The sequence below is a fragment of the Paraburkholderia sp. XV genome, assembly GCF_020177535.1.
GTDB classification, from domain to species: Bacteria; Pseudomonadota; Gammaproteobacteria; order Burkholderiales; family Burkholderiaceae; genus Paraburkholderia; species Paraburkholderia caribensis.
The window spans coordinates 1-56963 of record NZ_JAGUUD010000035.1 but is presented as its reverse complement, the minus strand read 5'-3'; the positions used below and the strand labels follow the sequence as shown (position 1 = coordinate 56963).

Here is a 56963-nt window from a genome sequence, read left to right as displayed (position 1 = left end):
ATTGCTTTACATGCTGGTTGAAATGTCGAGCTGACGGATCTGGCTTTTTAGACTGGTTGCGACGCAAGCGCCTTCAGTCTTGCGGCCAGATTTCGCGGCTCAGGGCTCTTACCGCTTGTGCCGATTCGAGCGCCAGAGCGTCTTGGGCGCGCTGACGGCACAACTGATAATCGAGTTTGCGCACGCGCGCCTTGATGCCTGGCACGGAGACGGGATCGACCGACAGCTCCGTCACGCCGAGACCGACGAGCAGCGGCACCGCGAGCGGATCGCCCGCCAACGCGCCGCACACGCCGACCCATTTGCCGTGCTGGCCGGCGCCCTGCACCGCCGCCGCAACCAGCCGCAGCACGGCCGGATGCAGGCCGTCCGCCTGGGCGGCGAGGTCCGGCTGGCAGCGGTCCATCGCGAGCGTGTATTGCGTGAGATCGTTGGTGCCGATCGACAGGAAGTCCGCGTGCTTCGACAGCTGATCGGCGAGCAGCGCCGCCGACGGCACTTCGATCATCACGCCGACTTCGATCTTGTCCGTGCGGCCCGCTTCAGCAGTGAGTTCGTCGATCCGTTTGCGCAGTCGCAGGAGTTCACCCACGTCCGTCACCATCGGCAGCAGAATGCGCACCTTGCTGGCAGGCTGAACCGCGAGCAGGCCGCGCAACTGGTCTTCGAGCAGATCCGGGCGCACCTGCGCGAGACGGATGCCGCGCAGGCCGAGCGCCGGGTTCGGCTCCGGCGGCAGCGTCAGATAGTCGACTTCCTTGTCCGCGCCGACATCGAGCGTACGGATGATGGCGGTGCGGCCCTGCAGCGCCTCGACGATCGACTGATAGCTCTGGCGATGTTCGTCGACGGTCGGCGCCGCCTGGCGATGGATGAACAGCAGTTCGGTACGCAGCAGACCCACGGCGTCCGCGCCGTTGTCGACGGCCGTGCTTGCATCGTCGAGTGTCGCGATGTTGGCGGCAACTTCGATCGCGCGGCCGTCGCTGGTGGCGGCGGCTTGCTGCGACGTGCGGCGATTCACTTCGCGCACGCCGGCCAGGCGCTCGCGCTCAGTGCGCGCCCGTTCGACATCGAGCGCGCTCGGCGCGTATTCCAGACGGCCCGCCGTCGCGTCCACCACGACCTGGGTGCCGTCGGCGATCGCGTGCAGCGCGTCGCCCATCGCGACCAGCGCGGGAATGCCAGCCTGACGCGCGATGATCGCCGCGTGCGACGTCGCGCCACCGCGCGCCATCACGAGCGCCGTCACGCGCTTGCGATCCAGCGACGACAGATCGGACGGCGTAAATTCGTCCGCGCTCAGCACGGCCTCGTCCGGCAACGAACGCGCAGCAGCGTTCGAGTAACCGAGCGCGCGCAGCACGCGCTTTTCGATGTCGCGCAAGTCGGCGGCACGTTCGGCGAGCAGCGCGTCATCGACCTTCGACAGCACGCCGATCTGCGCACGGATCGCCTCGCGCCACGCGAAGCCCGCGCTCTTGCCGAGGCTGATCAGATCGCGCGCGGCGTCGATCAGCGTCGGGTCTTCGAGCAGCACGCGATGCACCGCGAAAATGCCCGCTTCGCCATGCGCGCCGCGTTGCGATGCGTCGCGCACAGTCGTGTTCAGTTCGCCGTCGACGGCGGCGATTGCCTTGTCGAGCGCGCGGCTTTCGGCGGCGGGCGTGTTGCCCGCCGTCTCCGGCGGATCGATGTCGGCGTCGTCCCAGCGCACCAGCTTGCCGACGGCGATGCCGGGCGCCGCGCACACGCCCGCGAGCGTGTTCGGCGCGAGCGGCTCGCCCGTCATCGGCACCGCGGCAACGGGCGCCGGAGACAGCTGACGTGCGGGCTTTTCTTCCGCTTCGCCGTGCGCCTCGCGCGTCAGTTCGCGCACGACGGCTTCGACGGCCGCAGCCGCCTGCGCACCGATGCCGACCACTTCGACGGTTGCACCCTGTCCCGCACCCAGACCAAGCAAGCCGACGACGCTTTCGATCGCCGCCTTCCTGCCTTCGAAACGCACTTCGACACGCGCATCGAGACCGCGCGCCGCTTCGCGCGCCCGTGCGGCCGGACGCGCATGCAGACCGCCAGCATGTTCGAGCACGATGGTCTGGCGCGCTTCCTCGCTCACGCTCGACGCTTCGCGCGACGCGGCAACGGCCGCGCCGTCGCGCACGCGCAGCGTGAGCAGCGGCGACTGGCCAGCCTTGAGCACGCCATCGGCAGCAGCGCGTTCGACGATCTCGAACGCATCCGAATTCGCAATCGCGATCACCGACACGAGACTCGGCGCCTGGCGCGCAACCGCGTCCTGATCGAACTCGATCAGCACGTCGCCCGCGCGCACGCTCGCGCCTTGCTCGATCAGCGGGGCAAAGCCCTTGCCGTTCAGCTCGACCGTGTCGATACCGATATGCAGCAGGATTTCGACGCCTTCTGCCGTCGTGATCGTGACGGCGTGGCCGGTGCGCGCCAGATGCATCACGACGCCGTCGCACGGCGCAACCAGCTTGCCTTCGAGCGGATCGATACCGATCCCGTCGCCGAACATACCGCCCGAAAACACCGGGTCGGGCACTTTAGCGAGCGGGACGACGGGACCCGTCATCGGCGCGAGCAGGACAATATGGCCTTCGGAATGGCTCTTCAAACGGGACTCCTCGACACGTCGCATCTGCATCTCTCGATCAATGAGTTTCGGTGACTTTCATCAGATGGCGCGGCGCGTCAGGATTGCGTCCGCGGGCGGCGGCGAGGCCGGCAGCCATCACATAGAAAGAAAGGATTGCGGCAATCGGATCGAGCGCCGCGTGCGCCGTCGATACGAGCGGCAAGGTGGCTTCGGGCACGTCTTCGGGTGCGGCGAGCAGCACGCGCGCGCCGCGCGCCTGCATGTCGCGCGCGAGTTGCAGAAGACCCGCCTGCTCCGGTCCGCGCGGCGCAAACACCAGCAACGGATAGTCGCGGTCGATCAGTTCCATCGGACCGTGACGCACTTCGGCGCTCGAAAACGCCTCGGCCTGGATGCCTGAGGTTTCCTTCAGCTTGAGCGCCGCTTCCTGCGCGATCGCGAGACCGAGACCACGGCCGATCACGATCATGCGTTCGACGCCGCGCAGTTCATCGACGGCCTTCGACCAGTCGAGCGCGCCCGCGCGGCGCAGTGCGTCCGGCAGCGACTTCAGGCCGTCGAGCAACGCCGCGTCCTGCTGCCAGTGCGCGACGAGTTGCGCGGATACGGACAGCATCGCGATGTAGCTCTTGGTCGCCGCGACGCTCAGCTCAGGGCCGGCGACGAGCGGCAGATAGAACTCGCACGCGTTTTCGAGCGGCGAGCCTGGCACATTGACGGCGGCCACGGTCAGCGCGCCCGCTTCGCGCAGCGCCTGCATCGTGCCGACCAGATCGGGGCTCTTGCCTGATTGCGAGAAGCCGAGCGCAAGCTGATTGCGCACCTGAAGCGGCGCCTGTTGAAGCGTCGCGACCGACATCGGCAGCGACGCGACGGGCAGGCCGATGCGGCTCATCGTCAGCGAGGCGAAGTAGCTCGCCGCGTGATCCGAGCTGCCGCGCGCCACCGTCAGCGCGACGTGACGCGGCTCTTGTGCAAGCCGGGCCGCGAGCGCTTCGACGCGCGAGGTATCGTTGAGTTGCGCGGCGACCACGTCAGCGGAAGCCAGCGCCTCTTTAAGCATATTCGACAATCGATTCTCCTTCGACGTAAGTCGCCGTCAACGCCAGTTCGCGATCGAACACGACGATGTCTGCCCACGCGCCGCGCGCGAGACGGCCGCGGTCTTCGAGGCCGAGATAGTCGGCGGCGTAACGGGACATACGGTTTGACACATCGGCCATCGGCAGGCCGAGCGATACGAGGTTGCGCAGCGCCTGATCCATCGTCAGCGTGCTGCCTGCGAGCGTGCCGTCGGCAAGGCGCACGCCGCCGAGGCACTTCGTCACGTGCTGGCTGCCGAGGCGATATTCGCCGTCAGGCATGCCCGTCGCCGACGTGCTGTCCGTCACCACGTAGAGGCGCGGAATCGCGCGCATCGCGGCGCGGATCGCGCCCGGATGGACGTGCAGCAGGTCGGGAATGATTTCCGCGTATTCGGCATGCGCGAGCGCTGCGCCGACCATCCCCGGATTGCGGTGATGCAGCGGCGACATCGCGTTGAACAGATGCGTGAAGCTGCGCGCGCCGTGCTTCATCGCGGCGACGGCGTCGTCGTACGTGCCGAGCGAGTGGCCGAGTTGCACGCGCACGCCGCGCGCGTTGATCTCGGAGATGATCTCCATGTGGCCGGAGATTTCCGGTGCGATCGTCACGACGCGGATGGGGGCGATCGACAGATACTTCAGCACTTCGTCGAGCACGGCCTCCACCGCCGCGTCAGGCTGCGCGCCAAGCTTGCCGGGGTTGATGTACGGACCTTCGAGGTGCACGCCCAGCACGCGGGCGCCGCCCGGCACCCGGTTCTTCGCGACGTCGCCGAGGCCCGCCACGACGGCCATCAGCTCGTCGCGCGGCGCCGTCATCGTGGTGGCGAGCAGGCTCGTCGTGCCGAAGCGCGCATGGGTACGCGTGATCGCCTCGATCGCGTTGCCCGCTTCCATCACGTCGGCGCCGCCGCCGCCGTGCACGTGCAGATCGATGAAGCCCGGCAGGATGTACGGCGCGTCGTTGGTCGACGGATCGGCGGCGTTGCCCGTGATGGCCGTGATGCGGCCGTTTTCGGATTCGATCGTGCCGTGGATCCAGCCTTCAGGGGTGAGTATGTTTCCGGTCAGCATGAGTCTCTCTGATGTTGCGTTATGCAGTGCGTGACTGATTCGCGCTGCGTGCGTTCCGTTTGTCTGCCGTCGCGCCCGTCAGCGCGCCAGGTCACAGCCGCAGTTCAGCGACGAAGTCGTAGTAGTCGTCCCGGCAATAGGTATCGGTGAGTTCGATGGCGCGCTGATCCGCGCTGTAGCCCACGCGCGTGATCAACAGCAGCGCGCAGCCCTGCTCGATGTCCATCAGCGTGGCGATCTCGCTCGACGCGTTGACGGCCCGAAAGTGCTGCAGCGCCCGCACGACGGGCATGCCGCGCTGTTCGAGGTAACTGTAGAGCGAGCCGCCGATGGCCTGCGGATCGGACACGATCGACACGGGCAGCGACGAATGCTCGACCGCCATCACGATGCCGTCCGCGCGGCGCAGGCGGCGCAGGCTCGCGACGGACGCGCCCGGCGACAGCCCCAGATGCACGATCTCGTCGCGCGTCGCGCTGCGGACTTCGCGTTCGAGCCATATCGAATCCGGGCGGAAGCCACGCTGCTCCATCTTCTTCGTGAAGCCGGTGAGACGCGACAGCGGATCTTCGACACGCGGCGTGATGAAGCTGCCCGCGCCGCGTGCGCGCCGGATCAAGCCTTGCTCGACCAGCAGCGCAATCGCCTTGCGTGCTGTGATGCGCGACACGCCGATCGCGTCGGACAACGAGCGCTCCGACGGCAGCGCCTCGCCCGCCGACCACACGCCGCAATGGATCGCCGTCGCCAGATTGCGGGCGAGCTGCAGGTAGAGCGGCGTGACGTTGTGGGCGTCAGGTGTGAGTGCGGACCAACGGGTTTCCATATGGCTCGGTCGGGATCGTGAGGAGGCAGGACTGCTTGGCCTACGAAATTGGAGCCCATTATATAACCACAATAATACCAGTCAACGAGCTGGTATCTAGTTGGTCTGCCTCAAGCAAACCCTTGTCCGGTAAGGAATTGCGCGAATTAAGCGGTTTCCAACTGACAGCTCACTGGCATTAGGGCATACCCGTATTTGAGACCAGTTGCCCGACTGGTCCGCATGAATCGTCTGTCAAGTTACGTGCGTTAACCCGCAAATGTCATACCTCTTTATTAACAATCTGGTGCAAACTTCGAAATTCGCACGCGATCACTCGATGGAAACAACATAGCTTGGTGACCGAATGACAGGCCAACACGGGGAGCGGAAACGGTGAACGATCCCGCGATAGTCCGGGCGGAAGCCGTCCGCCATTTCAACCGCTTCTACACGCAGCACATCGGGGCGCTGCACGAGCATCTGCAGAAAAGCCCGTTTTCGCTGACCGAGGTGCGGGTCATGCACGAACTGTCGCGCAGCGAGCACCAGACGGCAGCGGCGCTCGCGCGCAATCTGGGTATCGACAGCGGCTATCTGAGCCGGCTGCTGGCGAGCTTCGAACGGCGCAACCTGATTTCGCGGCGGACGTCGGAGATCGACGCGCGCCAGTCGCTGGTGTCGCTGACCGAGGCGGGGCTTGCCGCGTACCAGCCGCTCGACGCCGCCGCGATCGATGAGGTCGGCACCGTCCTCGCGCGGCTCGCGCCGCATTCGCAGGATCAACTGATTCACGCGATGAAGCTGATCGAGCGTCTGCTCGACGAGCGGCCGCGGCATAGCATCGTCACGCTGCGCGCACCGCGCGCGGGCGAATACGGTTGGCTGATTTCGCGCCAGGCACAGTTGTTCACACACGGCTATGGCTGGGATCACACCTTCGAAGCGCTGCTCGCGCAGCAGGCCGCGCGCTTTGCGCAAAGTCATGACACGCAGCGCGAGATTTGCTGGGTTGCGGAACAGGATGGCCTGATCGTGGGTTCGGCGCTGGTCGCGGCGATATCGGAGATGCAGGCGAGCGTTCGCATGCTGTACGTCGAACCCGACGTGCGGCGGCTCGGCATCGGCACGCAACTGATCAACGAATGCCTGCGCTTTGCGACGCGCGCGGGATATCGCACGCTATCCATTGAAAGCGAGAGCTCGCTCGACGAGGCGCGGCGGCTCGTGACGCAGGCTGGCTTTACCGTGGTATCGACGGCACCCGAGAGGCGCTTCGGGCGCGATCTCGTCATCGAGCAGTGGGAGCGCACGCTATAGCGGCGGCGTCTCGTGCCTTCGCTACGCGCACAAAAAAAGCGCCACGGTTTCCCGTGGCGCTTTTTTCACGTCATGTGAGCAGGCCGCGCCGCTCAGAACGACGGCACGACAGAACCCTTGAACTCGGTCTTGATGAACTGACGAACATCTTCCGACTGATACGCCGCGACCAGCTTCTTCACCCACGGCTGATCCTTGTCCTTGATACGCACGGCGATCAGATTCGCATACGGGCTATGCACGTCTTCGAGCGCGATCGCATCCTTGGTCGGCTGCAGGCCCGCTGCCAGCGCGAAGTTCGTGTTGATCGCGGCGGCATCGACGTCGGCGAGCGAGCGCGGCAATTGCGCCGCGTCCAGTTCGATCAGCTTCACCTTCTTCGGATTGTCGGCGACATCGAGCGGCGTCGCGTTGCTGCCGTTCGTGCCCGCGCCCGCCTTCAGCTTGATCACGCCTTGCGACTGCAACAGCAGCAACGCGCGGTTTTCATTCGACGGATCGTTCGGCACGGCAACCTTCGCACCTTGCGGCAGATCCTTCAGCGACTTCAGCTTCTTCGAATAGACGCCGAGCGGCGAGATGTAGGTCAGGCCGGCGTTGACGATCTTGTAGCCGCGCTGCTTGATCTGGCTGTCGAGATACGGCTGATGCTGGAAGCTGTTTGCATCGAGATCGCCCGCGTCGAGCGCGGCATTCGGCTGCACGTAATCGTTGAATTCGATGACCTTCACGTTCAGGCCTTCGCGCTTCGCGACCTTCTGCACTACCGACCAGATTTGCGCGTCGGGGCCGCTGATCGTGCCGACCTTGATGACCTTGTCGTCAGCGCGAGCGGCGAAGCTCGTGACGAGCGCCGCCGAAGCGAGGGCTGCGGAAAAGACCTTGATGAGTGTTCTGCGCTGCATGTGATTCTCTCTTGACTACCTTGTTTCGGATTCGTGTTCGACAGCGGGCGCATTGACGTTGCCCTCGAAGTGTCGAGGCCGGAATGGTCTCACAGGCGCGCGTCGATGGGAAATACAGGGTTCGCATATGGGTATGCGCGTTGTCGGATGGGGTTTGAGGCGGGATGGGACTCGACGTCCTGCGCGGGGCGGGTGCCGTGCTTGAACGGCATCGCCCCGCGATGCTGATCGAGATGATCAAGTCCGATCGTGGCGCAATTGAGACTTTGATCACAGGACTCAGGTATCGTCAGTTTGCCTACGTAATCGACACGCTGGCGATTCATGAACCGGACCCGATTCTCCAGCACATCCAGCAGACTGACGGCGGCCTCGCGATCAGTTGAAGCGCCGCTAGAACGTCGTCCAATCGTCATCCGATGACGCCGCCTTCGCCGCGCGCGGTGCCGCGGCCGGCTTGGCTGCCGGGCTCGATGCTTCGCGCGCCGTCGCGTCGGACGCCGCTTTCGCGGGCGCGGTGGTCGTAGCGGCAACCGCCGTCGGTTTCGCGAGAGGCTTTGCCGCCGCCTGGCTGGTCACCTTCTTTTCAGCCGCTGTCACCGTCCTCGCAGCAACGACGGCCGGCTCGCCGCCATTCACCCGAAACGTGCCGATCGTCTGACGCAAACGCGCGGCCTGATCCTGCAACGACGCAGCCGCAGCAGCGGCCTGCTCGACCAGCGCCGCGTTCTGCTGCGTGACCTCGTCCATTTGCGTGACGGCACGTCCGACCTGCGAAATGCCGCTGCTCTGCTCTTCCGACGCCGCCGCGATCTCACCCATGATGTCCGTCACGCGGCGCACCGCCTGCATGATCTCGCTCATCGTCGTGCCGGCCTGCTCGACGAGCGTGTAGCCGTTGTTGACGCGCTCGACGGAATCGCCGATCAGTTGCTTGATTTCCTTAGCCGCCGTCGCCGAGCGTTGCGCGAGACTGCGCACTTCGCCTGCAACCACGGCGAAGCCACGCCCCTGCTCGCCCGCGCGCGCCGCTTCGACGGCCGCGTTCAGCGCGAGAATGTTCGTCTGGAACGCGATGCCCTCGATCACGCCGATGATGTCGGAGATCTGCCGCGAGCTGTCGTTGATCTCCGTCATCGTGCTGATCACGCGGCTCACGACCTCGTTGCCCTTCGTCGCGATCTCCGACGCGTTGTTGGCAAGACCACTCGCCTGACGCGCGTTGTCGGCGTTCTGCTTGACGGTCGCCGTCAGCTCTTCCATGCTCGCCGCCGTTTCCTGCAACGACGCCGCCTGCTGTTCCGTGCGCTGCGACAGATCGCCGTTGCCTGCCGCGATCTGCTGCGTCGCCGACGCAATCGACTCCGCCGACTGGCGAATCTCGCCGATCGTGCGCTGCAAGCGGCTTTGCATCTCGTTCATCGCGGCCATCATGCTCGACGAGTCGTTCGCGCGCACGGACACGATCTGCGTGAGGTCGCCCGTCGCGATCCGCGCTGCGAGCTTCGCGGCATCCTGCGGCTCGCCGCCGAGGCTGCCGCGCACATTGCGGATGATCAGCAGCATCGCGAACGAAATCACCGCGCCGATCACCAGCACGACGATGAAATGCTCGATCAGGTTCGCGTAGTAAGCGGTATCGATGTCGCGCACGAACACGCCGCTGACGATGTTCCAGTCCCAAGGCGCGAAACGCACCGCATAGCTGATTTTCGGCACGGCCTCTTCGCTGTGCGGCAGACGCCCGCGATATTCAGCGAAGCCCTTGCCCGTCGCCTTCGCCGCATCGACGATCGACACGTACAGCAACTTGCCGTCGGGGTCCTTGAAGTCGCCCACCGCCTTGCCGTTCATCTGCGGCAAGGTCGGGTGCATCAGCACGACGGGCTTCGAATCCATCACGAACAGATAACCGGACTCGCCGTAGCGCATCGTCGCGAGACGCGCGAGTGCTTCGCGCTGCGCATCTGCCTGGCTCATCTTGCCGGCCTGCGCGAGCGCGTAGTAGCCGCTTACGACGCCTTGTGCTGCATCGACGAGGTTCACCATGCCGGCCTTGCGTTCGTCGAGCATCGTCGAGCGGGTTTCTACCGCGCTCCACAATCCGACGCCCAGCAGACCCAGCCATACGAGCACAAGCGATAACCACAGCTTGCGGTTCAGACTCATCCTACTCATTGTGTTGGTCTCTTGTTGTGTGGTCACTTCTTTGGCATATCTGCGGCGCCCGCCTAAGACAGAATGGGCGCAAACGATTGCTCTCCTGGATAACGGCAAATCGATTCTCCGACTTGAGGCGGCGAGTCCGTCACGCCTCGTGCCGTGTCAGCCGATAATGACGCGATGCGGCGCCGACGCGCGCCATCCGCCTCTTCCCCATTTGCGAGGTTTTTTATGTATGTCGTCTCCCTCAGCTACACGGCATCGCTCGATCGGGTCGACGATGCGCTGGAAGCGCACCGCGCCTTCCTGACGCGTCAGTTCGATGCCGGCGTGTTCATCATGGCAGGGCCGAAGGTACCGCGCGACGGCGGCGTGATCATCGCGGCGGGTATCGAACGATCGAGACTCGACGAGATCCTCGCAAGCGATCCATTCGCGCAGCAGAAGGTGGCGCGCTACGACGTGACGGAATTCAAGGCGACGCGAATGGCGCCGGGGATGAATCTGAAAGCGCCAGAGTGAACTGGGGCCTGGAAAATGAAAAAGGCTGCACGACGACGTGCAGCCTTTTTCATTTCAATAGGCGATTTTTGCGCCGCCCGCTCAGCCGAGCAACAGCTTCAGATCGTGCACCCACGGCGATGCGCCCTGTCCGTCGCGCGCGAAAAGACGCAGCTTGCCGTCGGTGTCGAACACATAGCTCGCGGCCGTGTGATCCATCGTGTAGCTGTCGGGCGTCTTGCCCGGCACCTTCGCGTAGTAGACGCGGAAGTCCTTTGTCACCTTCGTCAGTTGCTCCTGATCGGCGGGGCGCAGGCCGACGAAAGTCGGATTGAACGCTGGCACGTACTGCGCCAGCAGTTCGGGCGTATCGCGCTCGGGATCGACGGTGACGAACAGCACTTGCACGCGCTTCGCGTCTTCGGGCCCGAGTTGCTGCAGCGCTTGCGAAAGCTCGGCCATCGTCGTCGGGCAGACGTCGGGGCAATGCGTATAGCCGAAGAACATCACGACGACCTTGCCCTTGTAATCGGCAAGCGAGCGCGTCTTGCCGCTCGAATCCGGCAGCGAGAAGTCGGCGCCGAACTGCTTGTTGCCCGTGATATCCACGTTCGTGAATGCGGGCTGTTCCTTCCCGCATCCCGACATCAGTGCCGCGCCGCCGAGCGCGCACGCGACGAGAGCAACGCGCGCCGCGCGCGCGAACCGTTTAGTGAGCATGGTGTTACGCGCCGATCAAGGCACGCGCATAGTGGTCGATCAACAGCGCCGCAAACAGCAGCGACAGATAAACAATCGAATAACGGAAGGTTTTACGCGCGAGGTCGTCGGAATATTCCCGATAAATCTTCCACGCATACGCGAGGAACACGGCACCCAACAGAACCGCCGACGCCAGATACACGATTCCGCTCATGCCCGAGATAAACGGCATCAGCGTGACCGCGAACAGAATGACGGTGTACAGCAAGATATGCAGACGCGTGTACTGCTCGCCGTGCGTGATGGGCAGCATCGGCAGGCCGGCGTTTTCATAGTCTTTACGGCGATATAGCGCGAGCGCCCAGAAATGCGGCGGCGTCCAGACGAAGATGATCAGCACGAGAATCCATGCGTCGCCGGGCACGGCGCCCGTCACGGCCGCCCAGCCGAGCGCCGGCGGCATTGCACCCGAGGCACCGCCGATCACGATGTTCTGCGGGGTATACGGCTTGAGCAGCAGCGTGTAGACAATCGCGTAGCCGACGAAGGTGGCGATGGTGAGCCACATGGTCAGCGCGTTGGTGAACGTGTAAAGCGTCCACATGCCAAGGCCGCCGAGCACGGCCGAGAACAGCAGAATCTGTGAAGTAGTGATCTCGCCGCGCGCCGAAGGACGCCACGCGGTGCGGCGCATCTTCGCATCGACTTTCTGTTCGACGAGACAGTTGATCGCGAACGCAGCGCCCGCCAGCAACCAGATGCCGACAGCGCCGCCGATCAGCACCGTCCACGGCACCATGCCGGGCGTGGCCAGGAACATGCCGATCACTGCGCAAAACACGGCGAGCTGCGTGACGCGCGGTTTTGTCAGCGCAATGTATTGGGAAATCCGGCTACCGGGCGAATGGGGGAGAGTTGTGCTGTCCATGAGGGATCACGCTGGCGCGGCGTCGCGCGCGGGAACCGTGGCGCGGCCGGGACGGCTATAAGCGATTCGAAAGTTTAACATAACGAGCAAAAGCAACAGGATCGCGGCCCCGCCGTTATGGGCGACGGCAATGGGCAAAGGCCATTGCAAAACGATGTTCGACAGGCCCGTGACGAACTGGATCACGATCACGAGCAGCACGCCGTTCGCGGGCCGCCGCAGCGACTCGAAGCGGCGCATTTTCAGCGCGAACCACAGCAGATACGCGACCACGACAAAGGCGAACGTACGATGCGTCCAGTGGATCGCCACCAGCGCGTCCTGCGTGATCACGTCGCCGTCGCCCGTCATGCCGAGCGCGCGCCACAGATGGAAGCCGTGCTCGAAGTCCATCGGCGGAAGCCACTGGCCGTTGCAGGTCGGGAAATCGGTGCAGGCGAGCACCGCGTAATTCGTGCTGACCCAGCCGCCGAGCGCAATTTGCACGATCAGCAGCGCAAGACCGAACAGCGCTGCGACACGCCACTGCGACGCTTGCGGCTCGTACGCGGGCAGCGGCGTCTGACGTGCGGCTAGCCAGCCGAGCGTGCCGAGCAGCGCGAGCCCGAGCAGCAGGTGAATCGTCACGATCACGGGTTGCAGCTTCATCGTCACGGTCCACGCGCCGAACGCGCCCTGCACGAGGATCAGCAGCAGCAGCGCGGTCGGCCACCACGGCGACACATGCAGCGGACGGCGCTTGATGCGCGCGACCCACGCGATGACCGTTTGCGCGACGATCAGCACGCCGATCGCCATCGCGAAGTAGCGGTGAATCATCTCGATCCACGCCTTCGTCATGCTGACGGGGCCGGACGGCATCGCGTGATACGCGGCATTGATCGCCGCGTGCGCGATGAAGGGCGACGACGTGCCGTAGCAGCCCGGCCAGTCCGGACAGCCGAGGCCCGAGTCGGTCAGGCGCGTGAAGCCGCCGAACATCACGAGATCGAGCGTCAGAAAGGTGGTGACCCAGACCAGCTTGCGAAACTTGTTGTCGTCGGCTTTCACCCACACGTACGACAGCGGCAGCAGCGCAATGCACAGCCCGATCAGTCCCAGTTGCAATACGAACATCTATCTTTCCTTCTCTCGCCACCAGGCGAGTTTCAACGTGCTCGCGGCACTTTAGCCGATACCCGAATTTCTGAGCAGTTTCGTGACATCGCCCTTGATCTTGCTCGGGTTTGCGTCTTTCGGGAAACGCATCATCAGGTTGCCGTTCGGGTCGACCATGTAGATGTGGTCGGTGATCTGCGTGCCTTGATCGGCGGGCAGCCATGCGCTCACTTCCTTCGGATCGGCGATCAGCATCTCCGTGTCCTTGTACGCGTTATCGACGACGTCAGGCACCTTGCCGGGATCCGTGCGAAGAAACACGTTGACGATGCGCTCGCGTTCGCCCGCCTGCGTGGCGCGCACCTGGCGCATGAAATACAGCTTCGTCACGCAAGGCTTGTCGCACGCGCTGCTGTCGACGGAAATCATCAACCAGCGGCCGCGCAACGATGCGAGCTTGATCGGCTTGCCGTCCTCGCCTGTGACGACGAGCGCTTCGGGGATCGGGCGTTGCGGATCGATCAGCGTGCCGTAGCTCGTCGTGCTGCCCTTCGGCTTGATGACGTAATACGTGAAATACGACCCGATCACGGGCGCCGCGCAGACCAGCGCGATCAGCAGCAGCATCCAGCGGCCGCGCTGCCACGAGCCTGTGCCGTTCGGTTGACCCGGAACCTTATTTTGCTCGCCATGCGCGCGTCGCTGTCCGGTTTGCTGCGAACGGGGGTTTTGCGTCGACACTCCTGATCCTCTTTTCATGATGGCGCCTGCATCGCGCCTGTAAGCTGCATCCGGGCAACGCGTGAAGCATCACGCGCGGGGCGCCTGTCCGTTGCCGGCCGCGTCGCCCTCTTCCAGTCCCTTGCTCTCGATCCGGTTCGCATTCTTCGCTGCACGCCGGGCCGCATACAGGCCGAAAACCACTGCGGCAGCGGCGATGCCCCACCACTGGGCCATATAGCCATAGTTGCGTTCGACCCCCGACGTCGGCATCGGCCAGTCGCGCACGAGTTTGTCGCCGTCGTCGCTGGTCTGCTGGATCACGAACGGCTGCAGCGGCAAGCCCGTTTCCGCCGCGTACGACGCGACGTCGAGATTCTGGCGTATCGTCTGATGCGCGGCCGAGCCGCCCTCGCCGAGTTCGTACGCCCGGGTTGCGTCGGCTCGTGCGATGCCTTCGATTTCGATCTCGCCCTTCGGCGTATCGTACGGCGCGATCGCCGTGCGTTCGTTCATGTTGCGCGGCAGCCAGCCTCGATTGACGAGCACAACGCCGCCGTCGCGCAGTTTAAAGGGCATCACGACGTAAAAGCCCGGCTGATCGTTATACGGGCGATTATCGAGGTACACCACTTGCTGCGGCATAAACTGTCCAACCGCACGCACGCGATGAAACTCGATGTCCTTCAGCGCGACGGGCGCGGCGCCCACGGTCTGGGCGGGCGCGTTCTCGAACTGCGTGATCTGCGCCTGCAACGCTTCCTTCTGATGCGCGCGGTCGCGCTGCCAGAAACCGAGCCGCACGGTCACCGCGACGACGATCAGAATCAGCAGCGTCGGTATGAGACGAATCTTCATCGCGCGATTCTGGTCGGAACACGAACCATTGCGTGCGGTGCGATAATGAAATCGTTGCGTCCGCTTTCCTGAATTTCAGTTGGTTCCATGCACATTCTCGTTCCCATCGCGTTCGTTCTGATCATCGCCAGCATGGTGTCCGCGCTGTATTTCATGATGCACGACCGGGGCAGAACGAAGCGCATGGTCTGGTCGCTCGCGACACGTGTTGGCCTGTCGATTACGCTGTTCCTGTTCATCCTGTTCGCAAACTGGATGGGCTGGATTCATTCGACGGGCATTCCGTACGGACGCTGACGGCACACTGGCAACGCGTTCGGCGGCGGCCGCACACCGCCGCGCCTTGCGCCGGCGTGACGCGAGCCGTCTCAATTTGACGGCGAAGTATGCCACTTAATTTCGCGCCGATCAGGCAATACACCGTTACGCGATCGGCGAAATCCTCACACCATCGAAGCAAAACGCCGCCCTGACGGGGTCGAGGGCGGCGCTCCTAAGTCTTTCCGATACAGCACTCACAACTGAACGCTCGACGTTCACGGCACGCCACGCCCCAACTGCTTGTGGGCAGCCTGCGGCGCCTTTCTGCGTCGATATGACGCACGAATCGACGCATACGCCGCGCAGGCTCCGTGGCGTTCCAACGACGCTTACAGCCAGTACACGACGACGTACAGACCCAGCCACACGACGTCGACAAAGTGCCAGTACCACGCCGCGCCTTCGAACGCGAAGTGATGGTCGGCCGTGAAGTGGCCGCGGATCATTCGCACCAATACGACGGCCAGCATCGTGCCGCCGAGGAACACGTGAAAACCGTGGAAGCCCGTCAGCAGGAAGAACGTCGAGCCGTACACGCCCGATGCAAGCGTCAGGTTCAGTTCGTTGTACGCGTGGAAATACTCGAAGCCTTGCAGGAACAGGAACGAGACGCCCAGCACCAGGGTGGCCGCAAGCCATGCAATCGCTTTCGTGCGGTGATTGTCGCGCAGCGCGTGGTGCGAGACCGTCAGCGTCGCGCCCGACGACAGCAGCAGCGCCGTATTGATGGTCGGCACGGGCCACGGCGTCATCGACTTGAAGTGCGACACGAGATCCGCCGGTCCGATATTCGGCCATACCGCCGTGAAATCCGGCCAGATCAGCTTGTAATCGAGACTGCCGAGCTGGTGCATCGCGATTTCGCGCGCATAGAACAGCGCACCGAAAAACGCGCCGAAGAACATCACTTCCGAAAAGATGAACCAGCTCATGCTCCAGCGGTACGACGCATCGACTTTCTTGCCGTACATCCCGCCTTCCGACTCGGAGATCGCATCGCCGAACCAGTGATACAGCGTGAAAAGCAGCCAAAGCAGACCGATCAGCGCCGTGATGGGCGCCCACGGCTCGCCGTTCACCCACGCCGCAAACGATCCGAGCATGACCAGCAGGCCAATCGCAGCGCTGATCGGATGCCGCGACGGGTGCGGTATGAAATAGTACGGGCTCTCGTTTTGACCGCTCATCGTTGATTCTCCACTTCAGTCCAGTTGTTCTGCTTGGTCCGGTTGAATCCGCAGCCGACTGCGCTGCGCCCCGGCTCTATCTCCAACGGCGCGCTGCGTTGCGCCGCCCTGCTCCATCCATTCGGTTCCGCGAAGACCGCCATGCCGCCTTGCCCTGCTAGCCGACCACCACGCGCACGATCAGGATCAACACCCCGATGAAAATCGCCGCGCCGATCAGCGCCGCGATGATCACGTGCAACGGGTTCAACTGTGTGGCATCCGCTTCCAGATCGCGCCGTTTGCGCACGCCGAAAAACGACCACATCACCGCTTTCATCGACTGGCCGAAACTGCTCTTCCTGCCGCGACCGCTATCGTTCATATCCTCGCCTTCTTTGGGCAAGCGTCGTTGGTACGCGTCAGGCCGGGTCCGCTGCTTTCGCTGCACCGTCCGCCGTCTGACCTGCCGTGCCGCGCGCCGTGGGCGCAGGCGCGTTCAGTTCGAAGAACGTGTACGACAACGTGATCGTCTTCACATCTTTCGGCAGTTTCGGATCGACAACGAACACGACGGGCATCCGCTTCGATTCGTTCGCCTTCAACGTCTGCTGCGTAAAGCAAAAACACTCGATCTTCTTGAAGAACTCGGTAGCCTGCTTCGGCGCGTAGCTCGGGATGGCTTGAGCCTGGATGGTGCGCGCCTGCTGGTTGCTCACGTCGTACATCACCGTCGTCACTTCACCCGGATGCACGTCGATACTGTTCTGCTCCGGCTTGAATCCAAGCGGTCCGCGCGCATTCGCGTCGAACTCGATCGAAATCGTGCGGCTCATGTCGACCTGCGTATTCTTCGCCTCGCGCGCGGTTGCATCGCGCTGCACCAGGTTGTTGATGCCCGTGACCTCGCAGATCGCGCGATACATCGGCACCAGCGCAAACCCGAAGCCGAACATCAGCAACGCGACGACAACGAGCTTGAACAGCATCGGACGGTTAAAAGAGCGGTCGGCCCCGGCGGGCGGTTGCGTCGACATCGAACTTCCTCAACAGATCACATGCACAGGCGATCCCAACTCGTCACGGCAGGTCAGGTCAGGTCAAGTCACGAAGCAAACCAGACCTGCTTGACGACGGCACCCAGAAAAAAGACGGCGACGACGGCAAGCAGAATCAGACCGAGTCGCAGGTTCCCTGCACGAATTTCTTCAGGCGTACGGCTTTTTTGTGGGTTCCGGGTCATGCTGAAGTTTCTTGATGCTGCGTGCTGCTGGATGATTCGGTTCCGCTTCGGTCCAGCTTCGGTCCCGCTACGGGCCCGCTTCGGGCCCGCTTCGGTCCAGCCAGTCCGCCCCGGCATTGCTCAGCCGGAGCGGACTTCGAAGACGGCTTACTCGACCGTCGGCGGATTTTCGAACGTGTGGAACGGAGCCGGGCTCGGCACGGTCCACTCGAGGCCCGTTGCGCCATCCCACGGCTTGTCGCCGGCCTTTTCGAGTTCGCCGCCGCCGCGATAGGCAGGCAGCGCAACGGCAAACAGGAAGTACACCTGCGCGAGACCAAAGCCGAATGCGCCGATCGTGATGACCTGGTTCCAGTCGGTGAACTGCGCCGGGTAATCGGCATAACGACGCGGCATACCGGCGAGACCGACGAAGTGCATCGGCAGGAACGCGAGGTTGAAGAAGATCAGCGACGACCAGAAGTGGATCTTCCCGCGCGTCTCGTTGTACATCCAGCCCGTCCACTTCGGCGCCCAGTAGTACCAGCCGGAGAACAGGCCGAACAGCGAGCCCGCCACCAGCACATAGTGGAAGTGCGCGACCACGAAGTAAGTGCCGTGATACTGGATGTCGAGCGGCGCCATCGCGAGCATCAGGCCCGTCAGACCGCCGAACGTGAACACGAACAGGAAGCCCACCGCGAACAGCATCGGCGTTTCGAAGGTCAGCGAACCGCGCCACATCGTCGCGACCCAGTTGAACACCTTCACGCCCGTCGGCACGGCGATCAGCATCGTGGCGTACATGAAGAACAGCTGGCCGGTAACAGGCATGCCCGTCGCGAACATGTGGTGCGCCCAGACCATGAACGACAGGATCGCGATCGACGCCGTTGCGTACACCATCGAGCTATAGCCGAACAGCGGCTTGCGCGCGAACGCCGGGATCACCTGCGACACGATCCCGAACGCCGGCAAGATCATGATGTACACCTCTGGGTGGCCGAAGAACCAGAAGATGTGCTGATACATCACCGGGTCGCCGCCGCCTGCCGCGTTGAAGAACGACGTGCCGAAGTGGCGGTCGAACAGCACCATCGTGATCGCGCCAGCCAGCACCGGCATCACGGCGATCAGCAGGTAGGCGGTGATCAGCCACGTCCAGACGAACATCGGCATCTTCATCAGCGTGAGGCCGGGTGCGCGCATGTTCAGGATCGTCACGACGATGTTGATGCCGCCCATGATCGACGACGCGCCCATGATGTGCACCGCGAAGATCGCGAAGTCCATGCCCGGGCCCATCTGCGTGGACAGCGGCGCGTACAGCGTCCAGCCGGCGGCCGTCGCGCCGCCCGGCGTGAAGAACGAGCCGACCAGCAGCACGGCGGCAACGGGCAGCAGCCAGAAGCTGAAGTTGTTCATCCGTGCGAAGGCCATGTCCGATGCGCCGATCTGCAGCGGAATCATCCAGTTCGCGAAGCCGACGAAAGCCGGCATGATCGCGCCGAACACCATGATGAGGCCGTGCATGGTGGTCAACTGGTTGAAGAACTCGGGACGCATGATCTGCAGGCCCGGCTCGAACAGCTCGGCGCGGATGCCCAGCGCCATCACGCCCCCGGACAGGAACATGATGAACGAGAACAGCAGGTACAGCGTACCGATGTCCTTGTGGTTGGTGGCGTACAGCCAGCGGCGCCAGCCATGCGGCGTTTCGTGGGCATGATCGCCGTGAACATGCTCGTGGCCCGCGGCTACATCGTGTCCGATGCTAGACATGACAATCTCCTAAATCTCGAATGCTGCTTTTCTCTGACTGTGACACGTCAGGCCGCTGGGCTGATTTCGACACGGCGTGCTTCCTTCGCGTCCGCACCGCCCGTGATCGTCTCCGGCTTCTTCAAAATAATGTGGTCTTCGGCGATGCCTGCTGCCTTCAGCGCGTCGCGCACGGCTTCAGCGCGCGCCTTGGCGAGCTTCGCGTTTTTATCGGCGGAACCCGTTGCGTCGGTATAGCCCGACAGCGTGAACTTCGCGTCCGGGTGCGCCTTCGCGTAGGCAGCGGCTGCGTCGATGGCGGCTTTCGCGTCGGCGGGCAGCGTGCTCTTGTTCGTTTCGAAGTAGACGCTGGCGGGCAGCGACGCTTGCGGCGCCGATGCCGCCGCGTTGTCCGATGCGCCCGAGGCCGCTGCAGAAGCCGATGCGCCCGCTTCGCCGCTGGCCGCAGCCGCGCCGCTCGCGCCTTCCGCGCCGCTCGCCGCGGCTGCATCCGAAGCGGCAGCCGCCGCCGCGCCCGCCAGGTGATCGCCACCCGCCGGCAGACGGCCGTTGCGTGCATCGGCAACCTGCTTGGGTTGCAGGATGTCGCCCGTGTGGTTGCCCCACGAGTTACGCTCGAACGTGATGACGGAAGCGATCTCGACGTCGTTCAACGTCGGCGCCCACGCCGGCATCGCGTTCTTGCCCTTCAAGACGATGCTCACGTGCTCGGCGAGCGGGCCGTTCGCGACCTTGCTGCCGTCGAGCGCCGGAAATGCGCCCGCGCCCTTGCCCGTCGGCTGGTGGCAGACGGCGCAGTTCGCCGCGTACACCTTGCCGCCGCGCTCCGTCAGTTCGGCGAGCGTGTAGTTCTTGTTGGGATCGTCCTGACCGGCGGCCATTTTCTTCTTCTGGTCGTCGACCCACTTCGCGTAGTCGTCGTCCGACAGCACAGTCACGACCACGGGCATGAACGCGTGTTCCTTGCCGCACAGTTCGGTACAGAAGCCGCGATACGTGCCGATTTTCTCCGCCTTGAACCACGTGTCGCGCACGAAGCCGGGAATCGCATCCTGCTTGACGCCGAACGCGGGCACGTACCACGAGTGCACGACGTCATTGGCGGTGGTGATGATGCGGATCTTCTTGTTGACGGGAACGACCAGCGGGTTGTCGACTTCCTGCAGATAGGTATCCGTCTTCGGCGCGCGGCCGTCGACCTGGCTACGCGGCGTGGTCAGCGTGGACAGGAAGCTGATGCCTTCGCCCGGGCCCTTCACGTAGTCGTACGCCCACTTCCACTGGTAGCCGGTGACCTTGACGGTGAGATCGGCATTCGTGGTGTCCTTCATCGCGACGACCGTCTTGGTGGCGGGCAGCGCCATCAGCACGACGATGATGAACGGAACGATCGTCCAGATGATTTCGACGGTGGTGCTTTCGTGGAAATGCGCGGCCTTGTGGCCCTTCGACTTGCGGTGCGCAAACATCGAATAGAACATCACGCCGAACACGCCGATGAAGATCACCGTGCAAAGGATCAGCATGAATGTGTGGAGGCTGTAGAGCTCTTCGGCAATCCTCGTCACGGGCGGCTGGAGATTGATCTCGTTGACGCGGGGGCCGCCCGGACTGTCGCCGATTGCATGGGCAGCGCCGGCGAACAGCAGTCCGCTAGACGCCAGCACGCCCACGAGGGCTCGCTTGATTGTTTTCATAGCTTCCTTACCCAAATTTTCCATTCAAACCCTCGACCCCGCTGGAAGGCTGCCTCTCGTCTTCTGGAACGGCGCGCGATTCGATTCATTACGCAACTTTTTACGCCTGACACTGCCTGAGCCACAGACGCAGTTCGTCGGCGAATTGTGCGCGCCGATATTGCGCAAGGTGCTGCCCGACCGCGACCGTCTCGCCGCGCGAAACCAGTCTGATCCGGTCGCGCGGCGTCGCTCCTGGTTCTACCCGCACCCAGCACGGGTTGAATTCGAACTGCGTGAGATGCTCGGCGCTGACCTGTTCGATCACGAGCCGGTTGGGAAACAGCCGGATGCGCTCGTAATCGACAGCATGGCGTGCATAGATGGCAAATGCGACACCGACAGCGAGCAGCTCGATACCTGTGAACGGCAACACCAGCCATGCACCGCACAGGACCAGCAGGAATGCTATCAAGAGCGAGAATGCCGCGAGCGACACATAGAAGAACACGAATTGCCGCGGCGAAGCCGAACAGTTGCGCTTCATCAACCAGTCCTTGAGGACGGGTTCTGACTCAGCCAGCAGATCGGTTGCATTCATCGCTGCCTCCCGCGAACCGCCAGTCACCGCATACCGCCAATGCCATTCACGCCCAGCGCAACTACCGCCACCCGAACCGCAAAGGCCTCGGGCCTGTCGCTCCTATTGTGTGAGCTTTAAGCGACAAACTGACGCATTATAGGGCCGATCCAGGGCATCCACAAGCAACGCTCTATCGGCCGAAAAGCCAAGCCACACAAGCCTCTGCGCCGTTTTGACGCAGTTTTCGGGCCGCTAATTTCGAGCATAACGGATGCCCTCTTTACCGCGTCAACGATTGCCCTGCCGCCCTCTTCCGATGTCTTCTATTCGCACGATTCCGTGCCCTTCGGGGGTCATTCTCGGCACCGCCTTCCATGCATGTCCGTAGATCACCTCGAAGGTCAGAGGGATCGTGCCGTCGGCGCGCCGGCGCGCCTCCAGCGCGGCAAGCAGCGCTTTTCGCATGCGCCTCGAGGCGACGCCCGGCGACGTCTCGCGCCGGAACGGATAGGCGCCCCAGCGACGCACGTCGGCAAGCAGCGACTCCGGCGACTTGTACGTGATGGTCAAGGTCTCCTGGTCCATCACGGGAATTTCGAAGCCACTTTCGACAAGCATATCGCCCAGATCGTGCATGTCTACGAAGTCGATTACATGTTTGTGCGTATTGACGCCGTGCGCCGCTTCGATTTCGGCATACGCGCCGCGCAGTTCTTTCAGCGTGTCAGGCCCGAGCGTGCTGAACATCAGCAGGCCGTTGACCTTCAGGACGCGCTGCCATTCGGGGAACACGAGGTCGGGCCGCGAGTGCCAGTGCAACGCGAGATTCGACCAGATGAACTCGAATGCACCCGATGCAAACGGCAACGCGGAAAAATCCGCCTGAGCGAAGCGCGGCCCGCGCGAGCCGAGCGCCTTGCCAAGCGAGGCGGGCAGAAAACGGCGCCAGCTGGTGTCGGTGGCGTCGTGCTGGACCGCGCGCGCGAGCATCGCGCGCGAAAGATCGGCGCCGAACACGGGCGCCTCGGGAAAGCGCTCGCGCAGCGCCGGGAGGTCGTCGCCCGCGCCGCAGCCGGCGTCGAGCACCTGCGCCGGATTGACCTTGATGTAGTCGAGCCGTTCGCGCATGCGTTGGGCGATCTCGCGTGGCAGGAACGCGACGTCGTCGAAGGTCGCCGCCCGGCGGTCGAAAATCTTCCGGAGACGGCGCGAATCATAGGCCGGACGGCCAGTATCGGTGGGAGACACGGTATTCGAGTCGTGCGGACGAAGAGTGCGAAGTATACTCGCTCGATTCCGTCCCTTCAGCGTCAGCGGCCTTCGGAGGCGTATCGATATGCCGAATTGGGCTTTTCGTTGGTCTCGCGCCACCCGTTCCGGGCGACTGCTTCACGAACGGCTCTTCGAGGTCGCGCAACGATCCATCTCGAAACTTCCGGCGCTTGCGCGTTGCGCGCTGCCGAACCCATGTGTGTTGTGCGGCAATATGTCGCATCGGGCGCTGTGCGGCTTTTGCGACGAGGCCTGGTGGAACGAAGCGCGGCTACGCTGCGTCGTCTGCGCGATGCCGTTGAGCAGCTTCCGGCGGGCAAGCGTCATGCATTACCGCTGCGGCGACTGCCTCGCCGCGCCGCCCGCGTTCGACGCGACCGTGGCGCTTGCCGACTACCGCGCGCCGCTGGACGCGCTGGCCGTTGGCCTCAAGTTCCGCGCGCGGCTTGGGCTCGCGCATGAATTCGCGCGGCGGCTCGCGTGGTCCGCGATCGATGCGCTCGACGAACGCGATCGCCCGGACGTCGTCGCGCCCGTGCCGTTGTCGGCGCGGCGGCTGGTCGAGCGTGGCTACAACCAGGCATGGGAAATCGCGCGGCCCTGCGCGCGAGCGCTCGGCATTCGCGGCGACGCGACGCTGGTTCGACGCGTGATCGACACGGCGCCGCAATCGAAGCTCGATCTCGATGCGCGCAGGCAGAATGTCGGCCGTGCGTTCGAAGTGGCAAGGCCGGTGCAGAGCCTGCATGTGGCTGTCGTCGACGATGTGATGACGACAGGCGCGACACTCGATGCGCTGGCTCGCACGCTGAAGGCAGCCGGCGCGCGGCGCGTGACGAATCTCGTCGCGCTTCGCACGCCGAAAAACTAGATTCCGACTCAGTTTCCCCATTCACTGCATATGTTCAACGTCGTTCTCGTCGAACCCGAAATTCCGCCGAACACCGGCAACGTGATCCGCCTGTGCGCAAACACGGGCGCGCGCCTGCATCTGATCGAGCCGCTCGGCTTTCCCCTCGACGACGCGAGAATGCGCCGCGCCGGCCTCGACTACCACGAGTACGCGCAGATGCGCGTGCACTCCAACTGGGACGCGCTGATCGACAGCGAAGGGCCTGACTGCTCGCGCATGTTCGCGTTCACGACGCGCGGCTCCAGCCCGTTCCACTCACATGCGTTCCTGCCCGGCGACTGGTTCGTGTTCGGCGCGGAAACGCGCGGCCTGCCGGACGCCGTACTGAACCGCTTCCCCGACGCGCAGCGCGTGCGCCTGCCGATGCGCCCCGGCAATCGCAGCCTGAACCTGTCGAACACGGTCGCCGTAGTCGTGTTCGAGGCATGGCGTCAGGCGGGCTTCGAAGGCGGCGCCTGAAGGCGTCGTTCGAATTCGGACTGGTAGCGCGCGTGCATCGCTTCGTCGAAGCAGGCGAAGATCACGTGTTCGACAGCAGGCGTGTGCGGCAGCGTGTCGATTACCGTTTGAATGGCGATACGCACCGCTTCGTCGGCTGGGAAACGGTAGACACCGCAACTGATCGCAGGAAACGCGATGCTCTTCGCTTTGGCGTCGCGTGTCAGCTCCAGCGAGCGCCTGTAGCACGCAGCCAGCAGTTCCGCCTCGCTCCGTTCGCCGCCGTGCCACACAGGACCGACGGCATGAACCACATGGCGCGCCTTCAGCCGGTGGCCGCCCGTAATCTTCGCCTCGCCTGTCACGCAGCCTCCCAGTGTTTCGCATTCGCGCAGCAGGTCCGGGCCCGCTGCGCGATGAATCGCGCCGTCCACGCCACCGCCGCCCAGCAATGATGTATTCGCCGCGTTGACGATCGCGTCGACGTCGAGCGTCGTGATGTCGACGATGCGCGCCTCCAGCGTGCAATGGCCAATGGTGAGCATGGGGAAAACCTCCAGATTCGATGCAACGAGCGATAGGAGGTGGACAGCAAAAGAAACGAGCCGTTCGGCGCTGGCCATTACCGGCTGTGTAAAAGACCTTCAGGCAACGTGCTGCAATGGTTGCGGGCCGCGAGGCCCGCTTCGGACAACGGCTGTTATTCAGCCTTCGCGTCGCGGCGCAGCAGCGCGCTAACGGCGTCGCGCGGCGCCACGTTGTTGAACAGCACGTCGCAGACGGCTTCGGTGATCGGCATGTCGATCCCGTGCGACTGCGCGATCGACAGCACGCTCCGCGCGCAGCGCACGCCCTCGGCGACATGCCCGAGCGCGTTGAGAATGTCGTCGAGCGAACGGCCGCTTGCGAGCTGCATGCCGACCGTGCGGTTGCGCGAAAGATCGCCCGTCGCGGTCAGGATCAGATCGCCCAGGCCCGTGAGGCCCGTGAACGTTTCCGCCCGGCCGCCCAGCGCCGCGCCGAGGCGCGACATTTCCGCAAGACCGCGCGTGATCAGCGCCGCGCGTGCGTTCAGCCCGAGACCGAGGCCATCGGCAATACCCGTGGCGATGGCCAGCACGTTCTTCACCGCGCCGCCCACTTCGACGCCGACCACGTCGTCGCCGCTGTAGATACGCATGGCGCCGTGATGGAACGCCGCGACAGTCCGCTCGCGGCAAGCCGCCGACGCACTCGCCACCGTCAACGCGACGGGCAGTCCCTGCCCCACTTCGCGCGCGAAGCTCGGGCCCGAAAGCGTGCCGTTGCTCGCATGCCCGCTCAGCTCTTGAGCTACGACCTGATTCGGCAGCAGTTGCGTGTCCGCCTCGAAGCCCTTGCACAGCCACACGATATGCGCGGGCACCTTGCCCATGTCGCGCATCGTGCGCAGCATGGCGCGCAGGCCCGCGACGGGCGTCGCGACCACGCACAGCGCGTCGTCGGCAAGCGCGTGATCTAGCGCGAGATCGAGATTCGCTTCGAAGCGAAGCGCGGATGGCAACGCAACGCCCGCCAGATAGCGGACGTTTTCATGCGAAGTGGAGAGTTCGGCGATGAGCGCGGCGTCGCGCGCCCAGAGCACCGTGTCGTGCCGCGCGGCCAGATGGCCGGCGAGTGCGGTGCCCCATGCACCGGCGCCGAGAACGGCGACCTTCATACCCGGCACCGGCTGCACGTGTCAGTGATGCGCAGCGCTGCCCGCGCCGGTTTCCTGCGTGGCGATCTGCGCGAGGCGTTGCTCGTACAGTGCCTGGAAGTTGATTTCGGCGAGGTGGATGGGCGGGAAGCCTGCGCGGGTGATCGCGTCGGCGATGTTCGAACGCAGATACGGGAACAGGATGGTCGGGCACGCAATGCCGACGAGCGGATCGATCTGCTCAGCCGGGATGTTGCGGATGTCGAAAATACCTGCCTGCTTCGCTTCGATCAGGAACGCGACCTTGTCGCTGACCTTGGCCGTCACGGTGCCCGTGACGAGAATTTCGAACACCGTGTCCGCGAGGCGCTCGGCCTTCACGTCGACTTCGACTTCGACCGACGGCATTTCCTGCTCGAGGAAAATAGCCGGCGAATTCGGCTGCTCGAGCGACATGTCCTTCAGATAAATGCGCTGGATATTGAAGAACGGCTGGTTGTTGTCGTCGGACATGAGTCTCTACTCCCTAAATTTCGTTGCGGCGGACGGATGCCGCCAGATCTCGTAATGGTGCGAGCCGCCCCGAAGGGCGGCATTCAGCTGGCCGGTGCGAATCCGGCTTTGTTTTTTCGCTGCCGCGCGGCGTCCGACACCGCCGGCACACCGGGCCGACCGCGCTTCAGCGTGATGTCAGGCGACGGCTGCCAGCAGCGGCGTCAGACCGCCCGCGCGATCCAGCGCGGACAGATCGTCGTAGCCGCCGACGTGCGTGTCGCCGATATACACCTGCGGCACCGTGCGGCGGCCCGTGCGCGTCATCATTTCCTGACGGCGCGCCGGATCCTTGTCGATCAGCACCTTTTCGACGTGATCGACGCCGCGCGACTTTAGTAGACGTTCGGCCATCTGGCAATACGGGCACACCTGCGTGCTGTACATGATCACTTTGTTCACTTCGCAACTCCTTGTTTGACGACGGGCATGCCCGCCTGCTGCCAGGCGTTGACGCCGCCTTCCAGCACGTGCACTTCCGCATAGCCTGCGTCGCGCACAATACGTGCCGCCTTGTTCGACTGCTGTCCGTTCTGGCAGACGAGCAGCACCGGGTTGCTCTTATTTTTCACGAGTTGGGCGACTTTCGCTTGCAACTCGCCAAATTCGACGTGGCGCGCCGACGGCAGGTGCCCACCGGCGTATTCCGCCGCGGGGCGCAGGTCGACGACCACGGCGTTGCGCCGGTTGATCAGCTGGGTGGCGGCAGCCGCCGACAGGCCGCCGCGTCCGCGCCGGGAAATCGACGGCCACAGGAGCAATGCCCCAGAGATGAGGGCGACCGCGATCAGTACAAGGTTCGTGTAATCGGTGAAAAACTTCACGGAAGATCCGCCGGAAAAAGAGAAGAAATCGGGATAAATCGGAAAGGGCAATCCGACCATTATAAAATAACCGTCTGACGCGATGGCGACCGCCAGCAGCAGGCTGCGGTGCCGCCCCGATTACCGCTTCCTCACTACCGACCGGCACGACATGTACAAACTCGTTCTCATCCGCCACGGCGAATCGACGTGGAACAAGGAAAACCGCTTCACGGGCTGGGTCGACGTCGACCTGACCGAACAGGGCAACCTCGAAGCGCAGCAGGCAGGCACGCTGCTCAAGGACTCGGGCTATACGTTCGACATCGCCTACACCTCGGTGCTCAAGCGCGCGATCCGTACGCTGTGGCACGTGCAGGACAAGATGGACCTGATGTACCTGCCCGTCGTGCACTCGTGGCGTCTCAACGAGCGACACTACGGCGCGCTGTCGGGCCTGAACAAGGCGGAGACGGCCGCGAAGTTCGGCGACGAGCAGGTGCTGGTCTGGCGCCGCAGCTACGACACGCCGCCGCCCGCGCTGGAGCCGACCGATTCGCGCACGTCGTACAACGACCCGCGCTACGCGAAAGTGCCGCGCGAGCAATTGCCGCTCACGGAATGCCTGAAGGACACTGTCGCGCGCGTCATGCCCATCTGGAACGAATCGATCGCGCCCGCGATCAAGTCGGGCCGCAAGGTGCTGATCGCCGCGCACGGCAATTCGATCCGCGCGCTGGTCAAGTATCTGGACAACATCTCCGACAACGATATCGTCGGGCTGAACATCCCGAACGGCGTGCCCCTCGTCTATGAACTGGACGAAGACCTGAAGCCGATCAAGCACTACTACCTCGGCGATCAGGAAGCGATCGCGAAGGCGCAGGCGGCTGTCGCGAAGCAGGGCAAGGCAGGCTGATCACGGCCATTCCAATGATCGTGACCCGCCGCCATGCCGCTGCGGGTCACGGCGCGCGCGCTTCGCGCGTGCCGTGCGCTTGCCTGACAGCATTGCCATGTAGCCGCCATGCTGACGCCATCATGCGTCGTCGCGAGCCGGTGGGACGTTGCGCCACCCTCCCTGCACGCAAGCAACCCATACCGATGCGCACGCAACCAGGTTGGCAGTGCAGCCCATGCGTGGCGGCGCTTTTGGCGTTGCGGGCGTCCGCCAACGCACAGTCGCTGCGCAGGACGGCAGCGATCCTTAGAACCTCGCAGCGCGACCGCTGTCGAAACCCGATTACCCACACGTACAGGCCGTGCAAGCGTCAAGTTATACTTGTCCGTCCTTTTTCCTTTGACGCTGCCACGCGCTTCCGACCGCAACACACTCTATGCGAAAGAACCTGAAAAATATCGGCCTTATCGCCGCGGGCCTGGCTACCGGCGTTTTTGCAACCCTGCAACTCAGCGCCTCGGCCCAGCAACCCGCATCGGCGGCCACGCCCTTGCCGCTCGACCAGTTGCGCCTCTTCGCCGAAGTCTTCGGGCAAATCAAGCATGAGTATGTGGAGCCCGTCGACGACAAGAAGCTGCTGACGGCCGCGATCAAGGGCATGGTGTCGAGCCTCGATCCGCACTCGTCGTATCTCGACAAGACCGACTACGAAGAACTGCAGGAGCAGACCAAGGGCCGCTTCGCGGGTCTCGGCATCGAAATTTCGCAGGAAGACGGCCTCATCAAGGTCATCTCGCCGATCGAGGACACGCCCGCGTTTCGTGCCGGCATCCGTCCGGGCGACCTGATCACCCGCATCAACGACAAGCCGGTGCGCGGCATGACGCTGGACAAGGCCGTCAAGCAGATGCGTGGCGACCCGGGCACGAAGGTCACGCTGACCATCTTCCGCAAGACCGACGACCGCACGTTCCCGCTTACCGTCACGCGCGCGATCATCAAGGTCCAGAGCGTGAAGTCGAAGATCCTCGCGCCGGGCTATGCCTATGTCCGCATCACGAGCTTCCAGGAACGCACGGTGCCCGACCTCGCAGCCAAGCTGCAGGACATTGCGCGCCAGCAGCCTAACCTGAAGGGCCTGATCCTCGACCTGCGCAACAACGGCGGCGGTCTGCTGCAAAGCGCCGTGGGTGTCGCGGGCGCGTTCCTGCCGCCGGATTCCGTCGTCGTGTCGACCAACGGCCAGATTCCGGACTCGAAGCAGGTCTATCGCGACACCTACGACAACTATCGTCTGCCGTCCTTCGACACCGATCCGCTGAAGAACCTGCCGTCCATCTTCAAGACCGTGCCGATGATCGTGCTGACCAACGCGTACTCGGCGTCGGCGTCGGAAATCGTCGCGGGTGCGCTGCAGGATCAGCATCGCGCGCTGATCGTCGGCAAGACGACGTTCGGCAAGGGCTCGGTGCAGACCGTGCGTCCCATGACAGCAGATTCGGCGCTGCGCCTGACCACCGCGTACTACTACACGCCGAGCGGCCGTTCGATCCAGAACAAGGGGATCCGCCCCGACGTCGCAGTGGATCAATACGCAGACGGCGATCCGGACGACGCACTCGTCACGCGCGAAGTCGACTACTCGAATCACCTTGCGAACACGCAAGACCCGAACGAGAAGAAGGAACAGGAACAGCGCGAACAGGAGCGCATGGACCAGTTGCGCCTGCTCGAAGAGCAGAACGACAAGAAGACGCCGGAACAGAAGCAGAAGGATCGCGATCGCAAGCCGGTCGAGTTCGGTTCCAACGACGACTTCATGCTGCAACAAGGTCTGAACAAGCTCGAAGGCAAGCCGGTGCAGGAGTCGAAGTCGCTGATGGAGCGGCGTCTCGCGCAGAACAAGCCGGCGCAATCGGCTTCGGCGCCCGTCGCTGTGAAGCCCGCGCTGCCTGCCACGCCGACGGCGTCGAACCCGGCCGCGCCCGCTTCGGCGACGCAGCCCGCTTCGCAACCGGCAGTTCCGGCGAAGTAAGCGTCTTGGCTGTCCCAGTGTCTTCGCGGCCCACGTTGCCGCGAAGACACTTTCCTGCGCGCGATTAGAATAACGAGAACCTCGCGCCGTCTCTCTTCACAGCCAGCGCGACATCAACGACACACGCCGCGCCCCGCCATGAACGACGATCAACTCCTGCGCTATTCCCGTCACATCCTCGTCGATGAACTCGGCATCGAGGCTCAGCAACGCTTTCTCGACGCGCACGCCATCGTGGTCGGCGCGGGCGGTCTCGGCTCGCCGGCGGCGATGTATCTGGCGGCGGCGGGCGTTGGCAGGCTGACGCTGGTCGATGCCGATACCGTCGATCTCACCAATCTGCAGCGGCAGATCCTGCATGTGACGAAGTCGGTTGGCCGGTTGAAGGTCGAGTCGGGACGCGACGCGATCGCGCAACTGAATCCGGAAGTGGTGGTGAACGCCGTGGCGGAACGCGTCGACGACGCATGGCTGGACGGCAACGTGCCGCAGGCGACGGTCGTACTCGACTGCACGGACAACTTCGCGACGCGTCACGCGATCAACCGCGCGTGCGTGACGCACGGCGTGCCGCTGGTATCGGGCGCGGCGCTGCGCTTCGACGGCCAGATCAGCACGTTCGATTTCCGCAGCGAAGCGTCGCCGTGCTACGCATGCGTGTTTCCGGAAGATCAGCCGTTCGAGGAAGTCGCGTGCTCGACGATGGGCGTGTTCGCGCCGACCGTCGGCATTATCGGTGCGATGCAGGCGGCGGAAGCGCTGCGTGTGATCGCGGGCATCGGCGAGCCGCTGGTGGGCCGCCTGATGATGCTCGATTCGCTAAGGATGGAGTGGAACACGATGCGCATCGCGCGCCAGCCGGATTGCCCGGTGTGCGGCGAGCGGCATGGTTCGTAACCCCCCACCACTCGCCGAAAGGTAGAACGCGTCAGGCCTGCGCGATGCGGTCCAGCGCCGACTGCACCTCTTCAGGTTCGAACGCCGCGAGCACGTCCGCCACCGGCTTTTCGAGCGCCTTCAGATGCGCGCGCAGAACCTCCTGCTTCACCAGCAGCACCTGGCTCGGATGCATCGAGAACTCCGTCAGACCCATGCCGAGCAAGAGACGTGTGAGCGTCGGGTCGCCGGCCATCTCGCCACAGATCGACACCGGCACGCCCGCGCGCTTCGCCTCGCGCAGCGTGAACGCGATCAGATGCAGCACCGCGGGATGCAGCGGATCGTACAGATGCGCGACCGCGTTGTCGGCGCGGTCGATGGCAAGCGTGTACTGGATCAGGTCGTTCGTGCCTATCGACAGGAAATCGAGCCGCTTCAGAAATAGCGGCAACGCGATCGCTGCGGCCGGAATCTCGATCATCGCGCCGACGCGCACGTTCGGATCGTACGCGAGGCCCGCGTCGTCGAGTTGACGCTTGGCTTCCTGGATCAGGTCGAGCGTCTGGTCGATCTCGCGCGCGTGCGCGAGCATCGGGATCAGGATCTTCACCGTACCGAACGCCGACGCGCGCAAGATCGCGCGCAGCTGCGTGAGGAACATATGCGGCTCGGACAGGCTCCAGCGGATCGCGCGCAGGCCCAGCGCCGGGTTGGGCGCCGTCTCGTACTCGTCGCCGATCGAATCGAGCGGCTTGTCCGCGCCGACGTCGATGGTGCGGATCGTCACGGGCATGCCGTTCATCAGTTCGACGGCACGCCGGTACGCGGCGAACTGCTCTTCCTCTTCCGGCATCCCGTCCTTCTGGTTCATGAACAGGAACTCGGTGCGGAACAGGCCGATGCCCGTCGCGCCCGCGTCGAGCGCGGCCTGCGCGTCGTCGGGCAGCTCGATGTTCGCGCACAGGTCGATGCGCGTGCCGCACACCGTTTGTGTGGGCGAAAACTTCAGGCGCTGTAGCTTGCGCGCTTCCAGCGCCTTCTCGCTCTGCCGGTATGAATACTCTTCGAGCACGATAGGCGCCGGATCGACGATCACGATGCCATGATCGCCGTCGACGATGATGAGATCGTCCTGACGGATCAGCGCGCTCGCATGCTGCACGCCGACCGTCGCGGGAATGCCGAGGCTGCGCGCGACGATCGCCGTATGCGACGTGCGGCCGCCGAGATCCGTGACGAAGCCCTGGAAGGTTTGCCCCTTGAACTGCATCATGTCGGCGGGTGCAATGTCGTGCGCGACCACGATCATTTCGTCGCAGCGTCCGTGAATGCCGTTGACGAGCCCGCCCGTTGCGCCCGCGAGCGCCTTCAGCACGCGCTCGACGACCTGCTCGATGTCGGCCTTGCGCTCGCGCAGGTATTCGTCTTCCACCTCGTCGAAATGACGGGTGAGGCGTTCGAGCTGTTCGGTCAGCGCCCACTCGACGTTGTAGCGGCGCGTGCGGATGAGGTCGATGGTTTCCTGAACGAGCATTGCATCGTTCAGGATCATGGTATGGACGTCGATGAAGGCGCCCATTTCGGAGGGCGCGTCGGCGGCGAGGTCGGCACGCAGCTCGTCGAGCTCCCGATGCACGAGCGCCTGGGCCGTGCGAAAACGCTCCACCTCGCCCTCGATCTGGGTGGGCTCGATCAGATAGTGGTCGACGTCCAGTGCAGCCGGGGCGATCAGATATGCCCGCCCGATGGCGATACCGCGTGACACGGGAATTCCATGCAGCGTGAACGACACGCGCACCTCCTCTAGTTGTGTGATGCCGCGGCAAACCGCTGCAATGCTCTCAGACCCCGACGGTCATTATAAATTCCGCACCGCAGATCGGTGCTGTGCAGCGCAGCATCGAATGTCGCAGCAAGCAGTCAGCAGGAAGCAGTAAGGCGCGCGCAATCCGGCGGACCAAAAGAAAAACGCCGCGACATCGCGCGGCGTCTTGCATGCAGAACGAATGCGGCAGCGGATTTTTTATTGTCCTTCGCCGAATTTGTCGGCGATCAGCTGGAGCAGCGCATCCATGGCATCTTTCTCGTCGGCGCCTTCCGTTTCGATCACCACCGTACTGCCGATTCCCGCCGCCAGCATCATCACGCCCATGATGCTCTTCGCGTTGATCCGCCGTCCGTTGCGGCTCATCCAGATTTCCGACTGAAAATTGGCGGCGAGTTGCGTGAGTTTGGCCGACGCGCGTGCGTGCAGCCCCAGCTTGTTCACGATAGTCGTTTCCTGTTGCAGCATGTGTTGGTCCGATGCGCGGGTGTTGATGTTATCGAGGTAAAGCAGAAATCTTGTGGGCGGTGCTCAGGTGACGTTCCCGCCGCAGCCCGTGTCGCCGCCTGCCTTGCAGCTTTCGACGAGCACCTTGTCCGGCGGCGCGACGGGGAGGCAGTCGTCGGTGTTCGCGACGGCACAGGCGGCCGCCGCCTGCGTCGCCGCTCCGACAGCGTGGACGCCCTTGGTCGCGCCCGCCAGCGCCTTGTCGACGAGCACGTCGAGCGGCGTTGCGCGATAGCAGACGGCGCGCACGAGCATCGGCAGATTGACGCCTGCCAGCACGCGCACATCGGGAATCGACGCAAGCCGGCCCGCGATGTTCGCCGGCGTCGCGCCGAACATGTCCGTCAGCACGAGCGCGCCGTTTTCTTCCCTGAGCCTGTCGATCTCCGCATGCGCGAACGCCACGACCTGGGCGGGATCGCAATCCGCCGACACGTCGATGACGCCGATGCGAGCGGGCAAGCCGCCGTAAATATGAGAGACACACTCGCGAAGCGCGGAGGCGAAGGGAGCGTGCGCAATGATCAGAATGCCTGCCATGTCAGCCTTGCTGCAGAAAACCGCCCGAAAATCGCGGCCATGCTTGCGTTGCGCTGTCTGGCTGCCGAAACAACGGCGCAGACGCGGCGAACGGCACAGCAGGCCATCGAACTCGCCTGAGATCCGACCGCCAAGGGGCCGGATCGCGTGGGCCCTCGCGGGCCGCTTTCAGGGGAGCGGGCATTGTATCAGCCTCATTTTCGCGCTTTCGGCCTTTTCTCGCTTGGCTGGCGGACAGCGCGACGTCCAGAACAGAACATGGCGGCGGACCCGCGCCGCTTCAACCGACGGCCTTCTCTAGCGCGTCGATGAACATCGCCGCCACATCGAAGCCCGTCTGATCCATGATCTCGCGGAAACATGTCGGGCTCGTCACGTTCACTTCCGTCAGCCAGTCGCCGATCGCGTCCAGTCCGACCAGCAGCAGGCCGCGCGACTTCAGCACCGGGCCGAGCGTTTCGGCGATCTCGCGGTCGCGCGCCGTCAGCGGCTGCGCGACGCCCAGGCCGCCCGCCGCGAGGTTGCCGCGCACCTCGTTGCCCTGCGGAATGCGTGCGAGCGAATACGGCACCGGCTCGCCGCCGATCAACAGAATGCGCTTGTCGCCCGTCTTGATCTCGGGGATGAACTTCTGCGCCATCACCGAACGCGCGCCGTCGTGGCTCAGCATCTCGACGATCGAGCCGAGATTCATGCCGTCCGCCTTCACGCGAAACACGCCCATGCCGCCCATGCCGTCGAGCGGCTTCAGGATCACGTCGCCATGCTCGGCGTGGAAAGCGCGCAAACGCGCGGGATCGCGTGTGACGAGCGTGGGCGCGACGAACTGCGGAAACTCGCCGATCGCCATCTTTTCCGAGTGATCGCGAATCGCCTGCGGCTTGTTGAAGATGCGTGCGCCGGCGCGCTCCGCCAGTTCGAGCAGCCATGTGGACGTCACGTATTCCATGTCGAACGGCGGGTCCTTGCGCATCAGCACCGCGCCAAAGCCCGTCAGCGCGCGCGGCTCGACGGGTTGCGCTTCGAACCACAGGTCGCGATGACCGTCCGACTGGTCGCCGACGATCTCGAAGCGGTACACGTTCGCCTCGACGCCGCTGCCCGTCCACGCCAGATGCTGCGGCTCGCATGCGTACAGCGTATGACCGCGCTTCGCGGCCTCGGCCATCATCGCGTAGGTCGAATCCTTGTAGATCTTGAAGCGGGAAAGCGGGTCGGCGATGAAGAGAATGTCCATGGAGTTCCTGAGGCGCCCTCGCGGGCCACACGTTGTTCGTTATAGCGTACGGCGGACGCGTTGACGCCGCGCATCCGCCTGCAAATGCTGCCGCGTTCGACGCGGCGGGAGCGTCAGCCTACCGCGAGCGAGCTGTACGCGCTTGCGGGGTGTCTGTCCAAGATCGAGCCCGATCAGACCTGGATGGCCTCGGGATCGGTCTTCTCCAGTTCCACCGACGCCGCCAGCAGCCCCAGCCGCCCCACCACGCCGTACATGTAGAAGCGGTTCGGCGGCGCGGCGCCCGGCTTCGCGTGGGCATCCGGCAGGGCCGTGTGCTCGAAGCCGAGCGGCACGAAATGCATGCCTGGCGCGTTCAGGTTCTGGTCGCGTTCGCGGCTGCCGTGCACACGGTAGAAGCCGCCCACCACATACCGGTCGATCATGTACACGACGGGCTCGGCCACTTCCTCGCCGATGCGCTCGAACGTGTAGACGCCTTCCTGCACGATCATGTCGTGCACGTCGAGGCCTTCCTTCGTGGTGGACATGCGGGTGCGCTCGCGCTTGGTGAGCGCGGCCACTTCCGACGCGTCGTGCACCGTCATCACGCCCATTCCGTACGTGCCCGCGTCTGACTTGATGACGACATACGGCCGCTCCGAAATACCGTACTCGCGATACTTCTTGGCGATTTTCTTCAGCACGCCGTCGATCGCGTCGGCGAGCGCTTCCTCACCCGTGCGCGCCTCGAAATCGACGCCTTCGACATGCGCGAAATACGGATTGATCATCCACGGGTCGATCTCGACCATCTTTGCGAACTTCTTCGCGACGTCGTCATAGCACGAAAAGTGCGTGGATTTGCGGCGCACGGCCCAGCCCGCGTGTAGCGGCGGCAGCAGGTACTGCTCGTGCAGATTTTCGAGCACGGGCGGAATGCCGCCCGACAGATCGTTGTTCAGCAGAATCGAGCAGGGATCGAAATTCTTCAGTCCGATGCGGCGCGCGGAGCGCTCCAGCGGCTCCAGCACGATTTTCTGGCCGTCCGACAGCGCGATCGTGACAGGCCCGACGATGCTTTCGTCGAGCGTGCCGAAGCGCACGTTCAGGCCCGCCTGACGCATGATCGTGGCGAGCCGCGCGACGTTCTCCAGGTAAAACGCATTGCGCGTGTGACGCTCGGGAATCACGAGCAGGTTCTTGGCGTCCGGGCAGATCTTCTCGATCGACGCCATCGCCGCCTGCACGGCGAGCGGCAGCGTTTCCTGCGGCAGGTTGTTGAACGCGCCGGGGAACAGGTTGGTATCGACGGGCGCGAGCTTGAAACCGGCGTTACGCAGATCGACCGAGCAATAGAACGGCGGCGTGTGCTCCTGCCATTCGAGACGGAACCAGCGTTCGATCGCGGGCGTGGCGTCGAGGATCTTCCGCTCGAGATCGAGCAGCGGGCCGTTTAACGCCGTGACTAAATGCGGAACCATTGATCACTCGCAGACTGGAGAAAAAAGATTGTAGAGCAAATGCTTTGCCCATTTGGGGGCGCTTTCTCCATTCGCAAGTTATGGGTGGATGCATTCTCCCTATAGGAACGATAGCCGGAAAATCTGCTGTTTGTGAGACAAGATGATTGCGGTGGTCTGCGACGCTGGGATGGGTTTGCTTGGGATTGTTGCGGGCATCCGCGCCTTGTTTTTGGTGTGTCTGGGATTGTTGCTGGCATCCGCGAATTGTTAGCGTGCTTCAGGCGTTGCCCCTGTGCGGGGCGGCACCTACTTTTCTTTGCCGCCGCAAAGAAAAGTAGGCAAAAGAAAGCGGCTCACACCGCCAGTGCTTGACGTCTGCCCACGGGCCCCCAGCGGCCCCGTCCTGTATGCGGCCGCATCCTTCTCGATGCCCGCTGCCAGCGCTCTCATTGAACGCCTCACCCGCTCCACACTCCCGCGTCCGCCAGATGCGCGATCAAGTCGCCCACGCTCTATAGCGGCAAACTGTGTGTAGGTTTTCGCGGCGGATGCGCGCCACTCCGGACGAAAAGCGAGGTCTGTGTCGTAAGAGCGCCGACGTGTGAAGCGTCACGACCTACACACAGTTTGCCACCTGGGCGGCAGCGACCATTCGCTGCCACTGGTTGCCCTACGGTTGCCTGAAGTGGGTGAGGCATTTGTTCGACGCGCTGGCAGCGGGCATCGAGAAGGATACGGCCGCATACGGGACGGGGCCGCCGGGGGCCCGTGGGCAGACGTCAAGCACTGGCGGTGTGAGCCGCTTTCTTTTGCCTACTTTTCTTTGCGGCGGCAAAGAAAAGTAGGTGCCGCCCCGCACAGGGGCAACGCCTGAAGCGAGCTAACAATTCGCGGATGCCAGCGAAGCGCAAATACCAGCACAGCAGCAAAAGACCAGAAAAAAGCCCGCCATGAAGGCGGGCCAAAGTCGCTGTGCTTATACCTTTCGAATCCCCGTTTCCGGGGAAAACCGGCCTTGCCAGACGTGTTACTCGACGTGTTCGCCGTGCAGAATCACGTCCAGACCTTCGCGTTCTTCTTCTTCCGTCACGCGCAGGCCAATCGTCACGTCGATGATCTTCAGCAGGATGAAGCTGATCACGCCGCTATACACCAGCGTCGTCACGACACCCTTCAGCTGCAGCAGCACGCTGCCATCCGCGCCGCCGATGTCCTTGACAGCGAATACGCCCGTCAGGATCGCGCCGACGATACCGCCGATGCAGTGCACGCCGAACGCGTCGAGCGAATCGTCGTAACCCATCTTGTGCTTGAGCCACGTAGCCGACCAGAAGCACACCACGCCTGCAATCAGACCAATGGCGAGCGCGCCGCCCACGCCAACGAAGCCCGAAGCCGGCGTAATCGCAACCAGACCTGCCACTGCGCCCGACACGATGCCGAGCACCGACGGCTTACCCTTCGCGATCCATTCGGCGAACATCCAGCCAAGTGCGGCGATAGCCGTTGCAACCTGCGTCGTCAGCATCGCGAAACCGGCACGGCCGTCAGCCGCCACTGCCGAACCCGCGTTGAAGCCAAACCAGCCCACCCACAGCATCGAACCGCCGATCATCGTCAGCACGAGGTTGTGCGGCGCCATCGAGTCCTTGCCGTAACCCGTACGCTTGCCGAGCACGAGACAGCAGACGAGACCCGCGATACCCGCATTGATGTGCACCACCGTGCCGCCCGCGAAATCGAGGATGCCTGCCGTCGCCAGCCAGCCCGTCGGTTCCCAGACCATGTGCGCGATCGGCGAGTAGACGATGATCGACCACAGCGTCATGAAAATCAGCATCGCGGAGAACTTCATACGGTCGGCGAATGCGCCCGTAATCAGTGCCGGCGTGATGATCGCGAACGTCATCTGATAGACGAAGTAGACCGATTCCGGAATGGTCGGCGCGAGGTGGCTGACCGTCAGGGTCGTCGCCTTGTCGCCCTTGATGAAGGCCATGCCGTGCAGCATCACGCGCGAGAATCCACCGAGGAACGAGCCGCCCGGCGTGAACGCAAGGCTGTAGCCGACCACGGTCCAGATCACCGTCACGATGCAGGTGATCGCGAAGCTCTGCATCACCGTCGCAAGCACGTTCTTCTTGCGGACCATGCCGGCATAGAAGAGCGCGAGACCGGGGATCGTCATGAACAGAACGAGGGCCGTCGAGGTCAGCATCCAGGCGGTGTCGCCCGAGCTGATCTTCGACGAATCAACCGAGAACGGCGCAGTCGGCGCAGCAGGCGCCGCGTCCGACGCGGCAGCCGCTGCCGATGCGTCAGCGGGCGCGCTGGCGGCGGGTGCGGCCGAAGCGTCGGCGGCAGGGGCGCTCGCAGCGGCATCCGACGCAGCAGGCGCGCTCGCCGTCGTGTCCGGGGCGGAAGCCGCGGCGGGAGCCGACGCGTCGTCCGCGAGGGCAGCGCCGATGCCGACCGTCAGCAGCGAGCCGGCCATCAGCAGGGACATCAATAATTTACGCATCTTCAGTTTCCTCTTGTCGCTGTTTTTTACAGTGCGTCCGCGCCGGTCTCGCCGGTGCGAATCCGAATCACCTGTTCGATCGGCGTGACGAAGATCTTCCCGTCACCGATCTTGCCCGTACGTGCCGCGCGCTCCAGAGCTTCGATCGCCTGGTCGACGATGTCGTCCGACACCGCAGCCTCGATCTTCACCTTCGGCAGAAAGTCGACGACGTACTCGGCTCCCCGATACAACTCCGTGTGGCCCTTCTGACGACCAAACCCTTTGACTTCCGTCACCGTGATCCCCGAGACGCCGATCGCCGACAGGGCTTCGCGCGCCTCATCGAGCTTGAAAGGCTTGATGATTGCGGTAATGAGTTTCATGAAATCCTCGCTGTAGTGACTCAACCCGTTTGCGTGACTTGCATTTTCCTTGCGCCCTGCTTTCGGCAACTCCCCCGAAACCCCTAGCAATGGCGCTTCTCCTGACGGCGTCCCGCCGGTGCGCGGGGCAGTAACAGCAACGTCCATGCCATGTTTGTGGCAGACTCCCGCCGGCGCTTGTGGCACAAGGCTTTGCGCGTTTTCTTGTCCGGATGGCCAGTTCAGGCCGGGCACGCTGGCGCGCTATCGGGATCGTTGCTAGAGTGTTTGCAGGCTTGGACAACAGGCGTGCGCACCAAAGGCGCCCATGCTGTAGCGGGCGACAGGGGAACATGCACCAGAAACGATCATTCAGTGTTACGAGGCACGCGCGTAACATCACATGCACATTTTTTGTGCAATTAAGGGGAATGAAATGAAACAACCAAACGACGTCTTCAATGACTTTCAGGCCAAGGTTTCCGAGTTGTTCAAAAACTCGCCGGCTAAAGATGTCGAACGCAATGTGCGCGCAATGCTGTCGCAAGGCTTTTCGAAGCTCGACCTGGTGACGCGCGAGGAATTCGACACGCAGACGCAGGTGCTCGTGCGCACCCGCGCGCGGCTCGAGGAACTGGAGCGGCGCGTCGCCGAACTCGAGCAGAAGCTGCCCGTGAGCCAATCGTCCTGAGCACGCCCGTCTGATCCGCACATCACAGGCAAGCGGCCCGTGACGTCATTAGCGCTTTAAGGTGAACGCGCCCTGCGGGCGCGTCGGGACGGGAGACAACATGTCGCTTGCCGTGGTGCGCAGTCGCGCGCCGGCCGCTGGCCGCGCGCCCGAAGTTACCGTCGAGGTTCACCTCGCCAACGGACTTCCCTCTTTTTCCATCGTCGGACTGCCCGATCTCGAAGTGCGCGAGAGCCGCGAGCGCGTGCGCGCCGCGTTGCTCAATTGCGGTCTCGATTTTCCTGTGCGCCGGATCACGGTCAATCTGGCGCCCGCCGATCTTCCGAAGGAATCCGGCCGTTTCGATCTGCCCATCGCGCTCGGCATTCTCGCCGCCAGCGGGCAGATCCCCGTTGAGTCGCTTGCGAATCGGGAATTTGCGGGAGAGCTCTCGTTGACAGGCGCGTTGCGTCCGATGCGTGGCGCGTTCGCAATGGCGTGCGGCACGGCGCGCGGCCATCAGTCGTATCCCGAAGCTTCGCCCGGTACGCCGGAAGACGCTGCGAGCGGCCGCACGCCGGAACTCTACTTGCCGCTCGCTAGCGCAAAAGAGGCGGCGCTCGTACCCGGCGTCTCCGTGTATGGCGCGGCCGATCTGCCGTCGTTATGCGCGCATCTGGCGGGCGACGCGGACGCGCGGCTCTACCCGGTCGAGGCGGCGACCTTATCCGACGATGCGCGGGTCGCGCCACCCGATATGGCCGACGTCATCGGTCAGCGTGGCGCCCGGCGCGCGCTCGAGGTCGCGGCGGCTGGCGGCCACCATATGCTGATGATCGGCCCGCCAGGCGCGGGCAAGTCGATGCTCGCGGCGCGCCTGCCCGGCGTGTTGCCCTCGATGACCGACGACGAAGCGCTGACCTCCGCTGCGCTGCTCTCGGCGAGCGCGATTGGATTCACGCCGGCGCAGTGGCGGCAAAGGCCGTTTCGCGCGCCGCACCATTCGTCGAGCGCCGCGGCGCTGGTGGGCGGACGCAATCCGCCGCAGCCGGGCGAGATCACGCTCGCGCATCTCGGCGTGCTGTTTCTCGACGAACTCCCGGAATTCGATCGGCACGTGCTCGAAAATCTGCGCGAGCCGCTGGAGAACGGCCGCATCACGATTTCGCGCGCCGCACTCCAGGCCGACTTTCCAGCCGCATGCCAACTGATCGCCGCGATGAACCCGTGTCCGTGCGGCTGGCGCGGGGATCCGGGCGGGCGCTGCCGGTGCACACCGGAAGTGGCCGCGCGCTACATGCGCAAGCTGTCCGGGCCGCTGCTGGATCGCATTGATATCCAGATCGAGATTCCTGCGTTGTCACCAGCGGAACTGTCGGCCCGTTCGACGGCTTCCGGGGAATCAAGCGCGCCGATCGCGCAACGGGTCGAGGCGGCGCGCGAGCGCCAGCTCCAGCGGCAAGGCAAGACGAACCGCGAACTCAGCGGCCGGGAAGTCGATGCCGTCTGCCGGCCCGACAACGATGGCGAACGTCTGCTGCGCGAAGCGGGCGAGCGCTTCGGCTGGTCAGCGCGCGCTTACTACCGCGTCCTGAAAGTGGCCAGAACCATCGCCGACCTGGCCGGCCAGGATGTCCCGAACGCGGCGCAAGTCTCCGAGGCGGTCCAGTATCGGCGGGCATTCGGCGCTCAGTAAAAGCTGCGGGCGACAAAAAATGCATGTCAAGACTTGACTTATGCACATTTACGGCTGCGCGACAGATTTTGATACAACTGAAAGCCTGTTGTGAGACATTCGCCGAACGCCCTTGATTTTATTAGTTTTTTCAAAATGCCAAGATTCAGGGCAAAGTGGCAAACTGCCCGTCCGATGGGCATTTGCGGCCTACCGCACAGAGTTACTAACAAAGTTATCCACAGATCCTGTGGGTAACAAAAAAAGTCCCGTGTAAACGCGAGATTAGCGAACTTTTCTGCGAACAAACATTCACTCTGGCGGGCGAGCGCCGCGCTGCTGTATGACCCCAAATCAGTAAAGTTTGAACGATCCGAAGAATTGCTCAACTTGTTCCGGCGGCGGTTCCTTGCTCGCAATGACGGCCGCCTGGTACACATGCCGCCCTTTCGCGACCAGGCGCGCGTGCATGATCCGCGCTTCCTGTTTCGGCCCCGCCTTGCCGCTGAACGTCATTTCGAGCCCCGGCACCTGACCGCCCGCCGCGAGCGGGATCGACGCCACGTGGGCATCGGGCGGCGAGCCCAGATTGTGAGCGAGGCCCGAGCGCAGGTAGTCGAGCGCGGTGCGCTGCACCTGCGGGTCGTCGCTCGGCAGCATCACGGTGCCCACCGCGAACACCGCGTGGTCCGCCTCGGCGATCTGCATCGACATATTCATCGGCGTGCCGCCGATGTCGATCTGCCGCTGGTCGGTCGTCGGCTTGGCGGGCAGGTCGACGGTGTAGCCGTTGTCGTTGTTCATGATCGTGCGCCAGTCGTAGGTCGGCGAACAGGCGGCCAGCAGCCAGCCTGTCGACGCGACGACGACGGCCGTTGCCAGAAGCGGACGGAGGGGGACGGACAACCAACGGAGAGCGGAACGGAGCATGACGCGGCGAATGGAATCCATGAGGCGGAAAGCATCATTATCGGACGTTATTCGCGGCTTAACCGCGCCGCCAACTGCGTCACAAGATTGCCGGTACAATATGAGACAGTATCCGGGGCGCCCGTTTCCGTTGCTGTTCTCGCAGCCGTCAAGCGCCTCAAGACGTGTGTTCCACGCGTTCCCCGAGGTCTGTTCATGAGCCAAACCAACGTTTCCCGGCGTTCGAGCCCGATTCGCTACATCGCTGCCGCCGTCGTCGCAGGCGCGATCGCCGTTGCGGGCTACTTCGCGTTCGGCAGCCAGCAGCACGTGCCCGACGCGACGTTCACGCTGCTGTCCGGCCAGAAGGTGTCGACGGCTGATCTGAAAGGCAAGGTGTATCTCGTCAACTTCTGGGCGACGAGTTGCGACACCTGCATGAAGGAAATGCCGCAGATGGTCCAGACGTACAACCGCTTCAAGGACAAGGGGCTCGAGTTCGTCGCGGTCGCGATGAGCTACGACGCGCCGATGTACGTGACCAATTACACGGAAACGCGCCGCCTGCCGTTCAAGGTCGCGATGGACGACGGAACGGCTGCGAAACAGTTCGGCAACGTCCAGCTCACGCCGACCACGTTCGTGATCGACCGGAACGGCAAGGTGCTGAAGCGCTATGTCGGCGAGCCGCAGTTCGCGGAACTCGATCAGTTGCTGGCCAAGGCGCTCGGCACGACCTGACCGCCTGGACGTCTCTCTTCTGCGGCGGGCGTCGCGCTGAAATCTTCACAGCGCACCCGCCGCCAGCAGCACCTCACTCCCGCTTCGTCTCTCGCTTCGTCTCTCGCTTCACCCCCGCTTCACCTCTCGCTTTCCCCACGCGCCGCCAGGCCATAGCGCTTGATCTTCTCGTAGAGCGTCGCCTTGCCGACCTGCAGCCTGTCCGCCGCCACCGCGACCGCGCCGCCCGTCTGCTCCAGCGCCTCGGCGATCACCGCCCGCTCGAACTGCTCGACGCGTTCCTTCAAAGGCTGCGTGATCGACGTCAGCGCATCGTCGGCGGCAGCCGCGACGGTATCGTCCCCGATGCCGAGCACGAAGCGATCCGCCGCGTTGCGCAACTCGCGCACATTGCCGGGCCATTCGCGCTGCATCAGGTTCGTGCGCTGACGGTCGGTGAGAATCGGCGCGGGACGCTGATAACGCACCGCCGCGTCGAGCAGAAAATGCTCGAATAGCGGCACGATGTCTTCGCGCCGTTCCGACAGCGGCGGCAACGCGATCGTCACCACGTTGAGCCGGTACAGCAGATCGCGGCGGAAAGTGCCCGAGGCGACATGGTCGGTCATGTCGCCCTTCGCTGCCGCGACAATGCGGCAATCGACGCGTATCGCCTGGTTCGATCCGAGCCGCTCCAGCACGCCATCCTGCAACACGCGCAGCAGCTTGACCTGTAGCGCGAGCGGCATGCTTTCGATTTCGTCGAGAAAAAGCGTGCCGCCCGAAGCGTGCTCCAGCTTGCCGATGCGCCGCTTCGCCGCGCCCGTAAACGCACCCGGCTCATAGCCGAACATCTCCGATTCGAACATCGGCTCCGGCAGCGCGCCGCAGTTGACCGCGAGAAACGGTTTGTCCCGGCGCGGCGACAGCTCATGCAGGCTGCGTGCGATCAGTTCCTTGCCGGCGCCCGTATCGCCGTTGATCAGCACCGACGCATCCGTCGGCGCGACGTTCGCGATCAGCTTGCGCACCTGCTCGATGGCGAGACTGCGCCCGATGATGCGCGGCGCGAGCGTCCCCTGTTCCGCCAGTTCGCGGCGCAGCGCGAGGTTTTCGAGCACCAGCGTGCGGCGCTCCAGCGCGCGGCGCACGGTCTCGATCAGCCGCTCGGAAGGGAACGGCTTTTCGATGAAGTCGTACGCACCGTCGCGCATCGCCTGCACGGCCATCGAAATATCGCCGTGACCCGTGACGAGAATGATGGGCACGTCGGGCGCGCGCTCGCGGCATTGCGCGAGCAGATCGAGGCCGCTTGCGCCCGGCAGCCGGATATCGCTGACGATCACGCCGGAAAACTCCGCGTTGATCAGCTTCGCCGCCGATTCCACCGACGCATGCCCGACCACGTCGAACCCTGCGAGTTGCAGGCTTTGCACGCTCGCGCGCCGCACGAGTTCGTCGTCTTCGATATAGAGGACCTGCCAGCCCTTGTTCATTGTGTTTCCCACGCCTTGAATACGCTTTGAATCACGGGCCCGTCGTGACGGAGCCCGCGATGTCGGTTGCCTGCGCCCGCGCGCGGCGCAGCGTCAGCATGAACTCGGCACCGCCTTGCGCGTTGTTGCGCGCGACGAGCGAGCCGCCGCAATCGCGTGCAATCGACGAACAGATCGCCAGACCCAGCCCCAGCCCCTGACCCATTTCCTTCGTCGTGAAGAACGGCTCGAACAGGCGCGGCAGCACGTCCTCGGGAATGCCCGGGCCATTGTCGCTCACGACGATCGCGAGCGATTCTTGCGAGGTTTGCACGTCGATCGCGATGCGCGGCGCGGGCGTGCCCGCCACCGCGTCGAGCGCGTTGCCGAGCAGATTGATCAGCACCTGTTCGAGCCGCAGATCATCGCAATGCGCGACGAGCTTCGGATCGTCGCTTTCGAGATTGAAGCGCACGGCCGCCGCGCCCTCCTCGATCAACGATACCTCGACCGTCACGCCCTGCAAGCGTTTCTGCAGCAGCGCCAACACATTGCGCAATGCGCGCGCCACGCCTGCGCGCGCATTGCGAGGCCGCGCACGGCCGACGAAGAGCTTCAGTTGATTCGTGATCTTGCCCATGCGCTCGGTGAGCGCGGCGATCGCTTCGAGGTTCTCCTTCGCCGATTCATGGTCGCCGCGTTCGAGAAACACGCGCGTGTTGTCGGAGAAGCCGCGCAATGCGGCAAGCGGCTGGTTCAGCTCATGCGTGATGCCCGCCGCCATCTGGCGGAGCGCGGCGAGCTTGCTCGCCTGAATCAGTTCGTCGTGCGCGGCGCGCAACTCCTGTTCGGCGCGCGTGCGCTCGCTCACTTCCTTCGTCAGTTGCTCGTTCGCCTGCGACAGGTCGGCCGTGCGCTCGGCCACGCGCTGGTTGAGTTCCGCATACGCCTTCTGCAATAGCGCGCGGCTGCGCATCACTTCACGCACGCGCGCGCGGCGCATGCGCCAGTAGAACAGCAGCAGACACAGCGAGACATAGCCGAAGCCCGTCACGATCGTCGCGTAACGCGCGTCGGCGTTGACGGGATCGATCGGCGCCATGGTGATGAGACGCCAGTCCGGCTCGCCGAGCATGCGCTGCGACGCCAGAAAACGCGGCGCCGCATAGTTCCCGGTGCGCCCGCCGCCGATCCGCACGATCTGCGCGCCGCCTTCGAGGGTGCGCACCACCGACATCGGCAGCGGCGCGATGGGCTGGCGCGCGTACTGGCGCGTGTCGAAGATCGACGCTATCACGTCGCTGGTGAGCGGCTTGACCGTGTGATACTTCCACGCAGGCACCGACGACAGAAAGATCACGCCGTGATCGTCGGTGACGATGAGCGGCTCCGACGCGTCCGCGCCCTGGAACCATTCGAGATTCAGTTTGACCACGGCCACGCCGACGATCTTGCCGTCGCGGCGCACCGGTTGCGAGATGTAGTAGCCCGGATCGAGCGAAGTCGTGCCGATGCCGAAGAAGCGCCCAACGTTGCCCTTCACCGCTTCGACGAAATACGGCCGGAACAGATACTCCTGGCCGATGAAGCTGTCGGGTTGATTCCAGTTGCTCGCCGCCACGCAACGGCCCGTGGCCGTGACGATGTACGCGACATTCGCGCGGGCGCGGCGATTGAGGTCTTCCAGATATTGATTGGCGCGCGCGACATTGTCCGCATCCGGCGACGCGAGCGCGTCCTGCACGATGGGATGTTCGCCGAGCAGATAGGGCAGCGACTCATAGCGTTCGAGCGTGCTCTTGAGGGCGGCTGTGGTGCGATCGGCGCGCACGGCGGCGTTGCGCCGCAGCGTATCGATGCCGTGCTGCCACGTGATGGTCCATGTGAGTCCGCAGGCCGCCACGAGCCCGGCGACGAGCGCGAACAGGATCAACAGGCGGCGCGTCACGATGGCGGGTGTCGTTCGATGAGGATCGCCTATTGTGGCATATCGCTCCTCATCGCCGAACGCGTCGAACTCGTCGAGCGCTTCGGCTGCCGCACGCGCTTGCGTCTGCGCGGACGGCGCCTGCGTTGCATGCGGCGCCGCGCCATGTTGCCGCGGCGCCGCTTTCATGGCTCAGACCTCAGCCGCTTCGCTGACCGACACATCGCGGCGCATTTCGTTGCGCAGCTTCGTACGGTCCAGTTCCTTTTCCCAGGCCGACACGACGATCGTCGCCACGCCGTTGCCGACGATGTTCGTCAGTGCGCGGCACTCGCTCATGAAGCGGTCGATGCCGAGAATCAGCACCATGCCCGACAGCGGAATGGTCGGCACGACGGCGAGCGTCGCAGCGAGCGTGATGAAGCCTGCGCCCGTCACACCGCTTGCGCCCTTCGACGTCAGCATCGTCACCGCGAGCAGCGTCAGCTGCTGGCCCCACGAGAGGTCGGTGTTGGTTGCCTGCGCGATGAAGAGCACGGCCATCGTCATGTAGATGTTCGTGCCGTCGAGGTTGAACGAGTATCCCGTCGGCACGACGAGGCCCACCACCGAGCGCGAGCAGCCGAGCTTTTCGAGCTTCAGCATCAGTTGCGGCAAGGCTGCTTCCGACGAGCTCGTGCCCAGCACGATCAGCATTTCTTCCTTGATGTACGCGACGAAGCGAAGGATGTTGAAGCCCACGACACGCGCGATGAGGCCGAGCACCACGACCACGAACACGATCGAGGTCAGATAGAACGTGCCGATCAGCTTGAGCATCGGCACCAGCGAGCCGATGCCGTACTTGCCGATCGTGAACGCCATCGCGCCGAACGCGCCGATCGGCGCCAGCTTCGTGATGATCTTCACGATGCCGAACAGGATGTGCGACAGGCTTTCGATGAAGCTCACCACCGGCTTGCCCTTGTCGCCCGCCGTTGCCAGCACCGCGCCGAACAGCAGCGCGATCAGCAGGATCTGCAGGATTTCACCCTGCGCGAACGCCGACGACAGCGTGTCCGGAATGATGTGCATGAAGAAATCGACGGTCGTCTGGCCGTGCGCCTTCGCGGCGTACGACGCGACAGCCTTGCCGTCGAGCGTGGCGGGGTCGATGTTGAAGCCGACACCCGGCTTCAGCAGGTGCGTGGCCGCGAGGCCGAGCACGAGCGCGAACGTCGACACGATTTCGAAGTACAGCAGCGCCTTGCCGCCGACGCGCCCGACCTTCTTCATGTCTTCCATGCCCGCGATGCCCGTCACCACGGTGCAGAAGATGATCGGGCCGATCACCATCTTGATGAGCTTGATGAACCCGTCGCCGAGCGGCTTCATGTCGGTGGCGAGCGCGGGATAGAAATGCCCCAGGGCAATGCCGACGATGATCGCGAAGATCACCTGCACATAGAGGACTTTATAAAAGGGTTTCTTCACGATGGTGTTCCTGCAATGGAGTAAAGCTGGGTGGACCGAAGGCCGGCCACGCATCACATGGGACGAATGCGTCGACATGCGTCATGCGGTGGCAAAGCCGCCGGAACGACGAAATGACGACGAAATCAGAGGGACCAGAACAGGAACTCAGGCATCGTTGTCTCCATGCTTATTTATGGACGGGCCATTGCGGCCGCGCTTTCTTTTTGCAAGGTCGATGCCAGCGCGCAAAACATGCTTAGCGCGTTGATTTTTAAGACACTTTGGAAGCGCCGACGGACGCCGTCTTCCGGGTTTCCGGAAATCCGGAATCCGGGCGTCCGGAATCCCGAACGCCCTGCTCCAGCAAACCCAGGGCTAACCCTGAGCGCCTTCCTCGAGCACGAGCAGGTTCTCGTGCGAGAAACCGAGGGCCACCGGCTGACCGCGCTCGGGCAAACGGCGGTTCGGATCGTTGAAGACATCCAGCGAAATCACCTCGTCTTTCACGCGGGTGCGGATGCGCACGATCGCGCCGAGAAAACTCACCTCTTCGACGGTCGCCGTCAGCGTGTTGCGGCCCGCGACGGGCGGTTCCAGCACGATCGCCTCGGGACGCAGCGCGAGCATCCGCTTCTTGCCGGCGTCGTCGGCGGGTAGCGCCTGGGTGGTGCGCAGTTCCTGACCGTCGACAGCCATGCGTCCTGTGGACGGATCGACCACGTGCCCCGACAGAATGTTCAACGTGCCGACGAACGACGCGACGAAACGCGTGCGCGGAAAGTTGTAGATTTCGAGCGGCGTGCCGACCTGCTCGACGCGGCCTTCGTTCATCACGACGATGCGGTCGGAAATGGACAGTGCCTCTTCCTGATCGTGCGTGACGAAGATCGACGTGATGCCGAGTTCGCGCTGCAAGGCGCGAATGTCCTGGCGCAGCGAAATGCGGATCTTCGCGTCGAGGGCCGACAGCGGCTCGTCGAGCAACAGCACTTGCGGCTTGCCCGCGAGCGCGCGCGCCAGCGCGACGCGCTGCTGCTGACCGCCCGACAGTTGCCACGGATACCGCTCGCCCAGATGCGGCAGCTTGATCAGTTGCAGCATGTCGTCGACGCGCTTCTTGATCTCGCCTTGCGGACGATGCGCGATCTTCAGCCCGAAGCCGATGTTGTCCGCGACCGTCATGTTCGGAAACAGCGCATATGACTGGAACACCATGCCGACCTTGCGCTGCCGCGTGCGCAAATGCGTGACGTCGCGGCCGTCCAGACGGATCGTGCCGCGCGTCGGCGATTCGAAGCCCGCGATCATGCGCAGCACCGTCGTCTTGCCGCAACCCGACGGCCCGAGGAAGGTGATGAACTCGCCGCGTTCGATCTTCATGTCGAAGTGATGCAGCGCCGTGTTCGCGCCGAACGTCTTGTGCAGATTGTCGATCTCAAGAAATGCCATGACGGTGCCTCAATTCAACATCAGGGTTTTTGCGCAGCGAGCGTGCGCGCGGAGCCGAACACCTGGATCAGTCCCATCGACGCCCACGTGACCACGAACGCGATAATCGCGAGCGCCGACGGTTCATACGCGCGGTTCGCACCGATCAGCTGCAGATAGGGGCCGAACGCCGGCCGGTCCAGCAGGCTCGCGAGCGTGAACTCGCCGATTACGACCGCAAAGGTGAGAAATGCGCCGGACAGAATGCCCGAGCGGATATTCGGAAAGATCACCTTGAAGAGAATGGTCGGCCAGTTGGCGCCGAGACATTCGGCCGCTTCCGTCAGCGAACGGATGTCGACGGCGCGCAAGCCCGCATCGACCGCGCGGTACATGTAGGGCAACGACAGCGTCACGTAGCCGAACACGAGCAGCAGATCGGTCGCGCGTTCGTTCGACGTGAGGGGCAGAATCGAACTGCTGTTGTAGATGCGCAGATAGCCGAACACGATCACGATGGCGGGCACGACGAGCGGCAACAGCGTGATGAACTCGACGATGCCGCGCAACTTCGGCAGGCGAAGTTGCACCCAGTACGCCGTCGGCACGACGAGCAGCACGCCGACGACGATCGTCAGCAGCGCCATCAGGATCGAATAGCCGAACGACGCCTGAAAATGCGGATCGCCGAGCACCACCTTGTAGGCGTCGAAGCTATACGTGCCGCGCCGCATGCGCAGACTGAACTCGAAGGTCGCGATCAGCGGAATCAGGAAGTACAGGGAACCGACGATCATCGCCGTCCATGCGCCCACGCGCGATTGCCTGTTCATCGGCGGCCCCTTTCAACACGCGAACGCAACCAGATATAGCCGCCGTTCGACAGCCCCGTCACGAGGATCATGCCTAGCGCGAGCGCATAGCCGAGATTCTGGTTATGCAGCACGTCGCCGCGAATCTGCGCGTAGAGCAGAATCGTCACGATGTTCAGCGAGCTGCCCGTCAACGCATACGCCGTCGCCACCGCGCCGAACGAGTTCGCGAACAGCAGCAGCGTCGCGCCGAGCACGCTCGGCCACAGCACGGGCAACGCGACATGGCGCCAATACTGGTAAGCCGTGCCGCCGAGGCAATCGCACGCCTCGCGCCATTCGCGCCGGAGACCGTCGAGCGCGGGCGTGATGATCAGCACCATCAACGGAATCTGGAAATACAGGTAGGTGATCGTCAGGCCCCAGAAGCTAAGGATGCTGAAGCCCGTCGAATAGAGATTGATGTCCGCGTACTTCTTCAGCAGCACCGTCACGAGACCGACGCGCCCCAATGTGCAGATGAACGCGAACGCGAGCGGCACGCCCGCAAAGTTCGACGCGACGCCGGAGAACGTCAGCAGCGTCGGACGAATCCAGCCCGGCAGCTTGCCGTGCACGGCCGCCCATGCGAGCAGCGAGCCGAGCACCGCGCCGCCGATCGCCGAAGCCGCGCTAACCTTGAAGCTGATCCAGTAGGCGTCCATCACGCCCTCCTGGAACAGCTCGCGCATGTTGGCTAACGTGAAGTGGCCCTGCGCATCCTGAAACGCGCCGACCATCAGGAAGCCCGTCGGCAGAATCAGGAATAGCAGCGCGAAGATGAAGAACGGCAGCACGCCGATCCATGTCCAGACAGGCGACGTCCTGCCCGGGCCGTCGACCTTCGGCGCAGGTTGCGGCACGGACGGAACCAGCAGGTCGGCCTGACCGCCCGGCCCGGCTCCCGATGAAGCGCTCATAACTCATCCTCGAACAAACTCAACCGCTTCGTCTCGCCGTTCCATCCGGCGCGCGATGCGGACCGCAAGCGCGGCCCGCATCGCATCATGCAGCGCTTACTTGACGTTGGCGCCGACCACGGAGTCCCACTGCTTGGTCACGACTTCCTTCGTCGCGTCCTGCTGCTGGAGCGTCGGGAACACAGCGTTCTTGTATGCCGATGCGGGCGGCAGCTTGTCGAGCAGCGCCTGCGGCACCTTCTTCTGCGACACGAGCTCGTTGTAGCGGATCGGGTGGCAATAGCCCGTCAGCCAGCCGATCTGGCCTTCGTCCGAGTACAGGTATTCCAGCCACAGCTTCGCGGCGTTCGGATGCGGCGCGTAGGCGCTGATCGCCTGCACATAGACGCCCGCGACCACGCCCGTCTTCGGCACGACCACCTGCACCTTCGGGTTGCCCTTCAGCGTGTCGCGATCGGCGAGCGCGTTGTAGTCCCAGCGCACGATGATGGGCGTCGTGCCTTGCGCGAGCGATGCGGCCTTGCCGATTACGGGTACGAAGTTGCCGTTCTTGTTCAGATCGGCGAAGTACTTGAGACCGGCTTGCGCGGCCTTGCTCGCGTCGCCCTTGGCGGCGGAAAGACCGGCGGCGTACACGCCCTGGATTGCCTGGTTCGCCGAGCGCGGATCGCCCGCAAGCGACACGGCATTCTTGTAATCGGGCTTTTGCAGATCGGCCCAGTCAGTCGGAATCTTGTCGATCATGTCGGCGTTCACTTCGAACGACAGCACGCCGTAGTAGTCGCCCGTCCAGTAGCCTTCCGGGTCCTTGTTTTCGTTCGCGATCGACTTCCACGTCGACACCTTGTACGGCTGCAGCAGACCTTGCGCCTTGGCCGTCGGACCGAACGACAGGCCGACGTCGATCACGTCGGGCGCCTGCGGACCCTTGTTGCCCTTGTTCGCCTTGATCGCTTCGACCTCATCGCCGGAGCCGGCATCGGGGTTCAGTTCGTTGATCTTGATGCCGTACTTCTTCTGGAAGTCCGCGATCATCGGACCATAGCCGCACCAGTCGTGTGGCAGCGCGATCACGGTCAGCTGTCCTTCCTGCTTCGCCGCGGCGACGAGCGCATCGGGCGGCGCTGCGACGGCATTCCCCGCGGCGGCCACGCCGGCCAGCGCCGACGCCGAAATGAAACAACGCAACGTGGTCGGTTTCATAGTTTTCTCATCCTCTGCCGAAAATTGCTACGTTAGGAAAACTGCATGTCGACGTCTTTCGATGTGCGTGCCTGCACGCTTATGTCTGGCTCACGACGTCCGCGCCGATCATATCGAGGCGATCGGTACAAATCATGTCAACGCCCCACCTCGCCAGTTCGCGCGCACGTGCCGGTTCGTTCACCGTGTACGCGAGCACACGCAAGCCGGCATCGCGGATCGCGCGGATGTTCTGTTGCGTCAGATGCTTGTGGTCCGCATGCAGCGACACGCAACCGAGTTCGCGCACGATCGCGAGCCAGTCGTCGGGCAGCGCCTCGAACAACATGCCGCGCGGCAGCGACGGCGCGGCGTCGCGAGCGGCCTTCAGCGCGTCGAACGAAAACGACGACAGGAGCGGCTTCTGCGCGCGCCACAGGTCTTTGGCCGCGAGCGCGACCAGGCGCCCCGTGATTTCGTCGCGGCCAGGACAAGGCTTGATTTCAATGTTCGCTGCAATCGCTTCGCTCGCGCAGCGCGCCGCTACCTGCGAGAGCGTCGGCAGACGCTCGTCCGTATAGCGCGGATCGAACCATGCGCCGGCATCGAGCGATGCCAGTTGATGCCATGTGTGCTGCGCGGCCGGCCCGTGGCCGTTGGTCGTGCGGTCGAGGTCGTCGTCGTGCAGCAGGAAGATCTGGTCGTCGGAAGAAAGCTTCGCGTCGAACTCGATCATCTTGTAGCCAAAGCGCGCGCACATCTCGAAGCCCGCGAGCGTGTTCTCCGGCGCGAGCTTGCCGCCGATGCGATGCGCGACGAGCCGTGGATACGGCCAGTCTGCGATTAATGCCTGATCGATCCCGTTGCCCATCGTGCTTGCCTTCACAAAGATCTGATGGAACTGCGGCCTGCGTGCGCCGATGTATCTTATTCTGAGGATCGCGAATGGATGCTATTCCATGCGCAAAGCGACGCAAGCTTGTCAATGCACGACATCGCGCTTGCCTGGAACATGGTGCAGCGCATATTTCATTTCGTTTTCGAAAATGTGCTGTTCGCGATGTTTCAAATCGGGCGCGAATGTCTCAAAATGCGAAGGCTAAATACAAATACCCAAAGTTGCAAGCTCCCAAAAAAATACAACCGCAAAGGACACAGGCAACCCGCCTGTCATGCATTTTGACATCGCATCGACATAATCCGTTGGTAGTGGTTTATACGGAAACGTGCGCATGGCAAGCGGTGCGAAGAGCAGAGCGCGAGCAGCACGCAAAACGTTAAATACGACCAGGCGAGGAACGATACGCATGTGGCAGGAAGACCGTCATCAACGAATACGCGCGCTGCTCTCGACACTCAAACGTGTGTCGACGGAGCGCATCATGGCGGACCTGGGCGTATCGCGCGAAACCGTACGGCGCGACCTGGTCGATCTCGAAGCGCTCGGCGAGTTGCGCCGCGTGCATGGCGGCGCAATCAGGCCCGCCGACGAAGCGCCCATTGCCGAGCGTGCGCAGGCGCACGTGAAGTCGAAGAAGGCCATCGCGAAGGCGGCGACGGGCGTCGTGGCGAGCGGACAGACGCTTTTCATCGACGCAGGCACGACCACGGCGGCGCTCGCCGATGAACTCGCGAAGCTCGCGAACCTGACCATCGTTACCAACTCGATCGACGTCGCGATGAAGATGCGCGGCGCGCCGGATAAACGCGAGTTGTCGGCAAACGAAGTCATTCTGCTGGGCGGCTCGATCAGCGACCGCGCATTGTCCACCACGGGCGAGACGACTATCCTCGATATCCAGCGCTATCGCGCGGATATCGCGCTGCTGTCGCCCGTCGGCGTCGATTCGAAACACGGCGCCAGCAACTACGACCTCGCGGAAACCGATGTCGCGCGCGCGATGGTCGCCAACTCGGACAGCGTCGTGATACTCGCCGACTACAGCAAAATAGGCCAGCGCAGCCGCATCGCGTATTGCCCACCCGAAAAGATCGATCTGCTCATCACCAACCGCAAGGCGGCGGAAGTCGCAACGTTCGCGCAACTCAAGCGCAAGGTCGGTAAGGTGATACTCGCGTGATGTCTTGTGTGCGGCGGGTCACATTTGTTGGGGCACCGTGTCGGCGGGCACTTCTTCATGCATGCGTTTGCGCAAACGCGTATCGTGCAGTGCGCCCGCCGCGTCGAGCACCGGATAGGCAGTCGAACAGAACAGCGAGTTGAGCCGCTTCATGTCGCTGATCACATCCAGATGCAGCGCGCTCGTTTCGACGCTTCGCAACGTCTGTCCCGAGAGCCGGTCGAGATGCTTGTACGAATACGCGCGCTCGAGATCGCGGAAACGCTCCTTCTCGGCGAGCAGTAGCTCCGCGCAACGCAGATCGTTGTTCAGGAACACCGACATGCCGAGCTGCAGATTGCCCACCAGCCGCGTGTGCAAATCGTCGAGTTCGCTCAAGCCTTCTTCCGAAAACGCGAGCCGGTGCGCAATCTTCTTCTCTTCGATGTCGGTGACGATGCGCTCGATGATGTCGCCCGCGTGTTCGAGGTTGATCGTCAGGGCGATGATGTCGGTCCAGCGGCGGCTGTCGGCGTCATCCAGTTGCTCGCGCGAAACGCGTGCGAGATAGGCTTTGACCTCTGCATACAGATGATCGACGTCGTCGTCCATGCGGATCGTGTCGCGTGCCTTCGCGAGATCGTTGTGATGAATCAGATGCGAGACGTTGTCGAGCATCGACCGCACAATATCGCCGATGCGCAGCACCTCGCGCGCGGCATTCGACAGCGCGAGCGCGGGCGTGGCGAGTGACGCGGCGTCGAGATGAATCGGACGAAGCTGACCGTTCGGATCCGGCCGCTCAGGCAGCACGCGGCAGCATGCGCGCGCGACGGCATCGATCAGCGGCATGCACGCGCAGCAGCGCAATGTGTTGTAGATCACATGGAAGCCGACCACGGATTCGCGGGGATTGTTGATCAGGACGGGCAAGCCACGCGCGAGCAGTGACGTGAAGGGCAGGATCAGCAAGGCGCCCGCCAGCTTGAACGCGAGGCTGCCGAGCGCGAGCCGGCGCGCCGCGGTGTTCTGCGCGACCGTGCCCGCCAATGCGAGCAATCCGCTGCCGAGGTTCGCGCCGATCACGAGACACAGCGCCACCTTCAGCGAGATCACGCCCGAGGACGCAAGCGTCGCCGTCAGCAGCACGGCGGCGAGACTCGAATACGAAATGACGGCGAAAGTCGCGCCGACCAGCGCATCGAGCATCGTGTCGCCCGTCAGCGCGCCGAACATGACGCGCACGCCGGCGCCGTGCATCATCGGCTGCGCGGTTTCGACGATCAGATGCAGCGCGAGGAGAATCAGTCCCAGCCCGATCAACGTGCGGCCGACCTGGCCCAGGCGGTTCTGCTTGCGAGAGAGAAAGAGCGGCACGCCGAAGACGATCAGGAACGGCGACAGCCACGATAGATCGAGTGTGAGAATGCGCGCCATCAGCGCCGTGCCGACATCCGCGCCGAGCATGATGGCGAGGCCGCTTGCGAGCGGCAGCATGCCTTGGGCAGCAAATGACGTGACGATCATCGCCGTGGCATTGCTGCTCTGCACGAGACTCGTGACGCCGACGCCGGCGGCGAAAGCCTTTGCGCGGCTATTTGTGCTGCGCGCCAACGCGCGCCGCAGATCGGCGCCCCACACGCGCAGAATACCGGTGCGCACGATGTGCGTGCCCCACACCAGCAGAGCGACACCCGACAGCAAGTTCAACAGGATCAACATAGGCACGACGCTTCAGGACTTCCGCGATCGCCCGGAATGCATGCGCCGTTGCTGCTGGACGCGTGCGTCCGGATCTCATGCTGTCTAGTGTTGCATAGTTTTGCGTTGTTGTAATTTTGTGCGTTTTGTTTTTTTGTGGCATTTGCAACAGAATGTGTGCGGTGCTGCGCATGGTGGGTGTGTTTTTTTTGTCCTCGTGCATGCTTTTGCGGTGGCAGTTGCGTTTTGTTAGCGGGCATCCGCGCATTGTTAGCGTGCTTCACGCGTCGCTCCTGTGCGTTTGCCTTTGCGCTGGCGTCCGCGATTCGTTAGCGTGCTTCACGCGTCGCCGTTCGGTGTTTGGGCCTTTTCGCGGGCATCCGCGCATTGTTAGCGTGCTCCAGGCGTCGCCCCTGTGCGTTTGCCTTTGCGCTGGCGTCCGCGATTCGTTAGCTTGCTTCACGCGTCGACGTTCGGTGTTTTGCCCTTTTCGCGGGCATCCGCGCATTGTTAGCCTGCTTCACGCGTCGCCCCTGTGCGGGGCGGCACCTACTTTTCTTTGCCGCCGCAA

General features: G+C 63.7%; 54 protein-coding genes. 13 read left to right on the top strand and 41 right to left on the bottom strand.

All coding sequences use genetic code 11. The annotated features are described in order from the left end of the window. Positions 1–73: 73 nt before the first annotated feature. The 4 genes from ptsP (KFO72_RS18525) to KFO72_RS18510 all read right to left on the bottom strand — a co-directional run bounded on the left by ptsP (KFO72_RS18525) (position 74) and on the right by KFO72_RS18510 (position 5605). Complete coding sequence (gene ptsP, locus KFO72_RS18525) at positions 74–2662, bottom strand: phosphoenolpyruvate--protein phosphotransferase (RefSeq protein ID WP_225032720.1); 2589 nt, start codon at positions 2660–2662, stop codon at positions 74–76. A 13-nt stretch (positions 2663–2675) separates the two neighbouring features. Then, the gene (locus tag KFO72_RS18520) at positions 2676–3683 is read right to left on the bottom strand and encodes an SIS domain-containing protein (protein ID WP_176052299.1); all 1008 of its coding nucleotides are present in this window, start codon (positions 3681–3683) and stop codon (positions 2676–2678) included. Then, positions 3676–4779, bottom strand: coding sequence for an N-acetylglucosamine-6-phosphate deacetylase (gene nagA, locus KFO72_RS18515; RefSeq protein ID WP_054929630.1), 1104 nt, complete (start codon positions 4777–4779; stop codon positions 3676–3678). The genes KFO72_RS18520 and nagA overlap by 8 nt, the downstream gene beginning before the upstream one ends. A gap of 91 nt (positions 4780–4870) precedes the next feature. Beyond that, positions 4871–5605, bottom strand: coding sequence for a GntR family transcriptional regulator (locus KFO72_RS18510; protein WP_054929629.1), 735 nt, complete (start codon positions 5603–5605; stop codon positions 4871–4873). Between the two features lie 375 nt (positions 5606–5980). On the opposite strand from KFO72_RS18510, the gene KFO72_RS18505 reads away from it, so the two are divergent. Continuing rightward, complete coding sequence (locus tag KFO72_RS18505) at positions 5981–6904, top strand: GNAT family N-acetyltransferase (protein ID WP_225032719.1); 924 nt, start codon at positions 5981–5983, stop codon at positions 6902–6904. A 92-nt stretch (positions 6905–6996) separates the two neighbouring features. Here the strand turns inward: KFO72_RS18505 and KFO72_RS18500 are convergent, their stop codons facing one another. Further along, positions 6997–7809, bottom strand: a complete 813-nt coding sequence (locus KFO72_RS18500; RefSeq protein ID WP_107200741.1) for a MetQ/NlpA family ABC transporter substrate-binding protein — start codon at positions 7807–7809, stop codon at positions 6997–6999. A 164-nt stretch (positions 7810–7973) separates the two neighbouring features. Here KFO72_RS18500 and KFO72_RS18495 point away from each other — a divergent pair, with 164 nt between their 5' ends. Continuing rightward, complete coding sequence (locus tag KFO72_RS18495) at positions 7974–8195, top strand: hypothetical protein (RefSeq protein ID WP_225032718.1); 222 nt, start codon at positions 7974–7976, stop codon at positions 8193–8195. 7 nt (positions 8196–8202) lie between these two features. On the opposite strand, the gene KFO72_RS18490 is transcribed toward KFO72_RS18495, so the two are convergent. Further along, positions 8203–9978 (bottom strand): methyl-accepting chemotaxis protein, encoded by a 1776-nt coding sequence (locus tag KFO72_RS18490; RefSeq protein ID WP_225032721.1) that lies wholly within the window; start codon positions 9976–9978, stop codon positions 8203–8205. A gap of 225 nt (positions 9979–10203) precedes the next feature. Here KFO72_RS18490 and KFO72_RS18485 point away from each other — a divergent pair, with 225 nt between their 5' ends. Further along, entirely contained in the window at positions 10204–10494 is a 291-nt protein-coding gene (locus KFO72_RS18485; RefSeq protein WP_007579663.1) for a YciI family protein, read from the top strand. An 81-nt stretch (positions 10495–10575) separates the two neighbouring features. Here the strand turns inward: KFO72_RS18485 and KFO72_RS18480 are convergent, their stop codons facing one another. From KFO72_RS18480 to KFO72_RS18460, 5 genes are all read right to left on the bottom strand, one after another. Next, positions 10576–11193 (bottom strand): SCO family protein, encoded by a 618-nt coding sequence (locus KFO72_RS18480; RefSeq protein WP_054929625.1) that lies wholly within the window; start codon positions 11191–11193, stop codon positions 10576–10578. 4 nt (positions 11194–11197) lie between these two features. Then, on the bottom strand, positions 11198–12103 hold the full coding sequence (gene cyoE, locus KFO72_RS18475) for a heme o synthase (protein ID WP_042306340.1): 906 nt from the start codon (positions 12101–12103) through the stop codon (positions 11198–11200). 6 nt (positions 12104–12109) lie between these two features. After that, entirely contained in the window at positions 12110–13219 is a 1110-nt protein-coding gene (locus tag KFO72_RS18470) for a COX15/CtaA family protein (RefSeq protein WP_054929624.1), read from the bottom strand. Between the two features lie 51 nt (positions 13220–13270). Next, positions 13271–13942 carry an SCO family protein gene (locus tag KFO72_RS18465; RefSeq protein ID WP_060599319.1) on the bottom strand — a complete coding sequence of 224 codons (672 nt, stop codon included), beginning with the start codon at positions 13940–13942 and terminating at the stop codon, positions 13271–13273. A 69-nt stretch (positions 13943–14011) separates the two neighbouring features. Next, a complete protein-coding gene (locus tag KFO72_RS18460) occupies positions 14012–14779 on the bottom strand; it encodes an SURF1 family protein (protein WP_225032717.1) in 768 nt (255 codons plus the stop codon). 87 nt (positions 14780–14866) lie between these two features. Between KFO72_RS18460 and KFO72_RS18455 the strand changes: the two genes are divergently transcribed. Further along, entirely contained in the window at positions 14867–15076 is a 210-nt protein-coding gene (locus KFO72_RS18455) for a twin transmembrane helix small protein (protein WP_054929621.1), read from the top strand. A gap of 353 nt (positions 15077–15429) precedes the next feature. Here the strand turns inward: KFO72_RS18455 and KFO72_RS18450 are convergent, their stop codons facing one another. The 8 genes from KFO72_RS18450 to KFO72_RS18415 all read right to left on the bottom strand — a co-directional run bounded on the left by KFO72_RS18450 (position 15430) and on the right by KFO72_RS18415 (position 22777). Continuing rightward, the gene (locus KFO72_RS18450; RefSeq protein ID WP_054929620.1) at positions 15430–16287 is read right to left on the bottom strand and encodes a cytochrome c oxidase subunit 3; all 858 of its coding nucleotides are present in this window, start codon (positions 16285–16287) and stop codon (positions 15430–15432) included. A 157-nt stretch (positions 16288–16444) separates the two neighbouring features. Then, positions 16445–16651: a DUF2970 domain-containing protein gene (locus KFO72_RS18445; protein WP_007579648.1), complete on the bottom strand. Its 207-nt coding sequence runs from the start codon at positions 16649–16651 to the stop codon at positions 16445–16447. Positions 16652–16688: 37 nt separating this feature from the next. After that, a complete protein-coding gene (locus tag KFO72_RS18440; protein WP_225032716.1) occupies positions 16689–17303 on the bottom strand; it encodes a cytochrome c oxidase assembly protein in 615 nt (204 codons plus the stop codon). Between the two features lie 68 nt (positions 17304–17371). After that, complete coding sequence (locus tag KFO72_RS18435; RefSeq protein WP_007579644.1) at positions 17372–17509, bottom strand: cytochrome oxidase small assembly protein; 138 nt, start codon at positions 17507–17509, stop codon at positions 17372–17374. Between the two features lie 147 nt (positions 17510–17656). Continuing rightward, positions 17657–19270: a cytochrome c oxidase subunit I gene (gene ctaD, locus KFO72_RS18430; RefSeq protein ID WP_035986814.1), complete on the bottom strand. Its 1614-nt coding sequence runs from the start codon at positions 19268–19270 to the stop codon at positions 17657–17659. Between the two features lie 47 nt (positions 19271–19317). Then, the gene (coxB, locus tag KFO72_RS18425; protein WP_225032715.1) at positions 19318–20991 is read right to left on the bottom strand and encodes a cytochrome c oxidase subunit II; all 1674 of its coding nucleotides are present in this window, start codon (positions 20989–20991) and stop codon (positions 19318–19320) included. A gap of 76 nt (positions 20992–21067) precedes the next feature. After that, entirely contained in the window at positions 21068–21547 is a 480-nt protein-coding gene (locus KFO72_RS18420) for a DUF2244 domain-containing protein (RefSeq protein ID WP_035986818.1), read from the bottom strand. A 270-nt stretch (positions 21548–21817) separates the two neighbouring features. Beyond that, complete coding sequence (locus KFO72_RS18415) at positions 21818–22777, bottom strand: methyltransferase domain-containing protein (RefSeq protein ID WP_060599321.1); 960 nt, start codon at positions 22775–22777, stop codon at positions 21818–21820. A gap of 88 nt (positions 22778–22865) precedes the next feature. Between KFO72_RS18415 and KFO72_RS18410 the strand changes: the two genes are divergently transcribed. Next, the gene (locus tag KFO72_RS18410; RefSeq protein WP_060599322.1) at positions 22866–23672 is read left to right on the top strand and encodes a ComF family protein; all 807 of its coding nucleotides are present in this window, start codon (positions 22866–22868) and stop codon (positions 23670–23672) included. A 30-nt stretch (positions 23673–23702) separates the two neighbouring features. After that, entirely contained in the window at positions 23703–24173 is a 471-nt protein-coding gene (gene trmL / locus KFO72_RS18405) for a tRNA (uridine(34)/cytosine(34)/5-carboxymethylaminomethyluridine(34)-2'-O)-methyltransferase TrmL (protein WP_225032713.1), read from the top strand. Here the strand turns inward: trmL and KFO72_RS18400 are convergent. The 5 genes from KFO72_RS18400 to KFO72_RS18380 form a co-directional block, all read right to left on the bottom strand. Further along, positions 24146–24697 carry an O-acetyl-ADP-ribose deacetylase gene (locus KFO72_RS18400; protein WP_225032712.1) on the bottom strand — a complete coding sequence of 184 codons (552 nt, stop codon included), beginning with the start codon at positions 24695–24697 and terminating at the stop codon, positions 24146–24148. The two genes, trmL and KFO72_RS18400, sit on opposite strands and share 28 nt — an antisense overlap. A 155-nt stretch (positions 24698–24852) precedes the next feature. After that, positions 24853–25851, bottom strand: a complete 999-nt coding sequence (locus KFO72_RS18395) for an NAD(P)H-dependent glycerol-3-phosphate dehydrogenase (protein WP_225032711.1) — start codon at positions 25849–25851, stop codon at positions 24853–24855. Positions 25852–25872: 21 nt separating this feature from the next. Then, positions 25873–26343 carry a protein-export chaperone SecB gene (secB, locus tag KFO72_RS18390; protein WP_054929612.1) on the bottom strand — a complete coding sequence of 157 codons (471 nt, stop codon included), beginning with the start codon at positions 26341–26343 and terminating at the stop codon, positions 25873–25875. Positions 26344–26520: 177 nt separating this feature from the next. Further along, positions 26521–26784 (bottom strand): glutaredoxin 3, encoded by a 264-nt coding sequence (gene grxC, locus KFO72_RS18385; RefSeq protein WP_035986834.1) that lies wholly within the window; start codon positions 26782–26784, stop codon positions 26521–26523. Beyond that, positions 26781–27206 (bottom strand): rhodanese-like domain-containing protein, encoded by a 426-nt coding sequence (locus tag KFO72_RS18380; protein WP_054929636.1) that lies wholly within the window; start codon positions 27204–27206, stop codon positions 26781–26783. The genes grxC and KFO72_RS18380 overlap by 4 nt, the downstream gene beginning before the upstream one ends. A 151-nt stretch (positions 27207–27357) precedes the next feature. Between KFO72_RS18380 and gpmA the strand changes: the two genes are divergently transcribed. From gpmA to KFO72_RS18365, 3 genes are all read left to right on the top strand, one after another. After that, entirely contained in the window at positions 27358–28104 is a 747-nt protein-coding gene (gene gpmA / locus KFO72_RS18375; protein WP_054929611.1) for a 2,3-diphosphoglycerate-dependent phosphoglycerate mutase, read from the top strand. 418 nt (positions 28105–28522) lie between these two features. Continuing rightward, the gene (locus tag KFO72_RS18370; RefSeq protein WP_054929610.1) at positions 28523–30121 is read left to right on the top strand and encodes a S41 family peptidase; all 1599 of its coding nucleotides are present in this window, start codon (positions 28523–28525) and stop codon (positions 30119–30121) included. A gap of 138 nt (positions 30122–30259) precedes the next feature. Beyond that, positions 30260–31018, top strand: coding sequence for a HesA/MoeB/ThiF family protein (locus tag KFO72_RS18365; protein ID WP_062915085.1), 759 nt, complete (start codon positions 30260–30262; stop codon positions 31016–31018). A 31-nt stretch (positions 31019–31049) separates the two neighbouring features. On the opposite strand, the gene ptsP (KFO72_RS18360) is transcribed toward KFO72_RS18365, so the two are convergent. From ptsP (KFO72_RS18360) to KFO72_RS18330, 7 genes are all read right to left on the bottom strand, one after another. Next, positions 31050–32792, bottom strand: coding sequence for a phosphoenolpyruvate--protein phosphotransferase (gene ptsP / locus KFO72_RS18360; RefSeq protein ID WP_054929635.1), 1743 nt, complete (start codon positions 32790–32792; stop codon positions 31050–31052). Positions 32793–33023: 231 nt separating this feature from the next. Continuing rightward, the gene (locus KFO72_RS18355; RefSeq protein ID WP_035986843.1) at positions 33024–33293 is read right to left on the bottom strand and encodes an HPr family phosphocarrier protein; all 270 of its coding nucleotides are present in this window, start codon (positions 33291–33293) and stop codon (positions 33024–33026) included. A gap of 63 nt (positions 33294–33356) precedes the next feature. Next, positions 33357–33872: a PTS sugar transporter subunit IIA gene (locus KFO72_RS18350; protein ID WP_054929608.1), complete on the bottom strand. Its 516-nt coding sequence runs from the start codon at positions 33870–33872 to the stop codon at positions 33357–33359. Positions 33873–34152: 280 nt separating this feature from the next. Beyond that, complete coding sequence (gshB, locus tag KFO72_RS18345) at positions 34153–35109, bottom strand: glutathione synthase (RefSeq protein ID WP_054929607.1); 957 nt, start codon at positions 35107–35109, stop codon at positions 34153–34155. A gap of 173 nt (positions 35110–35282) precedes the next feature. Then, positions 35283–36572: a glutamate--cysteine ligase gene (gshA, locus tag KFO72_RS18340; RefSeq protein WP_035986848.1), complete on the bottom strand. Its 1290-nt coding sequence runs from the start codon at positions 36570–36572 to the stop codon at positions 35283–35285. Positions 36573–37581: 1009 nt separating this feature from the next. Further along, a complete protein-coding gene (locus KFO72_RS18335; protein WP_054929606.1) occupies positions 37582–39075 on the bottom strand; it encodes an ammonium transporter in 1494 nt (497 codons plus the stop codon). Between the two features lie 26 nt (positions 39076–39101). Continuing rightward, entirely contained in the window at positions 39102–39440 is a 339-nt protein-coding gene (locus KFO72_RS18330) for a P-II family nitrogen regulator (protein ID WP_006048089.1), read from the bottom strand. A gap of 415 nt (positions 39441–39855) precedes the next feature. Between KFO72_RS18330 and KFO72_RS18325 the strand changes: the two genes are divergently transcribed. Beyond that, the gene (locus tag KFO72_RS18325) at positions 39856–40110 is read left to right on the top strand and encodes an accessory factor UbiK family protein (protein WP_007577719.1); all 255 of its coding nucleotides are present in this window, start codon (positions 39856–39858) and stop codon (positions 40108–40110) included. Positions 40111–40210: 100 nt separating this feature from the next. Then, positions 40211–41785 (top strand): YifB family Mg chelatase-like AAA ATPase, encoded by a 1575-nt coding sequence (locus KFO72_RS18320; protein WP_176052250.1) that lies wholly within the window; start codon positions 40211–40213, stop codon positions 41783–41785. Between the two features lie 333 nt (positions 41786–42118). Here KFO72_RS18320 and KFO72_RS18315 read toward each other — a convergent pair whose 3' ends face one another. After that, positions 42119–42694: a hypothetical protein gene (locus KFO72_RS18315; RefSeq protein ID WP_224102306.1), complete on the bottom strand. Its 576-nt coding sequence runs from the start codon at positions 42692–42694 to the stop codon at positions 42119–42121. 195 nt (positions 42695–42889) lie between these two features. Here KFO72_RS18315 and KFO72_RS18310 point away from each other — a divergent pair, with 195 nt between their 5' ends. Then, a complete protein-coding gene (locus tag KFO72_RS18310) occupies positions 42890–43414 on the top strand; it encodes a TlpA disulfide reductase family protein (protein ID WP_035986852.1) in 525 nt (174 codons plus the stop codon). 119 nt (positions 43415–43533) lie between these two features. On the opposite strand, the gene KFO72_RS18305 is transcribed toward KFO72_RS18310, so the two are convergent. The 8 genes from KFO72_RS18305 to ugpQ form a co-directional block, all read right to left on the bottom strand. Further along, positions 43534–44889: a sigma-54-dependent transcriptional regulator gene (locus KFO72_RS18305; protein WP_225032710.1), complete on the bottom strand. Its 1356-nt coding sequence runs from the start codon at positions 44887–44889 to the stop codon at positions 43534–43536. 31 nt (positions 44890–44920) lie between these two features. Then, positions 44921–46984 carry a sensor histidine kinase gene (locus tag KFO72_RS18300; RefSeq protein WP_225032709.1) on the bottom strand — a complete coding sequence of 688 codons (2064 nt, stop codon included), beginning with the start codon at positions 46982–46984 and terminating at the stop codon, positions 44921–44923. Positions 46985–46987: 3 nt separating this feature from the next. Continuing rightward, entirely contained in the window at positions 46988–48268 is a 1281-nt protein-coding gene (locus KFO72_RS18295; RefSeq protein ID WP_054929602.1) for a dicarboxylate/amino acid:cation symporter, read from the bottom strand. Between the two features lie 357 nt (positions 48269–48625). Next, complete coding sequence (locus KFO72_RS18290; protein WP_054929601.1) at positions 48626–49699, bottom strand: ABC transporter ATP-binding protein; 1074 nt, start codon at positions 49697–49699, stop codon at positions 48626–48628. A 20-nt stretch (positions 49700–49719) separates the two neighbouring features. Then, positions 49720–50511 (bottom strand): ABC transporter permease, encoded by a 792-nt coding sequence (locus KFO72_RS18285; protein WP_054929600.1) that lies wholly within the window; start codon positions 50509–50511, stop codon positions 49720–49722. Continuing rightward, positions 50508–51449 (bottom strand): ABC transporter permease, encoded by a 942-nt coding sequence (locus tag KFO72_RS18280; protein WP_060599325.1) that lies wholly within the window; start codon positions 51447–51449, stop codon positions 50508–50510. The genes KFO72_RS18285 and KFO72_RS18280 overlap by 4 nt, the downstream gene beginning before the upstream one ends. A gap of 96 nt (positions 51450–51545) precedes the next feature. Then, complete coding sequence (locus tag KFO72_RS18275) at positions 51546–52652, bottom strand: ABC transporter substrate-binding protein (protein ID WP_054929599.1); 1107 nt, start codon at positions 52650–52652, stop codon at positions 51546–51548. 79 nt (positions 52653–52731) lie between these two features. Then, positions 52732–53502 carry a glycerophosphodiester phosphodiesterase gene (gene ugpQ / locus KFO72_RS18270; protein WP_060599326.1) on the bottom strand — a complete coding sequence of 257 codons (771 nt, stop codon included), beginning with the start codon at positions 53500–53502 and terminating at the stop codon, positions 52732–52734. A 436-nt stretch (positions 53503–53938) separates the two neighbouring features. On the opposite strand from ugpQ, the gene KFO72_RS18265 reads away from it, so the two are divergent. Next, positions 53939–54712: a DeoR/GlpR family DNA-binding transcription regulator gene (locus tag KFO72_RS18265; protein WP_054929597.1), complete on the top strand. Its 774-nt coding sequence runs from the start codon at positions 53939–53941 to the stop codon at positions 54710–54712. An 18-nt stretch (positions 54713–54730) separates the two neighbouring features. Here KFO72_RS18265 and KFO72_RS18260 read toward each other — a convergent pair whose 3' ends face one another. After that, positions 54731–56413, bottom strand: a complete 1683-nt coding sequence (locus KFO72_RS18260; RefSeq protein ID WP_176052247.1) for a Na/Pi cotransporter family protein — start codon at positions 56411–56413, stop codon at positions 54731–54733. Between the last annotated feature and the right edge of the window lie 550 nt (positions 56414–56963).

Coding starts and splice junctions, on each gene's coding strand:
- ptsP (WP_225032720.1), bottom strand. CDS start 2,662: ATGCGACGTGTCGAGGAGTCCCGTTTGAAGAGCCATTCCGAAGGCCAT.
- KFO72_RS18520 (WP_176052299.1), bottom strand. CDS start 3,683: ATGCTTAAAGAGGCGCTGGCTTCCGCTGACGTGGTCGCCGCGCAACTC.
- nagA (WP_054929630.1), bottom strand. CDS start 4,779: ATGCTGACCGGAAACATACTCACCCCTGAAGGCTGGATCCACGGCACG.
- KFO72_RS18510 (WP_054929629.1), bottom strand. CDS start 5,605: ATGGAAACCCGTTGGTCCGCACTCACACCTGACGCCCACAACGTCACG.
- KFO72_RS18500 (WP_107200741.1), bottom strand. CDS start 7,809: ATGCAGCGCAGAACACTCATCAAGGTCTTTTCCGCAGCCCTCGCTTCG.
- KFO72_RS18495 (WP_225032718.1), top strand. CDS start 7,974: ATGGGACTCGACGTCCTGCGCGGGGCGGGTGCCGTGCTTGAACGGCAT.
- KFO72_RS18490 (WP_225032721.1), bottom strand. CDS start 9,978: ATGAGTCTGAACCGCAAGCTGTGGTTATCGCTTGTGCTCGTATGGCTG.
- KFO72_RS18485 (WP_007579663.1), top strand. CDS start 10,204: ATGTATGTCGTCTCCCTCAGCTACACGGCATCGCTCGATCGGGTCGAC.
- KFO72_RS18480 (WP_054929625.1), bottom strand. CDS start 11,193: ATGCTCACTAAACGGTTCGCGCGCGCGGCGCGCGTTGCTCTCGTCGCG.
- cyoE (WP_042306340.1), bottom strand. CDS start 12,103: ATGGACAGCACAACTCTCCCCCATTCGCCCGGTAGCCGGATTTCCCAA.
- KFO72_RS18470 (WP_054929624.1), bottom strand. CDS start 13,219: ATGTTCGTATTGCAACTGGGACTGATCGGGCTGTGCATTGCGCTGCTG.
- KFO72_RS18460 (WP_225032717.1), bottom strand. CDS start 14,779: ATGAAGATTCGTCTCATACCGACGCTGCTGATTCTGATCGTCGTCGCG.
- KFO72_RS18455 (WP_054929621.1), top strand. CDS start 14,867: ATGCACATTCTCGTTCCCATCGCGTTCGTTCTGATCATCGCCAGCATG.
- KFO72_RS18450 (WP_054929620.1), bottom strand. CDS start 16,287: ATGAGCGGTCAAAACGAGAGCCCGTACTATTTCATACCGCACCCGTCG.
- KFO72_RS18445 (WP_007579648.1), bottom strand. CDS start 16,651: ATGAACGATAGCGGTCGCGGCAGGAAGAGCAGTTTCGGCCAGTCGATG.
- KFO72_RS18440 (WP_225032716.1), bottom strand. CDS start 17,303: ATGTCGACGCAACCGCCCGCCGGGGCCGACCGCTCTTTTAACCGTCCG.
- KFO72_RS18435 (WP_007579644.1), bottom strand. CDS start 17,509: ATGACCCGGAACCCACAAAAAAGCCGTACGCCTGAAGAAATTCGTGCA.
- ctaD (WP_035986814.1), bottom strand. CDS start 19,270: ATGTCTAGCATCGGACACGATGTAGCCGCGGGCCACGAGCATGTTCAC.
- coxB (WP_225032715.1), bottom strand. CDS start 20,991: ATGGAAAATTTGGGTAAGGAAGCTATGAAAACAATCAAGCGAGCCCTC.
- KFO72_RS18420 (WP_035986818.1), bottom strand. CDS start 21,547: ATGAATGCAACCGATCTGCTGGCTGAGTCAGAACCCGTCCTCAAGGAC.
- KFO72_RS18410 (WP_060599322.1), top strand. CDS start 22,866: ATGCCGAATTGGGCTTTTCGTTGGTCTCGCGCCACCCGTTCCGGGCGA.
- trmL (WP_225032713.1), top strand. CDS start 23,703: ATGTTCAACGTCGTTCTCGTCGAACCCGAAATTCCGCCGAACACCGGC.
- KFO72_RS18400 (WP_225032712.1), bottom strand. CDS start 24,697: ATGCTCACCATTGGCCATTGCACGCTGGAGGCGCGCATCGTCGACATC.
- KFO72_RS18395 (WP_225032711.1), bottom strand. CDS start 25,851: ATGAAGGTCGCCGTTCTCGGCGCCGGTGCATGGGGCACCGCACTCGCC.
- secB (WP_054929612.1), bottom strand. CDS start 26,343: ATGTCCGACGACAACAACCAGCCGTTCTTCAATATCCAGCGCATTTAT.
- gpmA (WP_054929611.1), top strand. CDS start 27,358: ATGTACAAACTCGTTCTCATCCGCCACGGCGAATCGACGTGGAACAAG.
- KFO72_RS18370 (WP_054929610.1), top strand. CDS start 28,523: ATGCGAAAGAACCTGAAAAATATCGGCCTTATCGCCGCGGGCCTGGCT.
- KFO72_RS18365 (WP_062915085.1), top strand. CDS start 30,260: ATGAACGACGATCAACTCCTGCGCTATTCCCGTCACATCCTCGTCGAT.
- KFO72_RS18355 (WP_035986843.1), bottom strand. CDS start 33,293: ATGCTGCAACAGGAAACGACTATCGTGAACAAGCTGGGGCTGCACGCA.
- KFO72_RS18350 (WP_054929608.1), bottom strand. CDS start 33,872: ATGGCAGGCATTCTGATCATTGCGCACGCTCCCTTCGCCTCCGCGCTT.
- gshB (WP_054929607.1), bottom strand. CDS start 35,109: ATGGACATTCTCTTCATCGCCGACCCGCTTTCCCGCTTCAAGATCTAC.
- gshA (WP_035986848.1), bottom strand. CDS start 36,572: ATGGTTCCGCATTTAGTCACGGCGTTAAACGGCCCGCTGCTCGATCTC.
- KFO72_RS18335 (WP_054929606.1), bottom strand. CDS start 39,075: ATGCGTAAATTATTGATGTCCCTGCTGATGGCCGGCTCGCTGCTGACG.
- KFO72_RS18330 (WP_006048089.1), bottom strand. CDS start 39,440: ATGAAACTCATTACCGCAATCATCAAGCCTTTCAAGCTCGATGAGGCG.
- KFO72_RS18325 (WP_007577719.1), top strand. CDS start 39,856: ATGAAACAACCAAACGACGTCTTCAATGACTTTCAGGCCAAGGTTTCC.
- KFO72_RS18320 (WP_176052250.1), top strand. CDS start 40,211: ATGTCGCTTGCCGTGGTGCGCAGTCGCGCGCCGGCCGCTGGCCGCGCG.
- KFO72_RS18315 (WP_224102306.1), bottom strand. CDS start 42,694: ATGCTCCGTTCCGCTCTCCGTTGGTTGTCCGTCCCCCTCCGTCCGCTT.
- KFO72_RS18310 (WP_035986852.1), top strand. CDS start 42,890: ATGAGCCAAACCAACGTTTCCCGGCGTTCGAGCCCGATTCGCTACATC.
- KFO72_RS18305 (WP_225032710.1), bottom strand. CDS start 44,889: ATGAACAAGGGCTGGCAGGTCCTCTATATCGAAGACGACGAACTCGTG.
- KFO72_RS18300 (WP_225032709.1), bottom strand. CDS start 46,984: ATGAAAGCGGCGCCGCGGCAACATGGCGCGGCGCCGCATGCAACGCAG.
- KFO72_RS18290 (WP_054929601.1), bottom strand. CDS start 49,699: ATGGCATTTCTTGAGATCGACAATCTGCACAAGACGTTCGGCGCGAAC.
- KFO72_RS18285 (WP_054929600.1), bottom strand. CDS start 50,511: ATGAACAGGCAATCGCGCGTGGGCGCATGGACGGCGATGATCGTCGGT.
- KFO72_RS18280 (WP_060599325.1), bottom strand. CDS start 51,449: ATGAGCGCTTCATCGGGAGCCGGGCCGGGCGGTCAGGCCGACCTGCTG.
- KFO72_RS18275 (WP_054929599.1), bottom strand. CDS start 52,652: ATGAAACCGACCACGTTGCGTTGTTTCATTTCGGCGTCGGCGCTGGCC.
- ugpQ (WP_060599326.1), bottom strand. CDS start 53,502: ATGGGCAACGGGATCGATCAGGCATTAATCGCAGACTGGCCGTATCCA.
- KFO72_RS18265 (WP_054929597.1), top strand. CDS start 53,939: ATGTGGCAGGAAGACCGTCATCAACGAATACGCGCGCTGCTCTCGACA.
- KFO72_RS18260 (WP_176052247.1), bottom strand. CDS start 56,413: ATGTTGATCCTGTTGAACTTGCTGTCGGGTGTCGCTCTGCTGGTGTGG.